The 57,671-nt window shown below is 63.9% G+C and carries 39 protein-coding genes (2 of these 39 running past the window's edge); 16 read left to right on the top strand and 23 right to left on the bottom strand.

Annotated features, from left to right (window positions below; translation table 11 throughout):
- Window positions 1–626 carry the 3' portion of an NAD(P)H-dependent flavin oxidoreductase gene (locus PBR20603_RS15895; RefSeq protein WP_150560480.1) on the top strand. 541 nt of this gene lie to the left of the window's left edge, so the window shows 626 of its 1,167 coding nt (coding positions 542–1,167); its start codon lies off the left edge, out of view; its stop codon occupies window positions 624–626.
- A 6-nt stretch (window positions 627–632) separates the two neighbouring features.
- Here the strand turns inward: PBR20603_RS15895 and PBR20603_RS15890 are convergent, their stop codons facing one another.
- The 7 genes from PBR20603_RS15890 to PBR20603_RS15860 form a co-directional block, all read right to left on the bottom strand.
- A complete protein-coding gene (locus tag PBR20603_RS15890; RefSeq protein ID WP_150560479.1) occupies window positions 633–1,280 on the bottom strand; it encodes a hypothetical protein in 648 nt (215 codons plus the stop codon).
- 153 nt (window positions 1,281–1,433) lie between these two features.
- Window positions 1,434–2,372, bottom strand: coding sequence for a LysR family transcriptional regulator (locus tag PBR20603_RS15885; RefSeq protein ID WP_150560478.1), 939 nt, complete (start codon window positions 2,370–2,372; stop codon window positions 1,434–1,436).
- A gap of 2 nt (window positions 2,373–2,374) precedes the next feature.
- Complete coding sequence (cyoD, locus tag PBR20603_RS15880; protein WP_150560477.1) at window positions 2,375–2,746, bottom strand: cytochrome o ubiquinol oxidase subunit IV; 372 nt, start codon at window positions 2,744–2,746, stop codon at window positions 2,375–2,377.
- Window positions 2,743–3,378 (bottom strand): cytochrome o ubiquinol oxidase subunit III, encoded by a 636-nt coding sequence (cyoC, locus tag PBR20603_RS15875; protein ID WP_150560476.1) that lies wholly within the window; start codon window positions 3,376–3,378, stop codon window positions 2,743–2,745. The genes cyoD and cyoC overlap by 4 nt, the downstream gene beginning before the upstream one ends.
- A complete protein-coding gene (gene cyoB / locus PBR20603_RS15870) occupies window positions 3,378–5,384 on the bottom strand; it encodes a cytochrome o ubiquinol oxidase subunit I (RefSeq protein ID WP_150560475.1) in 2,007 nt (668 codons plus the stop codon). Before cyoB ends, cyoC begins: the two co-directional genes overlap by 1 nt.
- A 3-nt stretch (window positions 5,385–5,387) precedes the next feature.
- Window positions 5,388–6,392, bottom strand: coding sequence for a ubiquinol oxidase subunit II (cyoA, locus tag PBR20603_RS15865; protein WP_150560533.1), 1,005 nt, complete (start codon window positions 6,390–6,392; stop codon window positions 5,388–5,390).
- 429 nt (window positions 6,393–6,821) lie between these two features.
- A complete protein-coding gene (locus PBR20603_RS15860) occupies window positions 6,822–10,181 on the bottom strand; it encodes an autotransporter outer membrane beta-barrel domain-containing protein (RefSeq protein ID WP_150560474.1) in 3,360 nt (1,119 codons plus the stop codon).
- A gap of 810 nt (window positions 10,182–10,991) precedes the next feature.
- Here PBR20603_RS15860 and PBR20603_RS15855 point away from each other — a divergent pair.
- Window positions 10,992–11,594, top strand: coding sequence for a response regulator transcription factor (locus PBR20603_RS15855; RefSeq protein WP_150560473.1), 603 nt, complete (start codon window positions 10,992–10,994; stop codon window positions 11,592–11,594).
- A gap of 36 nt (window positions 11,595–11,630) precedes the next feature.
- Entirely contained in the window at window positions 11,631–13,214 is a 1,584-nt protein-coding gene (locus PBR20603_RS15850) for a sensor histidine kinase (protein WP_150560472.1), read from the top strand.
- A gap of 87 nt (window positions 13,215–13,301) precedes the next feature.
- Here the strand turns inward: PBR20603_RS15850 and PBR20603_RS15845 are convergent, their stop codons facing one another.
- Genes PBR20603_RS15845 through macA form a run of 3 tightly spaced genes read right to left on the bottom strand, consistent with a single transcriptional unit; the run spans window position 13,302 to window position 18,031 of the window.
- On the bottom strand, window positions 13,302–14,741 hold the full coding sequence (locus PBR20603_RS15845; protein WP_484549331.1) for an efflux transporter outer membrane subunit: 1,440 nt from the start codon (window positions 14,739–14,741) through the stop codon (window positions 13,302–13,304).
- An 11-nt stretch (window positions 14,742–14,752) separates the two neighbouring features.
- Window positions 14,753–16,828, bottom strand: a complete 2,076-nt coding sequence (locus PBR20603_RS15840) for a MacB family efflux pump subunit (protein ID WP_150560471.1) — start codon at window positions 16,826–16,828, stop codon at window positions 14,753–14,755.
- A gap of 12 nt (window positions 16,829–16,840) precedes the next feature.
- Window positions 16,841–18,031 (bottom strand): macrolide transporter subunit MacA, encoded by a 1,191-nt coding sequence (macA, locus tag PBR20603_RS15835; protein ID WP_150560470.1) that lies wholly within the window; start codon window positions 18,029–18,031, stop codon window positions 16,841–16,843.
- Between the two features lie 551 nt (window positions 18,032–18,582).
- Here macA and PBR20603_RS15830 point away from each other — a divergent pair.
- Complete coding sequence (locus tag PBR20603_RS15830) at window positions 18,583–19,218, top strand: trimeric intracellular cation channel family protein (RefSeq protein ID WP_150560469.1); 636 nt, start codon at window positions 18,583–18,585, stop codon at window positions 19,216–19,218.
- 40 nt (window positions 19,219–19,258) lie between these two features.
- Here PBR20603_RS15830 and PBR20603_RS15825 read toward each other — a convergent pair whose 3' ends face one another.
- The 6 genes from PBR20603_RS15825 to PBR20603_RS15800 form a co-directional block, all read right to left on the bottom strand.
- Entirely contained in the window at window positions 19,259–19,912 is a 654-nt protein-coding gene (locus tag PBR20603_RS15825; protein ID WP_174977943.1) for an RNA polymerase sigma factor, read from the bottom strand.
- 168 nt (window positions 19,913–20,080) lie between these two features.
- Entirely contained in the window at window positions 20,081–32,341 is a 12,261-nt protein-coding gene (locus tag PBR20603_RS15820) for a filamentous haemagglutinin family protein (RefSeq protein ID WP_150560467.1), read from the bottom strand.
- A 172-nt stretch (window positions 32,342–32,513) separates the two neighbouring features.
- Window positions 32,514–33,503 carry a FecR family protein gene (locus tag PBR20603_RS15815; protein WP_174977942.1) on the bottom strand — a complete coding sequence of 330 codons (990 nt, stop codon included), beginning with the start codon at window positions 33,501–33,503 and terminating at the stop codon, window positions 32,514–32,516.
- A 214-nt stretch (window positions 33,504–33,717) separates the two neighbouring features.
- Window positions 33,718–34,221 carry an RNA polymerase sigma factor gene (locus tag PBR20603_RS15810; protein WP_150560465.1) on the bottom strand — a complete coding sequence of 168 codons (504 nt, stop codon included), beginning with the start codon at window positions 34,219–34,221 and terminating at the stop codon, window positions 33,718–33,720.
- Window positions 34,211–34,855, bottom strand: coding sequence for a secretin and TonB N-terminal domain-containing protein (locus PBR20603_RS15805; protein WP_150560464.1), 645 nt, complete (start codon window positions 34,853–34,855; stop codon window positions 34,211–34,213). Before PBR20603_RS15805 ends, PBR20603_RS15810 begins: the two co-directional genes overlap by 11 nt.
- Window positions 34,856–35,148: 293 nt before the next feature.
- Window positions 35,149–36,465 (bottom strand): citrate synthase, encoded by a 1,317-nt coding sequence (locus tag PBR20603_RS15800; RefSeq protein WP_246174743.1) that lies wholly within the window; start codon window positions 36,463–36,465, stop codon window positions 35,149–35,151.
- Window positions 36,466–36,688: 223 nt separating this feature from the next.
- On the opposite strand from PBR20603_RS15800, the gene PBR20603_RS15795 reads away from it, so the two are divergent.
- The 3 genes from PBR20603_RS15795 (at window position 36,689) to PBR20603_RS15785 (ending at window position 39,954) form a co-directional block, all read left to right on the top strand.
- Entirely contained in the window at window positions 36,689–38,053 is a 1,365-nt protein-coding gene (locus PBR20603_RS15795; RefSeq protein ID WP_150560463.1) for an MFS transporter, read from the top strand.
- A 76-nt stretch (window positions 38,054–38,129) separates the two neighbouring features.
- Window positions 38,130–39,119, top strand: a complete 990-nt coding sequence (locus PBR20603_RS15790) for a substrate-binding domain-containing protein (RefSeq protein ID WP_150560462.1) — start codon at window positions 38,130–38,132, stop codon at window positions 39,117–39,119.
- A gap of 70 nt (window positions 39,120–39,189) precedes the next feature.
- Window positions 39,190–39,954, top strand: coding sequence for a class II aldolase/adducin family protein (locus PBR20603_RS15785; protein WP_246174741.1), 765 nt, complete (start codon window positions 39,190–39,192; stop codon window positions 39,952–39,954).
- Between the two features lie 31 nt (window positions 39,955–39,985).
- Here the strand turns inward: PBR20603_RS15785 and PBR20603_RS15780 are convergent, their stop codons facing one another.
- Window positions 39,986–40,705: an SDR family NAD(P)-dependent oxidoreductase gene (locus PBR20603_RS15780; protein WP_150560461.1), complete on the bottom strand. Its 720-nt coding sequence runs from the start codon at window positions 40,703–40,705 to the stop codon at window positions 39,986–39,988.
- Between the two features lie 169 nt (window positions 40,706–40,874).
- Here PBR20603_RS15780 and PBR20603_RS15775 point away from each other — a divergent pair, with 169 nt between their 5' ends.
- On the top strand, window positions 40,875–41,822 hold the full coding sequence (locus PBR20603_RS15775) for a LysR family transcriptional regulator (RefSeq protein WP_150560460.1): 948 nt from the start codon (window positions 40,875–40,877) through the stop codon (window positions 41,820–41,822).
- A 75-nt stretch (window positions 41,823–41,897) separates the two neighbouring features.
- Here the strand turns inward: PBR20603_RS15775 and PBR20603_RS15770 are convergent, their stop codons facing one another.
- From PBR20603_RS15770 to PBR20603_RS15755, 4 genes are all read right to left on the bottom strand, one after another.
- A complete protein-coding gene (locus PBR20603_RS15770) occupies window positions 41,898–42,338 on the bottom strand; it encodes a hypothetical protein (protein ID WP_150560459.1) in 441 nt (146 codons plus the stop codon).
- Window positions 42,339–42,500: 162 nt separating this feature from the next.
- Complete coding sequence (gene pdxA, locus PBR20603_RS15765) at window positions 42,501–43,502, bottom strand: 4-hydroxythreonine-4-phosphate dehydrogenase PdxA (protein WP_150560458.1); 1,002 nt, start codon at window positions 43,500–43,502, stop codon at window positions 42,501–42,503.
- A gap of 98 nt (window positions 43,503–43,600) precedes the next feature.
- Window positions 43,601–44,875, bottom strand: a complete 1,275-nt coding sequence (locus tag PBR20603_RS15760; protein WP_150560457.1) for a four-carbon acid sugar kinase family protein — start codon at window positions 44,873–44,875, stop codon at window positions 43,601–43,603.
- Entirely contained in the window at window positions 44,872–45,861 is a 990-nt protein-coding gene (locus PBR20603_RS15755; protein ID WP_150560456.1) for a 2-keto-3-deoxygluconate permease, read from the bottom strand. Before PBR20603_RS15755 ends, PBR20603_RS15760 begins: the two co-directional genes overlap by 4 nt.
- Before the next feature lie 347 nt (window positions 45,862–46,208).
- Between PBR20603_RS15755 and PBR20603_RS15750 the strand changes: the two genes are divergently transcribed.
- Complete coding sequence (locus PBR20603_RS15750) at window positions 46,209–46,973, top strand: DeoR/GlpR family DNA-binding transcription regulator (RefSeq protein WP_150560455.1); 765 nt, start codon at window positions 46,209–46,211, stop codon at window positions 46,971–46,973.
- Between the two features lie 94 nt (window positions 46,974–47,067).
- A complete protein-coding gene (locus PBR20603_RS15745; RefSeq protein ID WP_150560454.1) occupies window positions 47,068–47,793 on the top strand; it encodes an ABC transporter substrate-binding protein in 726 nt (241 codons plus the stop codon).
- A gap of 91 nt (window positions 47,794–47,884) precedes the next feature.
- Here PBR20603_RS15745 and argC read toward each other — a convergent pair whose 3' ends face one another.
- Entirely contained in the window at window positions 47,885–48,808 is a 924-nt protein-coding gene (argC, locus tag PBR20603_RS15740) for an N-acetyl-gamma-glutamyl-phosphate reductase (protein WP_150560453.1), read from the bottom strand.
- A gap of 121 nt (window positions 48,809–48,929) precedes the next feature.
- On the opposite strand from argC, the gene PBR20603_RS15735 reads away from it, so the two are divergent.
- The 6 genes from PBR20603_RS15735 to PBR20603_RS15710 all read left to right on the top strand — a co-directional run bounded on the left by PBR20603_RS15735 (window position 48,930) and on the right by PBR20603_RS15710 (window position 57,443).
- On the top strand, window positions 48,930–49,823 hold the full coding sequence (locus PBR20603_RS15735) for a LysR family transcriptional regulator (protein ID WP_150560452.1): 894 nt from the start codon (window positions 48,930–48,932) through the stop codon (window positions 49,821–49,823).
- A gap of 262 nt (window positions 49,824–50,085) precedes the next feature.
- Window positions 50,086–50,871 carry a DUF3050 domain-containing protein gene (locus tag PBR20603_RS15730; protein ID WP_150560451.1) on the top strand — a complete coding sequence of 262 codons (786 nt, stop codon included), beginning with the start codon at window positions 50,086–50,088 and terminating at the stop codon, window positions 50,869–50,871.
- A gap of 99 nt (window positions 50,872–50,970) precedes the next feature.
- Window positions 50,971–51,894, top strand: a complete 924-nt coding sequence (locus PBR20603_RS15725) for a diiron oxygenase (protein WP_150560450.1) — start codon at window positions 50,971–50,973, stop codon at window positions 51,892–51,894.
- A 10-nt stretch (window positions 51,895–51,904) separates the two neighbouring features.
- The gene (locus PBR20603_RS15720) at window positions 51,905–55,516 is read left to right on the top strand and encodes an amino acid adenylation domain-containing protein (RefSeq protein ID WP_150560449.1); all 3,612 of its coding nucleotides are present in this window, start codon (window positions 51,905–51,907) and stop codon (window positions 55,514–55,516) included.
- 61 nt (window positions 55,517–55,577) lie between these two features.
- The gene (locus PBR20603_RS15715) at window positions 55,578–56,072 is read left to right on the top strand and encodes an SRPBCC family protein (protein ID WP_150560448.1); all 495 of its coding nucleotides are present in this window, start codon (window positions 55,578–55,580) and stop codon (window positions 56,070–56,072) included.
- Between the two features lie 144 nt (window positions 56,073–56,216).
- Window positions 56,217–57,443: an aminotransferase-like domain-containing protein gene (locus PBR20603_RS15710; protein WP_150560447.1), complete on the top strand. Its 1,227-nt coding sequence runs from the start codon at window positions 56,217–56,219 to the stop codon at window positions 57,441–57,443.
- A gap of 101 nt (window positions 57,444–57,544) precedes the next feature.
- Here the strand turns inward: PBR20603_RS15710 and PBR20603_RS15705 are convergent, their stop codons facing one another.
- On the bottom strand, window positions 57,545–57,671 hold the final stretch of the coding sequence (locus PBR20603_RS15705; RefSeq protein WP_150560446.1) for a LysR family transcriptional regulator. The gene runs 788 nt beyond the window's last position; 127 of the gene's 915 nt are visible here — the last part of the coding sequence; its start codon lies beyond the right edge, outside the window; the stop codon is at window positions 57,545–57,547.

Below are 57,671 nucleotides of genomic sequence, written 5' to 3'. Positions count from 1 at the left end.
GCGCATCGCGCATCGATGATCTGGGCGACGCGCGCTTCTCGTTCGAACGCGTACTCACGGAATGCCGCGAAATCTATGCCGCGCTCGGCATCGACTGGGCCAGTGTGCCGCTGATCCTGGCCGGCGGCATCCATCGTCATGAGCAGGTGCGGCATTGGCTCGGCAAGGGCGCGGCCGGCGTGCAGTTGGGAACGGCGTTTGCGGTCACCGAAGAATCGGATGCGCACCCGGCCTTCAAGGAAGTGCTCGCTCGCGCGCGCCCGGAAGACATTGCCGAATTCACCAGCGTGGCCGGATTGCCCGCGCGTGCGGTGCTCACACCGTGGCTCAAGAAATACCTGTCGCGTGAGACGGCCCTTCAGGCGAAGGCGAAAGTGCGGGAATGTCTGGAAGGGTTCGACTGCTTGCAGGCTTGTGGGCTTCGTGATGGCGTGGCGCGCATCGGGCAGTTCTGTATCGATCTGAAACTCGCTCAGGCCGTGCGTGGCGACGTGGCGCGCGGACTCTTCTTCCGCGGCCGCGACCCGTTGCCGTTCGGGGAGCGCATTCGCCCCGTGGCCGAGCTCATGCGTTATCTGCTCACGGGCGAACGGCCGGACGAGGCAAGCGCGGCGACGGCGGCGTAGTTCGGCTCACTTTGCCGGCGGTACGGATGGAGCACTGGCCGTAGCGTCCGGCGATGGGCTCGACGATGCGTCCGCCGCGCTGCGGCCGTCGGGTTGGCTCGCGCCGCCCGATTCGGCTCGCGCCGCGATCCGCCGGTCGAAAAACGCGGCAAGTGCCGGGTCGTTCACCTTGAGATCGAACTGAAGATCGTCGACGGCGTTGAAATAGCCATCGCACAAATCGGCCTTCTCGGCCTCGGTCGCTTGATCGTCGATGCTACGCGAGTAAACGACGAACTGACGCTCAACCAGCATGGGCAACTGCGTGCGCAACAGGTCGTCGAAACGTTGACGTGCCAGACTGTCGGTGTAGGTGGCCTGCAATTCGGCACGCACACGCCGGCCTTCGGCGAGATAGTCGCGGTGACGCGCCTGCCACGCACGCAACGCTGCATTGCCGCGTGCCCGGGTCGACTCGCCGTAGAGACCGCACTTCTGCACAAGCCGCTCCAGCACCAGCCCCACCCCTTCGGGCGACGCAATCGCCGCGCCCATCAGTTCGGCCTCATTCTTGTATTGCGGCGGCTGCGCGAGCGCCATCGCTGTCCACACGACACCCGCGCCTGCCAATACACAGGCGGCCAGGCGTCGCAATGCTTCGCCACGTAGGATCATCACCAGCTCGAAGGGATGGCGCGCTCGGACAGCCACGCTCTCGGAGATATCGCATCGGCCACGACGTCGATGGCTGCATCTTAGCCGATGTGCGGCCGGGACGTGCCGCAGCCGTGAGACGCCGTCTGCGAGCAGACGAACATCAGCGGGACATCAAACGGACGTCGCGGCCGGGCACGCCTCCGGCCCGAGCTTCGCGACCATATAGCGCACGAAGTCCTCGAGCTTCGACGAGACATAGCGTCCGGCCAGATGCACGAGATGCATTGGCTCACTCAGTTGCGCGTCGGCTTCGAGCACGCGCACCAGCCGTCCGGCGTCCACTTCGGGCGCAAGCAGATACTCCGGCAGCACCACAATGCCCATGCCGTGTACCGCCGCCTGCAACTGGGCGAGGGGATTGTGAGCGATGAGCCGGGCGTCGCGAACCGCACCGCCAGCCGCCCCCGTTTCGGCGAACAGCCAGCGATCCAGCACGTCGTCATAGCGAAATCCCAGACAATCGTGCCCTGCCAGATCGACAGGTTGCCGGGGCACCCCGCGCCGCGCCAGATAGCCCGGTGATGCGCATGCCACACGCCTCACCCCGCGCAAGGTATGCGCCACAAGCCCCGGCTCGGGATTCCCGCCCGCCTGAAAGGCCGCGTGAATCCCCTCCTCCTCAAGATCGACAGCACGGTCCTTGAGCGCGAGATCGAGTGCGACGTCCGGGTGCGATTGCAGATACTCGGCAAAGATCGGCATGAGCAGATGCGAGCCCACAGTCGTCGGCGCGCTCACGCGAAGCTGACCGACGGGGCGTGACATCGCGCTCGACATCGACGCACCCGCAGGTCCGGCGTCGCCCAATGCATCGGCGTTCTCGACCCTGGCCAGCACTTCCGCACACTCGGTGAAATAGCGCTGCCCCAGCTCCGTGGGCACCTGACGACGTCCACTACGCCGCAGCAGAGGCTGCCCGAGACGCGCCTCGAGCGCCTGCACGTGACGTGCCGCCGTGACGGCCGACATGGCGCACGCCGCCGCGCCGGCTGACAGGCTGCCGGCACGCACGACGTGCACAAACACCTCCATGCATTTGAGGCGATCCATGATCAGTCGCGCAGCTTCGCCCGCTCGATGGACATGTGCGTCGGCATCATGTTGACGTTGGCGTTATGCATCACCCAGAGCGAACCCGCGACGATGATCGCGATCAGCCCCGCCGTACACAGGAAGATGGCCGAGTTCTGACGCTGGCTGCGCTGTGCGCCGATGTGCAGGAAGTACACGAGTTGCACGACCAGTTGCGCCACGCATAGCACAACGATGGTCACCAACCCCATTCCCGCCGGCACCAGCTTGAGCATGACCGCGCCGAACGAGGCGAACGTCAGCACCAGCGAGAGAAAGAAGCCGATGACGTAATCGCGCAGGTGACTTTGCGAGGCATACGCCGCGTGGTCGTGGACTTGAGCGCTCGTCATACGAACTCCCGCAGATAGACGAAGGTGAAGACACAGATCCAGACGAGGTCCAGAAAGTGCCAGAACAGGCTGAGGCATTGCAGACGGCGGCGCACCACGGCGTCGAAGCCGAAGCGGCCGATCTGGTGGATCATCACGACGAGCCACAACAAACCGCAGGTCACATGCAGGCCGTGCGTGCCCACGAGCGTGAAGAACGCCGACAGGAATGCACTGCGCCCCGGACCCGCGCCCTCGTGGAGCAACGCCGAGAATTCATAGACTTCCATCGAGACGAACGCCGCACCGAGCGCGAACGTCACCCACAGCCAGCGCTGGACGATGGCCTCGTTGCCCGGGCGCATCGACAGCGACGCGAGTCCGAACGTGAAGCTCGAGAGCAATAGCAGCATGGTCTCGCCGAGCACGAATGGCAGCTCGAACAGCTCGCGGCCAGTCGGCCCGCCGGCCGTGTTCTGCACGAGCACGCCGAACGTGGCGAACAGCACGCAGAAGATGAGACAGTCGCTCATCAGGTAGATCCAGAAACCGAGCGTCGTCGTGACACCGGTGTCGTGATGACCGTGAGCGTGGTCGTTGGACGGCGCCTTGGCGCCGTGCCCGTGAGTGGAATGAACGGATGCCGAGGACATCAGGCGGCCTTTTGCAGGGATTGACGCGCAGGAAGCGCTGCACGCAGGTCGGCAAAGCGGGCGTTTTCGATACGCTCCACTTCAGCCGCCGGCACGTAGTAATCGACGTCGCGGTCGTAGGTACGCCACAGGAAGACGGCGAGCGTGGCGACGAGGCTCGCACCGGCCAGCCACCAGATGTGCCACACCAGCGCGAAGCACATGACCCCGCTGAAGACAGAGACGAGGAAGCCGGTGCCGGTGTTGCGCGGCATATGAATGTCTTCGTAGTGCTTGGGCTCTCGCCACGCGAGGCCGCGCGCTTTGTCGTCCCAGTGCTGCTCGAGCGAGTCGATGTGCGGCACGTGCGCGAAGTTGTAGAACGGCGCAGGCGACGACGTTGCCCATTCCAGGCTGCGCGCGTCCCACGGGTCGCCCGTCAGGTCACGGTTGGCGTTGCGATCGCGAATGCTCACGACGAGTTGCACGACGAACGACAGAATGCCCAGCCCGATCACTGCCGCGCCCACGGCGGCCACGATCAGATACGGCTGCCAGTCGGCCTGTACGTAGTGGTTCATGCGGCGCGTCATGCCCTTGAAGCCCAGCACGTACAGCGGCATGAAGGCCAGATAGAAGCCCACCAGCCAGCAGGTGAACGAGATCTTGCCCCAGCGCTCGTTGAGCGTGAAGCCGAACACTTTCGGGAACCAGAACGTGATGCCCGCGAGGCACCCGAACACCACACCGCCGATGATGACGTTGTGGAAGTGCGCCACGAGGAACAGCGAGTTGTGCAGCACGAAGTCGGCGCCCGGCACGGCGAGCAGCACGCCGGTCATGCCGCCAATGGCGAACGTCACCATGAAACCGATGGTCCAGAGCGTGGACGAGTGATAGCGAATGCGGCCCTGGTACATGGTGAACAGCCAGTTGAACAGCTTCACACCGGTCGGGATCGAGATGATGGTGGTCATGATCCCGAAGAACGCATTGACATTCGCCCCGGAGCCCATGGTGAAGAAGTGGTGCAACCACACGAAGAACGACAGAATGCCGATCGACGAAGTGGCGTAGACCATGGACGTGTAGCCGAACAGGGGCTTGCGCGAGAAGGTGGCGATGATCTCGGAGAACGCACCGAACGCCGGCAGGATCAGGATGTACACCTCGGGATGACCCCAGATCCAGATGAGGTTCACGTACATCATGGCGTTGCCGCCCAGTTCGTTCGTGAAGAAGTGCATGCCCAGATAGCGGTCGGCGGTGAGCAGCGCGAGCGTGGCGGTCAGCACCGGGAACACGGCGACGATGAGGATGTTGGTGATCAGCGCCGTCCAGGTGAACACAGGCATCTTCATCAGGTTCATGCCCGGCGCACGCATGCGCAGGATGGTGACGATGAAGTTGATGCCGGTCAGCGTTGTGCCGAGCCCCGATATCTGTAGCGACCAGATGTAGTAGTCGACGCCGACGGTCGGGCTGTACCCCAGTTCAGACAGCGGCGGATACGCGACCCAGCCGGTGGCGGCAAAATCGCCCACGAACATGGACATCATGACCAGCACGGCGCCCATGGCGGAGAGCCAGAACGACAGGGAGTTCACGAACGGGAAGGCCACGTCGCGTGCGCCGATCTGCAACGGCACGATCACGTTCATCAGGCCAAGCACGAGCGGCGTGGCCACGAAGAAGATCATGATGACGCCGTGCGCCGTGAAGATCTGATCGTAGTGATGGGGCGGCAGGTAGCCCGCCTCGCCGCCCGCGGCGACGGCCTGTTGCGCGCGCATCATGATGGCGTCGGCAAAGCCGCGCAACATCATGATCAGCGCGAGCACGATGTACATGACGCCAATGCGCTTATGGTCGACGGAGGTGATCCACTCTTTCCAGAGGTAGCCCCACTTCCGGTAGTACGTAATGGCGCCCAAAAGCGCCGCGCCACCCATCAGCACCACGACAAGCGTGCCCATGATGATGGGCTCGTGCAGCGGAATGGCGTCGAGATCGAGTTTTCCGAACATGACTTACTCCGTGAGCGCGCGCTGGGCAGCAGTTTGTACACCGGCCTCGCGCTCGGGACGCTGCGCGAGAAGCGCGCGGCGGTCCAGTTGGCCGTCCACGCGGCAATTGGCGGCGGCGATGATGTCGTCGATGGCATTGCCAGTGACACGCATGCCTTGTGAGGTGCCGTCCATCGGGCCCATGTATTTGCCGACGACGGCGTCGAACAGGCCCGGCATGACGTTGGCATAGATCGGCACGGGCGCACCGGTACCCGGCTGTTCGAGCTTGACGTAGGTCGGTGCGTCAAGCGTGTCGGGCACAGCCTGCGCTTCCTTGACCCACTTGTCGAAGTCGCCGCGCGAGGTCACATGCGCGTTGAAGTGCATGTCGGAGAAGCCCGCCCCGCTATAGGCAGACGACATGCCGGCATAGGTGCCGGTCTCGTTGGCGATCAGATGCAACTTCGTCTCCATACCCGACATGGCATAGACCATGCTGCCCAGTTGCGGGATGAAGAAGGCATTCATCAACGATTCGGCCGTGAGCTTGAACTCGACGGGCGTATCGACCGGCAACACGAGTTTGTTGACGGTGGCGACGTGATAGTCCGGGTAGATGAAGAGCCACTTCCAGTTGAGCGCCACGACTTCCACTCGCACAGGCGGCTTGCCTGACGCGACAGGCTCAATGGGACGGTAGGGATCGAGCTTGTGAGTCGTCTCCCAGATCATCACGGCAAGCGAGACGACGATGATGACGGGGATGGTCCACACGACGACTTCGATCTTCGTCGAGTGCGCCCATTTGGGCGAGTAGGTCGCCGCAGTGTTGGTTTCGCGGTAGCGCCAGAAAAACACGAGCGTAAGCACGATCACCGGGACCACCACGAGCAACATGACGCCCAGAGCGATCAGGATCAGTTGCTTTTCCTGCTCACCAACACTGCCCTTCGGGTCGAGCAACTCCAGCGTGCAGCCGCTCATGGGCACCACCGCCATCGCCGCAGCGACCCGCGCACACCACATGTGCCAGCGCGCGCCAGGTGTCGTGTCTGCCCCTCCCCTCGGGATGGGCGAGACGTTATGCATGGACATTTTAAGCCTCTATGTATGGATACACAATTTGCGTGACGAATGCTACGCATACGCATATTCCATACATCGCGACATAATGACGCAGGCTGGAACCCCCTCTTGTTCGCTTTGTTGTTGGGCTTTTGTTCGATTCGTTGTTGGGCTTTTGTTTGCTTTGTTGTTGCCCTTTTTGGGGCCCTATGCCGGCTGACCGAAAACCATCGCTTTTACCACCCGTCCGGTACTTACCCCCTCAGTGACGCCAGACCGGAGACCCCTTCCGCCACTCAGACAATGACCCAACTCGCAGCAGAAGGGGTCCCCGGTCCGGCCTGCAACGTCCTAGTTCTCCCCCCCCTTTCGATCTAATGTCCCCGCTCCTCAGAATCGCCACGTCGCAGACACCGAACCCGCCACGTCCGCATTGCCCGCCCTATAGACGTTGCTCGACACCGCCGCCCCCAACACAATGCGCCGCGCCATTCGATACGACACCCCAGCCTGCAACCCAAGACTGTCTCGACCCACCACCTCACTCCGCGTCGTGAAGCTCGCCCCCGGATACCCCGCAAAGTACGCGCTCTGCGTCACCACGCCCCCCGTCAACTCATGATTCCACGTGGCCTGCAAATTCGCCGTCAATACGTTGCCAGATATCATCGGCAACTCGAAACGCACCTCCCCACCCAGACGACTGCGCAACGAATTGAACGTCTTGCCATCGACGTGCAATCTCGAACCGTCGGCATTCCCCTCCGTAAGGCTCGGACGATACAAGGCCGTGTAGTCAAGCGCCGCGACCGGCCCCGCACTCATCGCGCCACCCAATTGCCATCGCCAACCACCTCCGACGGTGGCCGACGCCGTCGCCCCCGTCCACGTCCCTCGCGGCGCAGCCGAATAACCGTTCACGGAAATCGTGCGATCAACTCGCCCATCCTCCACACCCATCCGCACCGACGCAAACGCATGCGGCCCGGCACTCAGATCCAGCGCATAGCGCGCATGCACGCCAACATCCAACGCTGTGGTCTTTCCCGAGCCAGGCGTCTGACCGTCCAGACGCGTCGACTGGCCGCTGACCGCTCCATGCACACCCAATGTCCAGTCGCGCCCCTCGCCCGCCACCCTCTCAACGCCGAACACAACACCGTAGGTGTTGCCGCTCGCCCCCGCCATGTCACCGTCGCGACCACGCCAGTATCCACTGCCGAACGGCATCGCAAACACACGCCAGTTGCCCCTGAGCGCCCCGTCCCCAGCGCGCTTCGCACCATCGGCACCCACCGCGGCGGCCACCATGTCAGTCACCTGACGCTCCCGCAGCAAACCACCCGTGAACATCGCTCCATACGCCGCCGGGGTGAGCTGCGGCAACGCCTTGGCAATGCCACTGCCGTCGAGCGCCGAAAAGTCGAGCGCCGCGACAAGGGGCTGAAGGTCCGCGCCCGCAACACCCGCAATCTTGTCGAGTGCCGATCCCACCCGCTGACTGTTGCCGTCCACACCGTACCGGGAATAGGCGTTCGCCGCGCGCGCAACGCTCACGCGATATGTGTTGTCGCCCAGCGACGTGGCACTGGCGACAAGCGTCGGTGACGTCAGCAGCGCCGTTACGCTGGCAAACGCTCCCGTGATGCTCGACGCATTGAGCCACTGGCTCGATGTGACGTTGAATCCGGTCGCGTACCAACCGCGTTGCGGCGCAATGGCAAGCGTGCCGTCAAGGGTGGCGTTGCCCGAAACGATCAGCCTGCTGAAGGTGCCGTCGCCCGAAAGCAAGGAGAGCAAGCGGCCGGTGCTCGTTTGCGTGTAGTCCCCCGCCACACTGATGAATCCGCCCGCCAATGACGGCGCGACTGTGCCCGCGTTGACGAAGCTGCCGGCCGGATTCAGCGTGTAACGGCTGTTGCCAGTGAGCGTCGCGCCATTCGCGACGGCCACGTCGTACACGGTGTGATCGCCATTGAGTTCGGTCGTGCCGCCCTGCACGGCCAGCGACAGGTTCCCGCCGGCAATGTTGCCGTCGAACCGCAGATTGAACGCGGGGTCTGCCTGCGTCGTCGCGAGCCCGTTAGCGTCGGGGGTCAGGCCGAAGGAAAGCTGGGTCAGTCGCAGCGCCCCACTGCTGTCGCGCTGCGAGTAGAACGACAGAATGTCGCCGTAGAGCGCCGCGCCGCGCATGATGTTGATCTGCCCGACGTAGCCGCTCTCCGACATGTACAGGGACGCATAACGGCCTGCGAGCCGGCCGGTAATGTCGGCGCGCGTGACGAGCGGGCCGTCAAGTTCATCGAGCAGTGGCTGCGCCACACCAGCGATGACTCGCTGGTAGATGTACGAGCCACGGTAGTCGCTGGCATCGCCCAAGGCGTTGTGGCCAAAGTCGAAGCTCGCCGCAATGCCGTTGACACCCAGCGCCTGGACATCGCCTCGCTGCACGAAGCTATGGTTCTTGCCGTAGGTGAACATGACGCCGCGACCATTGGCGCCATCTGCATAGACGCGCGTACCCGGCAGCACCGTCACGTTGTTCGCTTCACCATCCACCCGGATACCAGCGCCGCCAGCACCGATGGTCAGCAGGTCTGCACGCTGCGAAATCGTGTTCCCGCTGCCATAGATGTGCAGCCCAAGACCCTGCGTCGCCGTGTTGTAGGTATTGGGCACATAGGCCGTGCCGTCCGCGTTCCGGCCGAAGTATGGGTTGTCGTTGATATCCGTCACCCCATTGCCGTAGTACGAGCGGCCGAAGAAGTTGCGCCGGTCAATGTTGTAACCGATGTCCTGCAGCGCCGCGAGTTCAGCTTCCATGAAAGCCGTGTAGTTGCGGTACGACTGATGGCTCATCAGGCTGTTCTTCAACTCGATGTGCGACATGATCGGCCTATCGTAGTCGCCTTCGGTCATCGCGCGCACCGGAATGCCCTTCATGTCGCTGCCGGCCAGCACCTCCTTCACATGGTCGCCGGTAAAGTAGCCTTTATCGGTGCGAATATCGAACGCATCCGGGTCGGATAAGCTGGCGTTCTCCACCGTAAGGATCAGTTGCCCGGGTCTCGCAGCATTGCCGTTGTCGTCGCGCAAATGCGCGGACCAGTCGTCGAGCACGCTGCCGAATGCCTCGTACGGCTGGCCGAGCCCGTTCGTGCCCGATACCAGGTTCGCCCCGACACCCAGCGCATGTGCGACCTCGTGGAACATCACGGCAGGCAAATCGACCTTCGCGTCGAGCGGCACTTGCGACGGCGTGTACGGCATCGTCGAAAAGTCCATCTTGCCGATGGTGATCTCGCCGTGCGCGCCAGCGTAGCTCGCGCTGGCGAGCGGGTTGTTCTGCAGCGCCGCCTGCACGAGCGTCGGATTTTCGGTACCAGTGGCCTGTGAGTCCCCAGCGCGGTATACGTATGGACTGTACGCGTGCGCACCGTTGTCGTCATTCATGCCGACATTGATGATCGCCGGCGATCGACCCGGCGTCGCCTTGATGATTTCCGCCCAGTAGCGCAATGCCCCCTCGGTCTGCGCTTTCTGCAATGCCGAGAGCGTACCCTTCGAAAGCTCCTCCGTGGTTCCGTCGATGGCGTAGGCATAGGCTGGATCCGTGGGCGAAAAAAACCTCGCCCGAATAAACGGGGTGCCATTGACGTCATCGATGTCGAGCGTGGAAATCGCTTCTGCGGGCGACGTCATCATGCACAGCGCCGCGAACGCGACACCAGTCATACGAATCGTGCTCATTCAGTACTCCGTATCCATAATTGACTTCTGTAATGCTTTGTAATGCGAAGCGAATGATACGGAGTGAGCCGCGGGTCGTCACTGCGATTAATACGGGGGGTTTGAAGAAAAACGGCGCAAACCTTTGCCACACAAAGACTTTTTTCGAACCCACCTCCTCCGGCTCTCGAAAATTCAGCCCGACTTGTATTAATCACAGTTTCGCCAGCGCTGGCCGACGACGATACTTCATTCACCGACTGACGCAACCCAGCGGCAGCCGAAACCCGAAACGTTCCAGGAGAAACACCATGCCCGCCATCATCACCTACGGTTTTCCCGCCCTGCTCGGCCTTGTCGGCGTCATCGCGCCGATCTTCGGCTGAATCACCTCCCAACCTGATCAGAACCCGGGGAACGACATCATGAGCCACCTCTACGACTTCATCGACAGCCTGCTGACCAACGACGCCTGCGTCGAGACCGGTATGCACTGCGCCATGACCATCGGCCACTTCTTCGGCTACTGATCCACAACACGGTCACCGACTTCGTTCATCCAGGAGAAACAATATGTCCGCCGTCCTTTTTCGCGTCGCCACGGAACTGTTTGAGAAATTCGGTCATCTTCTGCCGCTGAACCTCTGAATCACTCTGATCGCCAGGAAGCCGAAATGGACCGCCCGGAGCGGTCCTTTCTCTTTGCGCCGCTCGATGAAATCACGGTGCCGAATCCCCGTCTCGTCTATGTGGCACGAAAGGAAATTTCGTCGTCCGCCGATTTTTTAGTAGGATTTCGGGATTCACTTACAAAAAAACGGGGCCAGAGGGATGTCATCTCCCACGAAAGTTTTCTGCATCGAAGACGACCATGATTCGGCAGACCTGATTCGCGAGGATCTGACGGATCGGGGCTACGTGGTCAAAGTGGCGCACGACTTTACGACCGCACTGGCGACGCTCGCGTCGTTCATGCCGGATGTCATCCTGTGCGACGTCAACGTGCCGGGCATGACGGGCTTCGAGTTTCTGGAAAGCGCGCGCAGCATCATTCAGGGCGAGCGCAAGATCCCCTTCATCTTCCTGACGGGCAACGCCGACAAGGAATCGATCATGCGCGGGCACAGTACTGGCGCCGACGAGTACATGCTCAAGCCAGTCGATTTCGACGTGCTCGACACCGTCATCCGCAAGTACACCGAGCACGACGAAATGCCCGATGGCACGCCGCTGCCGTTCGGCCTGACGAAGCGGGAAGTGGAAGTGCTGCAATGGTCGGCGCGCGGCAAAACGTCCGCCGAAATCTCGATCATTCTCGATCTGGGCAAACGCACGGTGGACTTTCATATCGATAACGCCCGCGAAAAGCTCAACGTCGCCACGCGCACCGAAGCCGTGGTACGGGCCGCGCTGCTCAACATCATCCAGCTTTGATCGCCTCAGATTCCCTTTCCGCGACAGATCGCCCGCATGGCTAAAGCGTCTTCTTCACACAACAAGCAACTCCCGATCCGGCGCAGGATGTATCTGCTGGTCGCCCTCTGCCTCATCGCCATGGTTGCGGTCGGCGTTGTGGTGCATCGCGAAGTCGATACGTCGCAGCGCCGCGCGATCGAGGCCGAGCGCACGCAGATCGAAAATCTCAGCGTGCTCGAGGAACTCAACGATTACATCTCGGACTTCCGCACCGTTGAATCCGAAGCCCTCGCGCCAATGTCGCCCAAGGCGCTTGCAGATATCCGCGCCGCCGCCGCCGAGTTCGACGGCAAGATCAAAGCGGCCGCCGAGCGCTATCAGAAGCTGCTCGTGCACGACGAATTCCGTCTGGCTTTCTCGAAATTCCAGACGCAATGGGCCCAATACCGGCGCGCCTCGAGTCAGGTATTTCAACTCGCCCAAAACGGCAAGCTCAACGATGCCGCCAGGCTCTATCGCGGCGAGTCGAACAATAAGTACACACAAGCGAACAGCACCTTCGGCTCGCTGGTGTTTCGCAGTACCGAAGCCCTGATCAAGGAAGTCGAGGCCAAGAACAAGGCGGCCCGCAACCGTCTGTTTCAGATCGACGGCCTGATCGCCGCGATGATCCTCGTGACCTTGCTCTGCCTGATCTACGTGGACGCGGTCATCCTCAGACCGCTCACACGCCTGATCCAGCTATCCGGCAGCGCCGTATCGGGTAAGGAAAAGCTGCGCCTGCCCTGGCTCTCGCGCGGCGACGAAGTCGGCATGCTCTCGCGCTCGCTCGCCAAGTTTCAGGAGAGCACGTCGTCGCTTGTGCGCAACCAGAAACTCGCGACCGCCAAGAACACTATCCTGCAACGCGCGTTGGCTAACGAGGAACGCCTCAACAATTTCCAGAAGACCTTCCGGTCGATGGCTACGCACGAGTTCCGTACGCTGCTCAATGTGATCGACGGACACGCGCAGCGCCTGCTGAGCCCGCGTAACGAGGAAGCGGATTCGAGCCCGCGTTATACGAAGATTCGCGAGGCCGTCGCCAAGCTCAACCATTTGATCCAGAACTGGCTGGATGCCGCGCAAAGCGCCTCGCTCGACGATCCGAAGTTCGGCAAGCGCGCCGAGTTGTCCCTCGTCGCCCTGCTCGAAGATGTGCGCGGCGTCGGCTCGGACATGTTCCCGAACGCCACCATTACCGTGCAGGCGGCGCAAGGCCTCGACAGTCGCATGATCGGTGACAGCAACGTGCTTTTCCACGCCTTCATCAACCTGATCAGCAACGCCACCAAGTACACGATGGTGGCGCCCGCCATCGATATCGGCGTATCGGATGCCGGTGAAGCCTTACGTGTCGTACTGCGCGACAACGGCACGGGTATTCCGGAAGACGAACTCAAGGAGATCTTCCAGATGTCGTTCCGTTCGCGCAGCAACGCTGTGCTGGAGGACGGCTCCGGCGTGGGCCTCGCGGTGGTGCACGCCGCCATCGAATTCCATAAGGGCACGATCGACGTGACGAGTCAGGTCGGCGTCGGCACCACGTTCACGATCACGCTGCCAAAAATGCCGCACACGGGCGAGGCCGCCGCCTGAGACTTTCGCGCCAACCACGACGGAATGAAGAACAGGCCGGCAATGCCGGCCTGTCTGCTTCCCCCCCTCGGCACAACGCCGCCCGGTTCAGGCGGGTGGCGTGACGTCCGAGACGTTGCCCGCACCGCCCAACGCTTTGTAGAGCGCCATACGATTATTCAGCCGGTTCAGCCGCACCCGCGCGTCTGCGGCCTGCGCGTCGCGCAAACTCTTCTGCTGATCCAGCCAGGGCTGAATATCGATGGCGCCGGCCAGATAGCGCGAGCGCAAAAGCGCTTCCGCTCGCTGTGCCTGCGCCAGCGACAGCACTCGCTGCTCCCCTTCTTTCGTCAGTTGGTCACGCGCCGAGAGCGCATTCTCCACTTCGCTCAGCGCCGTGAAGAGGCTCTTGCGGAAGTTCACGGCAGCTTCGTCAAATTGTGTCTGCGACACCTTGATCTGCAACTGCATGGTATTCCACTGGATGAACGGCAGCGCCAGTCCAAGTCCCAACGTCCCTAAGGGATTGGCCAGCACACGTTCGAGCGACGAACTCGACGTGCCGAGCGTTCCGGTGAGCGTAAACGTCGGGTAGAAGCTCGTGCGCGCAACGTCGACATCGGCGAGCATCCCTCGCAGCCGCAGTTCCGCGGCGCGCAAATCCGGTCGCCGGCCCAGCAACTCGGCGGGCAGCCCGGGCGGCACATCGGGCAAGGCCTGCGTGGGTAACGCCGACGGCTCTGCGGCGGCCTGCTGCGGCGGCCGGTCAAACAGGATCGCCAGCGCATTACGGTTTTCGGTGCGCTGTTGCAATTGCTGCGTGAGTGCCGCACGCTGATCGGACAACGCCTGCTCGGCTTGCGCCACGTCCAGCGCCGAGACGGCGCCGGCGGCGTAGCGAGAACGCACCAACGCCAGCACGCGCTCGCTGTACGCGATATTGCTCTCGGCGTAGGCGATCACCTGATTGAGATAACCAATCTGCCAGTAGTACTGCGCCGTCAGGCCGATCACCGCCAGACGCGCCGTTTCGCGGTCAGCCTCGGTGGCTTCGAACACCCAGCGGGCGGAATCTCGTTGCGCGGCAAGTTTTCCCCACAAATCGAGCTCATAGCTTGCCGTCGCCGTCAGACCGCTGCCCCTCGTCATGACCTGATTGTCCAACCGGCGCGACACGCTCCCCTGGCCTTGCACCGTCACGCCGGGGGTGAGATTGGTATCCGCCAGACCGGCTTGCAACTGCGCACGATACGCGCGGATACCCGCTGCAGCGAGGTCATTGTTGACGGCCAGAGCGTCGGCAATCAGGCGGTCGAGCACAGGGTCGCCGAACGCACGCCAGAACTCTGGCGCTATCGCGCTGCTCGGGGCAGCAGGCGCCGCAGCAGACGCCACGGGCGCCCCGGTCCACTGCGCCGGCACAGGCACGGCCGGCAACGGTTCGTGGCGCGCACCTGCGCACCCCGCCAGCAACATGGCCACACTCGCTAGTGCGATGACGGTACGGGTCAACCTCGGCATACGGCTAGTGGAAATCATTCGGGTCATCAGGCAGTACCTCAATCGCGTGCGAGCGCTTCGACCGGATCCAACCGCGCCGCATTGCGCGCAGGCATGAAGCCGAACACGACGCCAATGAGCGTCGAACACAGGAAAGCCGTTACAACAGAGCCCATCGAAAACACCATTTTCCATTTGGCGACGAACAGCGAGAAGATGAAGCTCGCCCCGAAGGACAAGGCAATACCGATGGCGCCGCCCATCAGGCACACCATCACCGCCTCGACGAGGAACTGCTGCATGATGTCGCTCTGCCGTGCCCCCACCGCCATGCGGATGCCGATCTCCCGTGTGCGCTCGGTGACCGACACGATCATGATGTTCATCACGCCAATCCCGCCCACGACAAGCGAAATCACTGCGATCAGCGAGAGCAGCAACGTGAGCGACTGGCTCGTCTTCTCAACCGTCTTCACGACACTGTCCATGTTGTAGGTGAAGAAGTCCTTGCGCCCGTGACGCTGCGTCATGAGCGACTCCAGACTCTTCTCGGCCGCTTTGCTCGGCTGCCCCTCTCGCACCCGCACGGTAATGCTGTCGACGTTGCGCTGACCGAACAACCGGCCAGCCGCCGTGGTGTACGGCACCCAGATGTTCAGACTCTTCATGTCGCCAAAGGCGCTCTTCTTCTCGGCCGTCACGCCAATTACCACGCACGGCAGGTTGCCCACGAAGATCACCTCGCCCAGCGGATTCGGATTCGAGCCGAACAGCTTGCGGCGCGTGTTCTGGTCAATCACTGCGACCTGTGCCTGACGGCGCACTTCGTCCGGCCCGAAGGCAATGCCTTGCGCGATCTTCATGCCGCGCACCTGAAAGAAGTGCTCGCCCACGCCCGTCACCGTCGCACTGGCATCGATATTGCGATAACGAAGCAGCAGGCTGCGCGCCGTCTCGGGCGTGGCGCTGTCGACATAGACCTGCTCGGACAATGCACTCACGTCTTCCGGCACCAGCGTCTGAATGGTGGTGGCGCGATTGTCACCCCAGTCCTTGCCGGGATAGATGTTGATCGTGTTCGTGCCGATGCTGCCGATCTCCGCCAGCATGTACCGCTTCGCGCCTTCGCCAATGGCCACGATCGAGACGACCGACGTGATACCGATGATGATCCCGAGCATCGTCAGGAACGTGCGAAGACGGTGCGACACCAGCGCGATCCACGCCATGCGGAACGCTTCGGCAAACCGGTCGATGCCCCCCGTCCAGCGACGCGGCGCCAACGCACCGCCATGACGGGCGTCTGCGGCGGCGGGGCCGGTCGAGGGGGCGAGGGGTGCGGCCAGCGCCTCGGATGTCATCCCCTCACCGGCGGCGGTGGCCGACGCTGCGTCCGGGGTATCGTCCACCGGCGCATTCGGCCGGTCGGCCACGACTTCGCCGTCGCGAATCTCGATGATGCGACGGGCATGTGCGGCAACGCTCTCGTCGTGGGTCACGATGATGACCGTGTGCCCCAGCGCGTTGAGTTCCTTCAGAATGCGGATGACTTCCCTGCCGCTGCGGGTATCGAGTGCGCCGGTCGGCTCGTCGGCCAGAATGACTTCGCCGCCGTTCATCAGCGCGCGCGCAATACTCACACGCTGCTGCTGACCGCCCGACAACTGGCTCGGCCGATGGCCGGTGCGGTCCGCGAGCCCCAGCCGCTCGAGCAACTGCACCGAGCGCGCGCGACGCGCCGCATGGGGCGTGCCGGTGTAGACCGCCGGCATCTCGACATTGGCGGCAGCGTCCAGATGCGGCAGCAGGTGGTAGCGCTGAAAGATGAAACCGAAGTGTTCGCGACGCAACTGCGCCAGCGCATCGGGATCGAGATCGCGGGTCTCGCGTCCTGCCACGCGATAGCTGCCCTCGCTCGGGTGATCGAGACACCCGAGAATGTTCATCAGCGTCGACTTGCCCGAGCCCGACGCGCCCATGATGGCAACGATCTCGCCCGCCTCGATGGTGAGATTCACATCGTGCAGCACGACAACATCGCGATCGCCCGCCGGAAAACGCCGGGTGATGCCTGTCAGCTCGAGCATGGGGTGCGGGCTGGCGGTCAAGGAAGATTGGGCGATGGCGCTCGACATACTGGACGTCCTTTACTGACCTGCATTGGCCGAAGCATCGGCAGCCGATGTGGATTCACCCGCCTCGCCGATCACGACGCGCTCGCCGTCCGCGAGCCCTTCACGCACCTCGACTTGCACGTTGTTGTTCAGACCGGTGACGACCTGACGCGTCGCCGCATTGCCGTCGCCGCCCAAGACTCGCACCTCATAGCGGTCGGCCCCGACCTTCTTCCCGAGCGCCGCCACGGGAATGCTCAGCGCCTGTTTGGCGGTACCAAGCAATACGTTCACCTGCGCCGTCATCGAAATGCGCAGACGGTGATCGGGGTTCGGCACGTCGAACAACGCGTTGTAGAACACGGCCGTGTTGTTGCGCGTGGCGCCGCCGCCGAGCGCGCTCTGCGTGTCGAGGAAGTTCTGCGGGGCGGGTTCGATCGCGCGCAGCTTGCCGTAATAGCGTTTGTCGGGATCGCCGAGGATCGTGAAATACGCCGTCTGCCCGGGGGCGACGCGAATGACGTCGGCCTCCGAGACCTGTGCCTTCACGGTAATCGTGTCCAGATCGGCGAGCTTCAGAATGACCGGCGCCTGTTGCTGCGCGATCACGGTCTGGCCTTCCTGCGTAACAATGGCGACGACCTCACCGTCGATCGGGGCGTCGATGCGCGTGTAACCCACATTCGCTCTGGCCGATTCGATGGCCACCCCCGCCTTGCGCAGCTGGGCATCAAGGCCCGCGAGCGTGGCGCGCTGCGTGTCGAGCGCGGCCTGTGCCGATTCGAAGTCCTGACGCGAGGTCGAATTATCGGGCAGCATCTGCTGCTGGCGCGCAAACGCCAGTTCCGCCTGCTTGAGCTGCGCGGCGGTGGAACGCTTTTGCGCCTGAAGGTTCTGCTCGTCGGCCTCGGCCTGACGCAGGCTGTTCTGCGCCAGCACCGGGTCGATCTGCGCAAGCCATTGCCCCTTCTTCACCTTGTCGCCGAGCTTGACCTTGAGCGACTTCAACTGCCCCGAAACCTGTGCGCCGACGTCGACCTGCTGGAACGCCTGAAGCGTGCCGGTAGCGAGGACGGTATTTTCGAGATCGCTGCGCCCGACCTTGGCGCTGATGTACTGCGGCGGCTTGGGGGTCGCCAGGCTGCGCAGACCGAGCGCCACGAGAACGGCTAGCACAACAAGGCTGGCGACAAGATAACGTCGGCGGCGAATGAACTGGATCATGGAACGAAGTGGGCGATCAAAGAAGCACGTCGAAAGAAGCGCTGCGCAAATCCGTTACCGCTGGCTGGCGGGTCCGCCGATAGAACGCTCGACTGGCAGGATCACCGCCCCGAGGCACCGTTCGGAGCACAAAAGGTTGAGAGTTTAAGGTGTTTGGCGGCTGTGGAGACCCTCCGCGCCACCATCCGCAGCAAAGACAGGCCGCCAACGACGACAACGAACAGGCTGTGCACCTGAAACAGCGTGCGCATCAATGCGTGCCGACAAAAGGAAAAACGGCCACGAGACCCGCGAGTATACGGGAGAGCAGACCAGGAACGTAGGGCATGACGGACTCCTTGATGTGTTGGAAAGGCGACTGGCGCCTATCGTCCGACGCGCGGGAGGCTTGTCTGTGCGCGTCGTTTCGTTGGAAGGAGTGTCGCACCGACCTGCGCGCTTGAGAACTTGTACAAATCACAGCGCACGCGCCTGAGCGCGGCAACGGATCGCGCAAATCCCGGGGAAATCTCATGAAGTGATATATTCCCCCCGGCACTTGAAGGGACATCATGAAAACAGAGATCTTCTACGCGCTCTATCTGATCGCCATCGTGACCGAGGCAATGTCGGGCGCGATCATGGGGATGCAGCGCGGTATGGACCGCTTCGGGCTCGCCTTCATCGGCATGGTGACGGCGCTGGGCGGGGGCACCATCCGCGACGTGCTGTTCGGCCGCCATCCGCTGGTCTGGATCGCCCACCCGGAGTATTTGCTGCTCACCCTCGGGGCGGCGACGCTCACCTCCATCATCGCGCGCCATGTGCACCGGCTGCGCATGACGTTTATCACCGTCGACGCCATCGGGCTCGCCGCCTTCACCATCCTCGGCTGCGACATCGGCATGACGGTCAGCACGAGCCCGGTCATCGTTGTGCTGGCGGGCGTGCTCACCGGCATTGGCGGCGGTATGCTGCGCGACTTGCTCTGCGGTCAGGTGCCGCTGGTGCTGCGCCGGGAGATGTACGCCAGCGTGGCGTGTATCGCGGGTGCGATGTACGTCGCCATGCTGCGTCTGGGTGTCGAGAACGGCATCGCGACGGGCATCTGCTTCGCGGCGGGCTTCATCATCCGGATGCTGGCCGTGTGGTTCGGCTGGCGCTTCCGCACGTTCGAGAACGAAGCACCGGCCGAGCCGATGCATTGAGAGCGCCGGTGCCAGCGCAGGGGCGGGTCGACTGCCGTTTCTACCGCTTGCAAGCGGCCGGCGCGACAACCGGCCTGACCGGGCGGCGCGACTCGCTTATTCCGCCGGACGTTTGCCGCCCGGTCTGCGTTGCACAGTAGTCGAGCGTCTGACGCAGCAAGGTATCGACCTTGCGCAACGACAAGCCGTGACGCGCAGCGACTTCTTCGCGAGTCAGGTCGTCGACGCGCAGCTCCATGAGCACGCGCCGGTGATGTCCCGACATCTCGCCCAAGGCACGGGAGAGCGCCGCAAGCTCGGAGCGCGCACCGGCCACGGCCTCCGGGCCGGGTCCGCGATCCGGCAGAACGTCGAACACTTCATGCTCCTCGCCGAGCGATTCCCACATGCGGCGACCGCGCATCTGATCGACCGCCAGGTTGTAAGCCATCCGAAACACATAGGTCTCGGCGCTGTGCACCGCGTCGGGCAACGTGGCGCTGCCAAGCCGCACCCATGCTTCGTGCAGGCTGTCGCTGGCGGTATCGGAGCAACCGATCCGGCGCGACAGCCGGCGCAGCAGGCGCTCGTAGTTCGACGCCAGGCACTCGCGCAGTACCTGAATGGCCGCGCCGGTCTGCCCGGCATTGCCGATTTCGTGCTCCTCGGCGGCCGAGACGGCGTCGGCAACGCTGTTTGCCGTGCCCAGATCCACTTCAGCGCCTCCCGTGCTCCGTGCTTCCCCGTTCTTTCCACGCGCGAACATTGTGTGCCCCCCGATACCCATGAACGCTTCTGTCTGTCATTTCGTGCAAGCCTCAATGACATGACGGATATCGAAGGGCAAATCCGCAGATTATTTTTTGTAACGCGCCGCCCGCCGTCACAGATGTGCCTTTTCCTCCCGGGTGAGCTGCATCTTCTGCGCTTCGGTCAGCTCACCATTCCCAACCAGTTGGAATGCGCTCGACGGGTCGTAGCTCCCCCTTGCCGGCGGCGCAAGCGACGCGCCCTTCTGGTCGGGGTTGGGGGCGGGCGTATCCGTGCCGCCGCCCAGCATCCGCACCGAGAAGATCGACGGTGCGTTCTGACGTTGCGCCGCCCGGTCGCGCGCGATGGCGTCCTGTGCCGCGGTAGCTGCCTGTGCGGCCGTGGCGCTCGCATTGGTCAATGCGCCGACATTGACCGCCGCAATCACCGGCAACCCCGTCGACTTGCCCTGCACCTGAACGTTGGCGGCGTTGACGATCGCCAGCGCTGCGAAGTTGACGTTGCCCGACACACGAATCCCCGCTTCGCCCGCGTCGATGGTGCCCAGCGGCGCAACCAGGTCGATGTCGCCGCCCGGCACCTCGGGCAGCGGCGCCAGCGTGGCGATACCGGCACCGCTGGATGGCACCGACGGCGAGAGCGTCACATCGCCCATGGTGTCGTACACGCGCTTGGGCGGGGTATAGAGCACCGTCGTCTTCGCGCCGCGACCGGCGTTGATGTCCCCTTCGGCCGACCACGCCTGAATGCCGCCGCCAAAGGTCGTCATCACCCGCGACAGACCGAGCAGGATGCTGTCGCGACTGTAGAGCTGAATGTCGCCCTCGCCTTGCGTAACCACCCCCGCGGCCGCGCCCGGCGTCACCCCTTCGACACCCACCAGCGTTCGCCCACCCGGGTTCAGCATCTGGATGTTGCCGCCGAAGTTGGTGCGCACACCGGCATCGGTCGTAACAGGCGTCGTCACACCGTTCACCGTATTGGTTCCGGTCACGCTGCTGAACAGCGTGATCGCGCCGTCGTAGTTTTGCGCATTGCCCTTCTCGTCGTTCGCCGGGAACAGCGTGGCGATGGCTTCCCGACCGCGCAGATAGCTGCCGTAGCGCGGGCTGCTCGTGTCGTTGTACTCCCGGCCGCCGAGCAGCAACTCCTTGAAGTACACCTCACGCACGAACACGCCCTGCTGCACCTGCGGCAACGCAAGGAAGTAGCCGAGCGCTTCGGCCGACGTCCCGGTGTAGCCGAAGCGATCCTTTAGCCACGCCGTCAGTTCGTCGCCGTAGGCGTGCACGACCTTGCCGCTGCCGGCCAGTGCGCTGCCGCTGGCCAACTGGCTGGCCGGATCGAAGTACAACTTGGCGAAGCGCGTGTAGTCCGGACCATTGGCGCCCACGCCCGCGAGCACCGAAATGTCTGCGCCGCCGGTGGTGTTCGACGGGTGCATCACGTCGCCCACACTCGTGAGCATGCCGACATAACCCTGATACAGATTGCGCCCCGCCTGCATCTCCAACAGGCCCGGTCCGACAATGTTCGCCGACTGATAGAGGATGTCGCGCCCGGCCTGCATGAGCGTGATATCGCTGCCGTTCAGGTTCGCGAACGTGTCCGGCAACGTGCCGGCGCCGACGATGTCGCGCCCGGCCATGACCTCGAAAGGCTTCGCCGCAACGTACCAGACGCCGTGCGTCGGGATAAACTGCGCCACAGGGTCGTTCCGGCTGACAAGCGTCTTGCCGATACTCAGATCGTCGATATCCACGCCGGCATAGATGCGGGCAGGCACACTATCCTGCCCGTGCAGCGGCGACGTCACGGTGTCCTCGCCATACGCAAGCGGATTGGCCGCAGCCTGACGAATCGCCGCGTCCGACGACGCGCTGTTGAGGTTTGGCCCATTGATCGTCTGGAAGAAAGGATGCTGCGGCGTGGCCAGGCTCGCCATGTCGGCGCCAGACATCGAGACCGTCGCGCCCTGCCCGTAGATCGTGCCCGCCGCAAACATTTCGAGTTGCCCCACTGGCGAGGCGATCAACTCGAGATTAGTTCGCGGATCGTCCGGCGCCATCGCCGTATTGAACCGGATATCGCCGTTGGCGGCCGTCACGCTCAGGCTGCCCGGGAAGAAGCTGCCGCCGTTCGCGGCGCCATTGCCCGCATTTCCACCGTCGATGGGCATGACGTCGCCACCGGCCGAGAACAGTTGAATGGCGGTGGCCGGACGGAAGAGCGTGAACTGCGTGTTGCCGCCCTTGGTCAGGGAGCCCGTGGCAGTCGTGTAGAAGGCGCCGTCGACGTTCTGTGACGCCGTCATGCCCGCGTCGCCGACCCCGCCCAGCACGAGATCGCCCCGCGCGCTGACGCTGACCGTGCCGTCGCCGGGGATCAGCACCGGTCCGCGCGTCTGCGTCACACCCTTGATCGTCGTGAGCGCCTGTGCGCGCGGATCGTAGGACTTCCAATAGTTGCCATTGCCATATGCCGCCGTCGCACCGACCGAGCCCGCGTCGATGGTGGTGTCGCCGCGCAGGCTCGTCACCGAACCGAAGTAATCACCAGGACGGTCCCACTGCCCCACGGAAGGACGTCCGTTGAGCATCCCGCCAACCTTCAAGCGCAGATCGCCACCGCCCGTCTGCACCAGACTGCCGTCGGACAGCACACGGCCGGTCGAGGCAACGGCAAGGTCGAGGCCCGTCGACTGGAAGGTGTTGTCGGACGTCATCACGCCAGCGTTGCGTCCGGCCACCAGCGTCAAATTGCCGCCACCGAGCGTGCCGATGCCCTGAAAACCGATGATTCCCGAAGTGCGATTGCTTGAATCGAGCACGGCCGTCGAGCCGAAGTTGATCCCCCACGCAGTCGGGTCCGTCGTGAGTCCCGCCCCGCCCTGGCGCCACAGCCAATTCGACGTGAGGTTACTGTCGACGAAGCGCTGCGAGTTGTCGGCCATCTGGATATTGCCGCCTACGTCCTGCTGCGCCGATATCAGCACGTCGCCACCATGCTCCGGATACCAGACCTGAACACCGCCGCCCGAACCGGCGGACGGCAGGTTGTACGGATTGCTGCCGTCGGCTGCAAGTATCGGGGCCGAACTCGTGCCCGCCGTGTAGACGCCGTAGGGCGTGGCTTCGCTGAAACTGCCGCCCGACAGGATTTCAAGATTCCCGGTGCCGGTACGCAACACGCTGAAGGCCGTGGCGCGTAGCGCGTTGTTGTAGGCGGCATCGCTAAGCGTCACGTCGCCGCTGCCCGCGAGCGCACGCACCGTCTGGAGCGCTCGCTGATCCGCCGCAGTCACGTCCGCCCCGCCCACCAGACGGATGGATGTCGAACGCGAACCGGCAGCGAGCATGGCGGCACCCGGGCCAGTGGCCGGACTCGGCGGGACCGCAGGGCTTGTCATCGTCGCCAGCACGGGCATATTGCTCGGATCGAATGCATAGCCGTAACTGTTTGCCGCGCTAATCGTCGTGCCCGCCGGTATCGTGTCGCCCGGGTTGTAAGCCACGCCGTTGGTGTCGGTCAGCGGCCCCCAGTATTGATTCTCGAACCAGTCGTAGAAGCCGGTGGCCGGGATCGTCCACGCCACGGGGAGATAAACGTCGCTGGTGTCGTTGAACCAATACGTGTAGGTCGTACCGTTGCCGGGCGTCGTCCTCAACTTGAAAGCGGGCACGGTCGACACGTCGATGATCGAAATTGTCGCCGGTGCGCCGTGCGTTGCCTGGAATCCGTCGGAGATGCTGCCCCCGATCGTCAAATTGCCGCCCGCGCGCAAGACCAGCGCCATCGGCTCGCCCGCGCCATACGTTGCCGAATTCGGATCGCGATCCGCCCCTGCGCCATAGCGATACGCCGACAGATCGATATCGCCAATCGTCGATAGATCGCCAACGGAGGCGATCTGCACGCCCGGGCGCAGGTGGTAGGCACTGCCGTAGGCCGAGAGACCGGCCGTGCGCGCCGCCAGTGCGCCGTTGCCGGCAGCGGCGTTCATGAACGCGGTGCTGGCGCTGTCGTAGCCGTCAAGCGTCGCCTGCGAAATCGCACTGCCCGCCGCCAGGTGATATGTCCAGAAGCCGTTGAGCGCGACGCTCTCGGCACCGCGTATCGTCAGCGGCCCAGGCGCGTTGATGGCGATGTCGCCGGACGTTTCCCCCGTTCGCATCGCGTTGAGGATGATCTCGCCGTAGCGTGCGCCGCCCGGTGTGCCGAGATCGAACACGGCGCCCGGCGAGAGCGTCATCGTACCGCCCGACGTTGTCAGTTCGATATGACCGCGATTCTTCGATTCGATGGGCACGCCGTAGCTGTCGACCTGGAGCTTCGTGCCGTGCGCGTCGAGTACCGCACCGCCGCCGAGCGTGAGACCGTTGCCCGCCGACAAACGGATCGTGCCCGGCGACGTGCCCGAAGCGTCGATCGTGCCGTTGACCGTCAGACTGCCGCTGTCGACCGAGATGCCGACGTTATGCGCCTTCACGCCGTCGCCGACGACCAGATCGCCCTGTTTCTGCACGAAGCTGCGCGAATCGAAGAAGCCCCCCTGCGTGAGCAGCGCGTTCAGTCCGGCAAAGTCGGCGAAAGTGCCGGCTGCCGCCCCAAAGTCGGCGCTGACGAACCCCGGGTTCGGGCTTCCGCGCAACTGGCCGTTCAGGGCCACCGTGCCGGCACGAGCGTCGATCGTGATCGCCCCCGCATTGTTGTTCTGCGCAGAAACATCGACGATCGAGCCGGACGACTGCGTCACGGCGCCCTGCGCGCTCGAGAACGTTGCCGTGCCGCCGAAGCCGTAGACGGTGTGCGCCTGAATCTGCGAGGTCTGCCCGCTCAGATCGACGCGGCTGCCGTCGGCGAGCACGATGTCGTGCGTGGCGTCCACGGCCAGCTTGCCGCTGGGCAGCAGAACCGTGCTGCCAATGCGCACGTTATCGCCCGTCAGATCGATCTCTGCACCGGCAACCGTCGACGTTGCCGTGCTTGGCATCAACCCCGCCGGGGCTACGACATTGAGCGCGCCGCCCGCCACATAGCCGATGATCGATTTCTGCGTGCCGGTGAGCAGCGGCGTCGCCAGCGTGAGGTTACCCCCCGTGCCGCTCTGGCCGAAGACCGCGCCGCTTTGCGTGCTCGGCGTTTGAAACACGAAGAGCTTGCTGTTGCCAGCCGACACGATTCGGTCACTGGCCGTCAGATCGACATCGCTGAAGCCGTAGATGGTGCGCGTGACGCCGGTCGTATCGACCGGCACGAACTGGCCGAGATCGATTTCCTTCGCCACCAGGCTCAACGCACCGTTGCCCAGGCCACCCGTCAATATCGCCGGTGCCGACGCCTGCGCCACGCCGTTCCACGTCAGCCGGTCGGCAGCAAGCGTTGCTTGATCGCCTGCCGCACCATAGCCATAGATCGCAGGGGACTTCAGGACGACATCCACGCCCGAGCCGCGCGTATCGAGACCGCTGCTGCCGAACACGTTGATCGCCCCGGCGGCGCCCAGCGTGATCGTCTCGAGGGCAGGTGCGCCACTCGACGCATCGCCATGCATCAGCGTCGAGAGCATGGCCTGATTGAACAGCATGCCTGTCGGGTTGCCCGCCCCGGCAACCTGCGACGCGTCGCCCACATTGAGCGACCCCACCGCGAGCGTGATATTGCGCGAGCCGAAGCGTGCCGTCGAATCGAGCGTCGACGAGCCATTGGTCGAGAAGACCAGCGTGCCTTCGGAGAACAGGCCTGAGCCCGCACCTATCGTGATTGCGCCGTTGCTCGATTGCGCGCCGCCAAATTCTATATCGCCGTTCGACAGGCCAAGGACCGTGTTATTCCCGGCGACGTAGGGCAGCCCCGTGGTCGCCGAGTCGAACGGTGCCGCGCCCTTGCCGACGGTCGTCAGCGTCACGTTATTGCCCAGCGTGATGTTGGTGCCGATCAGATAGATCTCTCCGGCGGACAAGGTGATGCCATCGCGCAGATAGAGATCGTGGACGCCACTACTGTAGAAGGCGTATTGCAGCCCCCGCAACGGGACCGTGTAGCCATTGATACTCAGGCGCGGTGCGTTGATCGCGCTCAGATCGTTTGCCGCAACCGACACCCCCGTGAAGCCCGGCGTGCGAGTTCCCGTGGTGATTTCGCCGACGTTCTCCACCGCGACCTGTCCCACGACACCGCCCGGTGCCGCGGCGAACAGCGCCTTGCCGTCGAACGTGAAAACCGGCGTCGTCGGTGCCTGGTCGGGCGCGACGAACATGACGTCAAGCGCACGGCCATCGCGCGGCAGCATCGGCGCAAGGTTACCGAACTGCGCCGCCTGACTCGCGAGGAAGTCGCCGTAGCTTTGTTCGTTGAACTGGGAATACTTGCGCACGGCCGTGCCCGGCGTGACCAACAGGGTCGACGGCAGTTGGTTAATTGCAGACGTGTTGGCGATACTCAGATAGCCCGCCGTCAAATAGGTGCCGTTGCCCGCCGCCGTCGCGATGCCCGGCAGATTCTGGCCCGTAGCGCCGATCTCGACGCGATAGGCCCCGGGCAGCAGTGCATAGTTCGACGGCAGCAACGTGTAGGTGCCGGCAGGCAGCCCCGGCACGCCGTTGCCGATGGTGACGCGCTGCCCCACGACCGGATCGCCCGCACCGTTCTCCGGCGCTACCGGCGCATAGTTCGACGCATAGCCAGGCACGATGGCGTAGACCTTGTCGCTCGCCTTGCTGAGTTTCATGGTCGGGTTCGCATTGACCAGCGGCGTATTGAGCACGTTGACCGAACCGCCCCGCCCTGACACGAATCCCGCGCCGGTGAGCGAACCTCCCCCCGAAAGATCGATCGTTGCGCCACCGTCCACGGCGATCGTCTGTCCCTTGAGCCGGATACCGGAACCGATGTTCCAGCCCCCCCCCGTGAAGCCGCCCGCCTGCAACGCAGAGATGCTGGCGCCGTTGTAGTTGTACGTCACGCCGTCAAAGGTGCCGCCGTAAGGCATGGTGAGACCGTCGGAGGACACCGATGTCACGCTGCCCGGCAACAACTCGACGTTCCGGGTGATGCCCCCCGAACCTGGCACGTTATCCACCTGCCCGAGGATCAACGCCCCCAAGGGGGCACGCAGCACGCCGCCTTGTTTGATGTTCGGCGCCGACATCAGCAGCGAGCCGAACGCGGACATCGGCATATCCGGCACATCGGCCGTCGTGCGGCCCAGCGTCAGGGTGGCGTTGTAGTTCGGGTTGGTTGCGCCGGCGACGATGTTCGCCTCGGCCCCCGTCGTCGGGTATATCTGCGCCCCCTCGAAGTCCAGATCCCACGGCGAGATCAGCGACGTCCCGGTCGCCAACGCCGTTGTCGGAAGAAAACGGATATCGCCCTGACTAGCGAAGCGTATCGTCTTGAAACCCGCTACGGGGGTCTGCACCCACTGGTTGAGATCCTTGTCCCAGTAAGAAGCATTGGAGGAGAAGCTGATCGGCCCCTGAATGTCGATGAGGTTCGCGTCGACCTCGAATGTCGCTGTGGTCGGGAGACTACTCGGCTGCACATTGCCGATCGCCCCGCTCCGAAAGCCGTCGCGAAAGACGGCCGGTGTGGCGCTGAAGCTCACGTAAGGCGCGGCCAGACGCACGGTGTTGCTCGTGGGCACCGGGTTGCCCGCCTGGGGCGAATTGGACGTGATGGCGTTCGCCATGAGCTTGAGGCTCTTGTCGAGCGAGAGCGACACATCGCCATTGAAAATCAGAAAGTCGGTCGACAGCAGCGATGCCGAACTGAAACCGCCGCCCTCGATCTGATCGACGCTCACCGTCGCCTGCCCGAACGCCAACGAGGCCGCAGCGGAAGGCCCGGTGAGCGCGGCCGGAACGCCGCTGTGCTGTGTGACCACGAACTTCCCAGGGACTAGCACTGACATCGGAATCAGATTGGTCTGGTCCTGATATTGCGCGGTAGTCAACGACAGCGACAAATCGCCGCCCGAGGCACCTGCGCCGCCAGCCTTGGCATGCGCGTTGCCGTCGAGCATCAGACCGCTCATCGAGTTCAGCGCGATCGCCCCGCCGTTGGAGGCCAGCGCCATGCTGCCCGTGGCGTTCGACGGCTGCCCCGGCACTGTCGCCGTACTCACCTTCACCGCCGCGCCATCGGCGTTCAACTCCGCGCCCGGACGAACGATGACGAACGATACGTTGCCGTTCAGCGCGATGCTGCCGGCGTCCAACACGGTGCCGTAGGTGCGCCCGGAGGCGTCGACAGCCGTGTAGCCAAAGCCGGAGACATCGAGCATGGCGGTCGGCCCCAACCAGATCGCCATGCCGCGGTTGTTGCCGGCAGCGTCGAAATTGCGGGCGCTGGCCAATACGCCATCGGCTTGCGCAGTCAGCGCGATCTTGCCGCCACGGGCGATCAGCGCACCATCGACAGTGATCTGCCCGAACGAATCGAGCGTGATGCTCTGGCCTGGGTCGACAACGACCGATGCGCCCTGCCCGATGCTCACTTCACCGCCCGCCTTGTTGCCCTGATAGTCCTTGGTGATCGAACGCAATGCGAGGCTGGCCCCGGCTCGCTGCGTGAGCATGGCAGTCTGCGCGTTTTCCGCAAAGAGTTGCGGCAGCGCCACCTCCATGACCTTCGACGGATCGCTGCCGGTGGGGGCGCTCGCGCTGTTTGCCGTGAAGTGGTACACGGGCATGACCGGCGCGAGCTTCACGCTGTTGTCCACGCGCACGCCCTGCCCGCCGTTGATGTCGTAGCTCGAGAACCCCGCGCTGAAGAACGGCGTATTGCTGCCCGACGTGCCCGCGTTGAACGTGGGCGCCGGCGTGACAGCGACGTTGCGCGCGAGTGTCGTGCCGGCGGGGATGACCACACCTACCGGGTAGGTCACGTCCACGTTACTGACCGTGCCCGCCGTGTACACGATACGGTATGGCAGGATCGAGAAGCCGGTGGGGAACACCTTCGACGGAATGACAGTCCCTGCGGGCAGGTTGCTGTTGCCGTCCGCGCCGAACATATTGAAGATCAACGTGCCCTTTGGCAGCGTGTCGCCGGGGTAGTAGCGGTTGTATCCGGAATTGCCGTCCGTTCTGTAAGCGAGTATCCCCACGCCAGCAGGTACGACCCAATCGGCTGCGGTGGGTGTGCTCGGCGGCACGTCGAGCTGAATCGGCACCGGGAACGGCACGTCCATGATCAGCTTGGTGTGCGCATCGATCGAGGAGAACGGCAGCGGCGTGCCTGCGGGAACGGTGTAGGGCTCGGCGAGTTTCACCGCGACGTTCGCCGACGTTCCTGCCGCCAGCTCGCCACCGGCCAGCGCCGCGTTCGCACCGATCATGATGGCGTCCGGCGTCGAGATCGTGAGTTTGCCGCCGCCGTTCACGCCATATGCGAGGATCGCACCGTTCATCGTCAATGTGCCGACGCTGACGTTCACATTGCTCGCCGAGTCACCGGCGATCAGCGTGACGTTGCCGCCGGTACCGCCGCGGGTTTTGCCATTGGCGAGGACTGCGCCGCCAGACGACACGTCGATCACGCTACCGTCACCGATCGTCAGATCGCTGGTGGAATCGAACGTGACGTTACCGCCGTTCAGGAAGGCAACCTTGGCGAGCGAGTCGGGATCGGTCGCACCGTTGACCCAGAGCCCGCGCACGTCGATTCGCGCGCCCGGCGACAGCGTCATTCCCACCGTGCCGTTGGACTGGAACAGTGCCACGGGGTATTGCTCGCCCGCGCGCAGATAGGTGTTGGAGATATTGACCGTGCCACTTGGCACGATGATGTTGCCGCTCACCTCGACACCCGGCGACACCAGACTCAGACGGCCGCCATTATCCAGACGCAGGTCGCGGCGCACGTTGATGTCGCCTGACGTCACGAGGTCCAACTCACCATAGCCGGTGGCATTCAGACGCGCGGCATCGAGCCAGAGCGTATTCGTGCGTGTCGCGTCGAGCGCATCGCCCGCTTTCATCTGCGATGTGATGTCGTCGATGTCGCCGATCACGACATCCGTCGCGAACGCGTTCGTGCGCCCCAGCCCCATGTACTGACCGAGTGTCAGCGACGCAGCACGCGCAACGGCGAACTGGCTGAGTGAGTAGCCGTCGGTGAGCCCGGACGGACGTGCCTGCGTCTGCACCGGGCCGGTGTAGACGTTGGCGACGACGTCGCCCTCGAGCACGGCCGTCGGCGCCGAGATCGACAGACGGCCCGCGTCGCGCCCGACCGTGTAGCCGTTCTGCAGTACGCGCGTGGGCGCGATGAGCGGGCTGGCGTACGACTCGGTCAGGTTCTTGCCCCAACGCTCGTGTTCCACCTCGAAGCCGCTGTAGACACCGGTGTAGATCAGGTTCGATGGCGCGGTGTTGACGTTGTAGAGCTGACCGTCTACCCCCTTGAGCCACGTCTGATTCAGATAGCCGGTCTGCACGTTGAGAGAGCCGCCCGACAGGTTGATGAGCGCCCCCTTCTGCGTCACTACCTCGTTGCCGCCAATGGTCACGGTGCCGCCCTGCGCGGCCCACTCCCCAATGCCGTGCGTCTGATTGGCCAGATAGCCGCCGACTTCCAGCAGACCGCCGGGGGTGTACCAGCGCTCGTTCGCGTAGCCCCCGACGGACGCCGGGACGTACACCAGTCGCCGGCGGTCGATGTAGACGTTTGCATTGTTCAGTGCCGCGTTATCGCGGTTGCCCGGTGCGTCGCGCTGCTCGTTGCCTTGCACGTTGATCTTGACGTTGTTGCTGTCCATCGACAGCGAGACGCCGACCGCGCCGGAAACATCCAGTTGTGCCCCGTTTGCCACGAAACTGCGCCCCGTGGCGCTCACCGCCAGTTGACCACCGGTGGCGAGCGTGAGCGAATTGCCCTGAAACTCGATATTGCCGCCGCTCACGATCTCGACGCGCGATTGATCGCGTCGATCGGAGAGTATCGACAAGTTGTCGAACAGTCCGGACGACATGCCGACGCGCAGCACGTCCTGTTTTGCGGAATCCTGAATCAACGCGGTGCGTTGACTGTCGAGCGCCGTCGCTCCGTTCTCGCTGATGAGCACCGACGTGAGCGCACCGCTGCCCAGCGTCACCTTGCCCAGCGTGTCGCTCGCTGAGTTCAGCAGGTGAATCGTGCCACGCGTGTTGACCGTCGTCGTCGACACCGCCGTGCCCAACTGCTGCACGTCACGGCCCGCCAGCGTGATGTCGCCTTCGGAAGACATCAGCAAGCCGCTGTTCACCACCTTGCCTGCCGTACTCTGTGCCACGAACTGCGGCGAAATCTCGCTGCCTCGGGTCGTCGACGGCGTATTCGCATCCGTGCCCACGCCCTTGCGTATCACGAAGCTGTCGCCCGCGGCCAACGCCACCTGCCCTTGCGGCGTGACGATCGTCCCGGCGTTGCTCACCTGATTGCCGAGCAGCAACACATAGCCGCCGCCTTGCGTCACCGACGTCGGCGTGCGGGTCGTGATATTCGCCCCCGCCTGCACTTCGACCTTGCCCAGGGCATCCGTGAACGTCGGCGTCGTGCCGTTTGCGCCATAGATTCCACCCGTCTGAAACTGCGCGTCGCTCATGCGAGCCGCCGCGACCACCAGGTTGCGCGTATCGACCTGACTCGTGCCGCCGAAGATCACACCGTTGCGGTTAAGAATCAGGACGGTGCCGTCACCGTGAATCTGCCCCTGAATCTGGCTCGGACGCGCCTGTGGATCGTTCACGCGATTGAGCACCGACCAGTCGCTTTGCTGCGCGAAGTTGACCGACGTCTTGCGCCCGACGTTGAACGTCTCCCAGTTCAGGATCGCTTTGTCTGCCGTTTGCTGAATATTGACGTTGGTCTTGCCGTTGGCGCTCGTTTGCGTTGGCGCCTGTGCATTGACCCAGCCCTTGGTCAGGCTATTCGTGTCGACCTTCAGGCCGCCTTCGGTCAGACCGTCAGGGATCGTTGCATCGCTGTTTGCCGCAGCCGCTCGCGCATTGGCCTGCGCGGCCTGCATCGCCGCAATGTTCTGTGCCGCCGTGCCCAGATTCGCAATCGAGCGCTGCAACTGTGCATTCGCTTGCTGTTGCTGCGCCGACGGGTCCATGAGTGATGACACCGGCATACCGTTCGGCAGGCGTCCCGTCTGCGAGGCGCTCGCTTGCGCTGCACCGCGCGCGGCGAACCATGCGTTGCTGAAGGCTTGCTGCGCGTGTGCAGCCGACGATGCCAGCAGCGTCAATGCGGCGGCCTGCACCAGCGGCTTTCGATGCAGGTTACGAATGACGCGACTCAGCCGCCGGTGCTGCTGCTTGCACGGCGAGTCGGCAGAACTATCGGATGCGGGCGTTGCGAGCGAGGCGAAAGGGTTCGGTTGCATGTCGGGTGTGCAGTGGCAATCGGTTAGCGGCCACCGCCATCAGATTGATGCAAGCGGCCTTCCCTTTGATGACGACGCTCACCTTTGAAACCCGCAACGCCTTCCCCGAAAAAACTTGGTATCCGCCTCTCGCGTGCCTTGTGCACGCTACGAGTCTTCGTACCGGCACGTATCAGCCGACGACCACAATGCCGCCCGGGAGCTGCGTCACCCGCGCGCCGAGCACTTCCTGCATTTGCGCGAAGATTTCGCCGAGGCGGTCGATGCGGAATCGTCCGCTCAGATGACTTTGCGCGAGATGGCTGTCGAAAACCATCACGCGTCCCGCGCGATAGCGATTGATTTCATCAATGACGTCGGCGAGCGGCGTATCGCGGAACACGAGCACGCCAGCACGCCAGGCCGACACGACCGCCGTATCGACGGACGTCGCACGCCCCAGACGACGGTCCTCGTAGACCACTTGCTGACGCGCCGCCAGTTGCACGCTGTTGCCGCCGACCTCGACGCGCACGTCACCCGACACACAGGTCACGCACACGCGCGTCTCGAGATTGCGCACTTCGAAGTTGGCTTGAGTGCCGATGGTTCGTCCATCGCTGGCCGCCACGACGAAAGGCGTCGCGCTGCGCGAACTGTCGACGGCAATCTCGCCGTCGAGCAGGTCGACGCCATTGCGCGCCGCGTTCGCGCTGTCCTTCTTGAGCAGCGCCACGCGGGTGCGGGTATTGAGATCGACGCTCACCTGATTCGCCAGCGCAATCTGACGCTGCTCGCCGGTCGATGTCCGGTAGTCGGCGCTCGCCATCGAGGTCATGGCGCCCCAGAAGCCCGCCGGGGCGATCACGGCCGCCCCTACCCCTGCCGCCGACGCGAGCGCGCCCCCCAGGAACACCCGCCGGCCCATGCGCGCCGGACGGTGTACGCCGGCGCTCGCGCGTGCGCGTGCCATCTCGCCTGCGGGGCCAAGATCACGCCACAGACGCCGCGCCTCGGCAAAGGCCGCCGCATGCTCAGGGCTCACGTCGCACCATTGCTTCAGGGCTTGCGCATCTGCCACGGTGGCCTCGCCGGACGTAAGACGTCGCACCCAGGCGTGGGCATCACGCTGCAAGGCATGCGTCGTGGCGGTTCGGTTCGAGCTGTCAGGTACTGCCTTCATGTCGGATGTGTCTGCCAATCCTCTGCTTGCGGCGCCGCTTGACGTGTTAGGTCTTACGGGCGGCGATTCTGCCCGATTTGGGGCCGTCATATTCTCATGACGTTTCCCGCCATCGGTTTCCGCAATATTTTTTGAAATGTCTTTTCCACTTCGCACGATCGTCATTTTGCCGTGGCAAGCCGACGTCTCGAGCGATGTCGTTCGTTATGGTTCGCTACCGTTCAATGTGATCGGCGCAGAACGCCTGTGCCCGCTTCAGCTCCAGTTCCACGAGCCGCAAGGAAATCCCGAAACGTTCAGCTACCTCGCGTTGAGCCATGCCATCCAGACGCACTGCCAGCAGAATGTCCCGCCGGCGCTTTGGCATCTGCTCGAGCACGCGCACCAGCGCATGCAGATCGGAGTTGGCCTCTGCGATCTGCGCCGGGCCCGGCGCCGGGCTCACCAGATCGAGCATCGCTTCGACCTCGCCCACGCTCAGGCGCCGATCTTCGGCGCGCTGCTTGTCGATGGCGGCATGATAGGCCATGCGATACAGATAAGCGCCTGGGTTGCGCACCGAGTCGATGTTCTCGGCATTTTCCAGACGCAGCCAGGTGTCCTGCAGCGCGTCGCCCGCCAGATCGGACGATCCCAGTTTGCGCGAGAGCAAGGTCTTGAGCTGCCCGTAACGCTCAACGAGCAGCTCACGCAGCGTGGCGCGCGGGCTATCGGCCATGCGGCTCCCCGGTCGTCAGCGCATCGTTTCGGGGAACGCATCCCCAATTGCGGCCCGATGCCCTCGGCAGCACCACGAACGTAAACGGCTGGGCAAGCGCCAGCGGCGCAGGCTCGCCCACGCGCACGCCTTCCAGCGATCGGATCACCAGCGCGTCGACCGCCGCGTCACCGCTCGACCCGAGCAACGTCACCGGTCCGATCCGGCCGGACGCATCGATCCACAGGCGCAGCGCAATGCGCCGCGCCCCCTGCGCCAGCACCGGCTGCCCGCAAAAGACGTCATGCACACGCGCCTGTATGAGTCCGAAATAGCGACGTGCGGCCGCCTCCGCAGCCGGCGCATCGACGACGGCATCGGGGACCGCGGAGCGCATGGCAACGGGCACGAGCGCCACCGTCTTCACCCCGGTATAGCGAGGGGTGAGGCCACTGCCTTCGAGCAGTATCCGAAGTGCCGCGCGAGCGGTCATGTCACCTTGCACGGGCGCGGAGAGGCGTCCAACGGTGAGGGAGCTGTCATATAGCAATGAAATGTCCGTGAATGCGCCGTACGACTCGAGCGCGGACTGCAGCGGCTGCGCCGGGATATCGAAATACAGCGGCGTCTGCGCCACGGCATCGGCGGACGTCACGCTGCCCGGCGCGACCTCCGTCGCCGAGACACGGGCAGAGCAAGCGCAGGAGCAAATCATCGCGATGCACAGTAACAATATCGGCCGCGGCGTGCTTATCGCTATGTTTCTGAGCATGTCCGCGCTACTCGGCGCACGGCTGGCCCGGGGTGAAGCGGGTACCCTTGGGGGCGTGCGGAATTGAAGTCTTCGCGCAGGCTAGCAGTCCGATATGAATTTTTTGTTACAGGCGTCATGTCCGCCAGCAGCCCCACGTCTGACACCCTGGCGCTGCCGGCCGCCTCTCCCGAGCGCTATCCCGCCTGCAGGGGCTGAACCGCCTGCGCCGAGACCGGACCGCCAAACCCGTATTTCGCGCGCGGGCGCAGCATGAACGCCTGCGTGCGTTGCTCCATCACGTGCGCCACCCAACCCGCGGATCGGCCGATGATCCAGAGCGCCGTCGATGTCCCGTCAGGCAGGCCCAACGCCCGAGAAAGCGCAACGAGTCCCGTCGCCAGTCCTGCGTGCGCGTTCACTTCGGTGCGCATGCGCCCGAGAAAGTCGAGCATCAGCCGTGTGTTTGTCCGTAACGTCTCGTCAATCGCAGCGTCGTCCGTCTCGTTCATCAATTCGCCCGCGATCTGCATCATCAGATCTGCGCGCGCATCGCCGCCGGGGTACAGGGGGTGGTTGAAACCGAGCAGGCTGGCGCCGTATTCACGAACGCGGCCGACGCGCGAGTCGAGCGCATCGAACGGCTCACACAACAAGAGCGTTTCGATCTTCTCGGTGCTGGTGCCCGTGGTAAAGCCGATGTGCGAGCCGATGGCCGCCGCCACGCAACCAAACAGGTCTGCATTGGTAGACGCCGCAACGCGCGCCGAAAAAGTGGCTGGAGCAAGTTCGTTGTCGGCCAGCACAACGAGCGCCGCGTTCATCGCCCTCAGTCTCGCGGGCGTAACGCCACTGCCGGCTGCACGCAGCGTGTGCGCCGCCAAGCTTTCCCCCGCTTCACGCGCGATAAAGCGTCTGTGAGGCCCGATAAAACCCACGCATCCTGCCATGCAATGCAGCATCGCCCGCGCTGCCTGCACGGCCGTTCCATCGGCAAGCTCGCGTGCGCCGCGTCCGTGCATCGCCAGCGCGAACGGCACCATTCCCAGCAAATTGCCGATATCGGCGCTCGCCACTTCGCCGTCGTAAGTGGACAGGAACCGCAACACATCGGCCGGCGTTTCCTGCATCGGCCATTCGGGAATACTGTCTTGCCAGATCCCCGTCATCAGCAAATGCACCACTGACTCAAACGACGCGCCACCGCTCGCCAGATCGATCGCCAACCGGTTGCGATAGCGCGGACCGTGCGGCGTAATCTGCGTGATGGCCGAGTGCAGCACCGGGTCGCCAAAGCGCATCGTCGACTCAGCCACGGCACCGGTCGGCGCGCGCCCTCGCTTGCGCGTAGCGAGACGCTCGACGTCCCGGCGCAAATAGAGACTCTTGCGCCCGTCTTCATGCGGCCGCGCCCGGATCAGTCCTCGGCTCACATAGGCATAAAGCGTGGCGGGCTTGATATCGAGCACGCTCAACACTTCCTCGCGCGTCATCAGATCGTTCTGCTGCGTCATTGTCTGCCTCGGTCGTCCTGTGGCCACTCTGCCTCTCATCGCCGGCGAATGCTCACCCTTCCATCGAATTTGCGAGACATGATGCCACAGGTATATTGACTTTAATAATCAATATTGATAAACAAAAAATCGCCCAGTAAAGTCGACTCCGGATAGCACAACAAAGACACTGCGGACCCGGTCTGGCCGGCGTACGACAGGTCGCCCCCTTCGGAGACAAGGCATGGCCCTAGACACTTCGTCGCGGCAATCGGAACGTATCGACGTTCGCGACGCGCTGCAATCTGCCCCGCTCGGGGCGTTCCATTACTGGCTGGCCACGCTGCTGGCGCTAATACTGCTGTTCGACGGCTTCGACCTCTACAACGCGGCCTATATCGTTCACGACGTCACCGCGCTGTGGCATCTGTCACCGAGTCAGATCGGCGTGCTGCTGTCTTGTGGACTGGCCGGATTCGCCGCCGGGTCTGCTGTCTCGGGGCCTTTCAGCGATCGCATCGGACGACGTCGCGTGCTGCTCACGGGCATCTGGCTCTCCGGGCTGATGAGCCTTGCCATTGCGCTGTTCGCTCACGATCTGCCCACGTTCATCGCATTGCGTTTCGCGATGGGCATTTCGCTGGGCCTGCTGATGCCGGTCGCCGTCACCTACATCAACGAGATCGCCCCCAAGCGCAGCGCCAATGTCTTCACCATCGTGTTTTTCTCGTGTGGCTGGATCGGCGGCGCGACGGTGTCTGGTTTCATTGCCGCGTGGCTGATTCCGCAGTACGGCTGGCAGAGCATGTACTACGTCGGTGCGCTGTCGGTCGTGCTGGCGTTGGCATTGCAATTCGCGCTGCCGGAGTCGGTCTCGTTTCTCGCCAGCCGTGGCCGTCAGGATGAAGTGCGGGCACAGCTCACGCGACTTTGGCCGGCCCGCGCCGGCGAGTTTGCGAATGCGACGTTCACGTCACCAGATGCGGGCGTGAAAGCCGGCTCGGTAGCGGCGCTCTTTTCGAGCGAATTCCGCCGTCAGACGATCTGCCTGTGGGCGATGGGCGCGCTGTCGCTCTTCTCCTCGTACGGCCTGTCGGGCTGGCTGCCGACGATCATGCTCAAGCGCGGTGAAAACCTCTCGACGAGCTTTGCCTATGGCTCGCTGCTGGTCTTCGCTTCGGCGTTCGGCAGCCTGCTCACCGGTGTAGTGGCGGACCGCATCGGCAATCGTCGTCTGGCCATGTCGCTCGCCTGGTTGTGTGGTGCGGCGGCCATCGGCGTGCTGGCGACCATCACCGGCGGCTCGGTGACGTTCGTGGGCATCGTGGTCGCCGGCATGTTCGTCATCGGCACCCAGACCGTGCTCAATAACCTCGTCGCCGTGAGTTACCCGACGGAGATTCGCAGCACCGGCGTCGGCCTCTATCTCGGCATTGCCCGCGTCGGCGCAATGTGCGGACCGGCGATTGCCGGCGTGCTGCAACAGGCGACGGGGGGGGCGGGCATGATGTTCTTCGTGCTTGGCGCCGCGCTCGTCACAGCCGCCCTGCTGGTGTTCCTCGTCGCCCGCCCCAAAAACCTGCCCGAGGCCCCCGCTTTTGGTCACTAATTGGGTCACTGATTTCGGTCACTGAACATCTGCGGATGTGCGGGCAACGCTCGCCTCCGCGCATCAAGAACGCCTCATGTCCAAGCTCACCCTCTCGCTCGCTGTCAACGACTACGATCATGTGCGCGACCTGCTCGACGGCCGGGTTGCTGCGCAAGGCATCGATCTCGTACCGTCTGTGCTGCCGGTCGAAGAGATCTTCTATCGCACGACGCACTTTCAGGAGTGGGATCTCTCGGAGATGTCGCTCGCCAAGTATGCGTCGCTGCGCTCGCAAGGCGATGACCGTCTGATCGGCTTGCCGGTCTTTCCCTCGCGCGTGTTCCGGTTGTCGTCGCTCTATGTGCGAGGCGATGGCAGCGTGACATCGCCGATCGATCTGCGCGGCAAGCGGGTCGGTGTGCCGGAGTGGGCACAGACGGCGTCCGTCTATTCGCGTGGATGGCTCGCGCACGACCAGGGCGTTGCGCTGGCCGATGTCGAGTGGGTGCAGGGTGGCGTGAATCAGGCGGGGCGGCAAGAGAAGGTCGCCGTGCGCGTGCCGGACGGCGTGCGCTATCGACCATCCCCCGAAAAGTCGCTCACGGCCATGCTGCTCGACGGCGACATCGATGTGATTCTCAGCGCCCGTCCGCCAGCGCCGCCGCCGGGCCGCGAACTGGAAATCGTGCGACTGATGACGGACTTCGAGAGCGCCGAGCGCGTCCACTTCGAGCAAACCGGCATCTTCCCGATCATGCATCTGATCGTCATGCGGCGCGATGTCTTTACGGCCAATCGCTGGATCGCGGGCAATTTGCTCAAGGCGTTCACACAGGCGAAGGACGCCAGCATCGCCCGTCTTGAAGACATCACTTGCTCGCATTTCCCGCTGCCGTGGATGAGTCAACGCGCAGCACAGGCGCGCGCAATGTTCGGAGGCGATCCGTGGCCCTATGGGGTTGCGCCCAATCGCACCACGCTCGACGCCTTCCTGCGCTTCGCCTTCGAGCAGGGTGTCTGCCACCGGCCGATGCAGGCCGACGATCTGTTTCCTCCAGAAGTGGCGGCCGCGGTGCGGGTCTGATATCCGCTCGCCGCCCACGCCGCGCTTCGTCTTTCTTCCTTTCTTCTTTGGTACTTCACTTGTCACGATCATGACGCAAGCTGCCTCCCCCTACACCCCGGCGGTCACCGAACACGATGCCCGGTCGATGGCGCAACTGTTCGAAGACCTCGCCGCAGCGAACCACATCCTCGCGCATCACGAAGTGCTCGACGGCTTCGGCCATGTAAGCGTTCGCGACCCGCGCAATCCGGCGCATTTTCTGATCGCACAATCGATGGCGCCCGAGCTGGTCACGCCGGGCGACATTCTCACGCTCGACCTCGATTGCCAGCCGGTCGACGGCGACACGCGCAAGCGCTACCTTGAAACGTGGATTCACAGCGAGATCTACCGCGCACGCCCCGACGTGGCGGCCATCGTGCACAGCCACTCGCCGTCGGTGATTCCGTTTGCCGCATCGTCCGTGCGTCTGCGCCCGGTCTATCACATGGCGGGCTTTCTCGGCAGTGGCGCTCCGGTGTTCGACATTCGCCATTGTTTCGGCTGCACGGACATGCTCGTGCGCAACGGCGATCAAGGCAAAGCGCTGGCAGCGTCGCTGGGCGAGGCCGATGTCGCGCTCATGCGCGGTCACGGCTTCGTGGCGACGGCGCCGTCATTGCCCGCTGCGGTGTACCGCGCCATCTACACGGAACTGAACGCCGGCATGCAAGCCAAGGCCATCGCGCTCGGCGGTGAAGTGACGTACCTGGACCCCGAAGAAGGCAAGCACTCGAACGCCACGAACCTCGGCGTGATCGAGCGTCCGTGGACGCTGTGGAAGCGTCAGGTCGCGGCCTTGCGCGGCAGTTGATCGCCAGTCGCGAGGCGAACGGTGTCCGGCATCACCACGGCACCGTTCGACCGAGATAGTCGACGTAATGCAGTCCGGGGCGCGCGTCGTGGGCCGTGATGGTATCGACCAGATTCGGAATGCTCTCGTCAATGCTCAGACGCGCATCGGGTCCGCCCATTTCCGTGCGCACCCAGCCGGGCGCCATCAGCAGCAACGTGCGCGTGTCATCGTGATGACGCGCCGCGAAGCTGCGCATGAACATATTGAGCGCCGCCTTGCTGCCCCGGTACACCTCGTAATTGCCGTTGGTATTGTTGGTCAGGCTGCCCTGCCCTGACGACATGACCCCGAGCGTGCCGCCGGGTGGCACCAGCGCCTCGAACGCTTCGATCACTCGCATTGGGCTAAGCGAGTTTGTCACCATGACGCGTACGAACTCGTCGGTCGACACGTCGGCGATGGTCTCCCGGTCGTCGTTCTTCACGCCAGCATTCACGAACAGCAGATCGAGCCGGCGGCCCGCGAGTCGCCCGCGCAATGCCGCGACCTGCGCCGGGATTGTGATATCGACGGTTTCGACTTCAAGTGTGCTGCCAGCCGTGGCCGCCAAGGCGTCGAGCTTCCCCGACGATCCTTCTCGCGCCGTCGCGATGACATGCCAGCCGCGCTTGAGGTATTCCTGGACCATCGCGAAACCCAGACCGCGCGACGCACCGATCAACAGGACGGTTTTTGACCCGGCGGCCTTGGGGGTAGATGGGGTCTGCATGTGTCTTTCCTCATGTCGAGCGCCGCTCGCAACGGACCGGCGACATGCCGGGTGGCGAACTAACGCGATCTGTCAGGAAATATAGGACGACGTGGCACACGGCGGAAGGCGCAGCCTATGCACTGATAACATGCATGAAACGCCCTATCTGGACGCACTGGAAACCGCCATGTCTGATCCCGATCTGAACCTGCTCGTCGCCCTCGATGCCCTGCTTTGCGAAGCCAGCGTGGCGGGGGCCGCACGCCGGTTGGGTCTGAGCGCGTCGGCAATGAGCCGGACGCTGAGCCGTCTGCGCGAAGCCACCGGCGATCCATTGCTGGTCCGGGCGGGCCGCCGCATGGTGCTCACCCCGCACGCCGAGCAATTGCGCTTGCGCAGCCGTAGTGCCGTCGACGAAGCGCGCACGCTGCTCACGCCTGTCGCGTCTGCGCCTGACTTCTCGACACTGCGCCGCACGTTCACGCTGCGCGCCAACGACGGCTTCGTAGAAGCCTTCGGCGCGTCGCTGATTGCCGCCATCGCGCAGGCGGCGCCGTTCGTGGGCCTGCGCTTTCTGCCCAAGGCCGAGAAGACGGCAGCGCCATTGCGTGAAGGCCGGGCCGATCTGGAAATCGGCGTCCTCGGTGAGATCGGGAAGACGAGCAATATGGGCCCGGAGATCCGCGTGCAGGCGTTGTTTCGCGATCATTTCGTGGGCGCGGTGCGCGCCGGCCATCCACTCGAGTCAGAGGGCGCACCAAGCCCCGAGCGATATATCGCGTTCGGGCATGTGGTGGCGTCTCGCCATGGCATCGGAGAAGGACCGGTTGACGCTGCACTTGCCGCGTTGGGTCTGCATCGGGAGATCGTTGCGGTTGTGCCCAGCTTTCCGGCGGCATTGTCCGTGGCACAGGCGTCCGATCTGATTGCGCTGGTGCCCGCGTCGCTCATGACGCAACGCGCGACGCGGCATGCATCAACCTCATCCGCGTCGTTTCACAGCTTCGCGTTGCCCGTGCCGACCGGACAGATCACGGTCTCGCTGATGTGGCATCCGCGCCAGGAAGCGGACCCGGCGCATCGCTGGCTGCGGCAACGTGTGTTGTCCGTCTGCCGCGCCTCGTCGCCCGCTTGATGGCCAACCGTCGCTCAGGCTGTCGCGCTTTGATTCGCCGTTGCGCCGGAGTATCGCCACCGACCTTCCTCACGCTTATCGCCCGGACACCGCCCCGCACTGCACCTGCCCCGACACCGGGTCCTTCCTGCAAGCCGTTTGCCCCTGCTCGCCGAAGTAAATGGCGCCCTCGGCGTTCACGGGTGCGCCCGGATAACGGCCTTGCGGCGTGCGTTGGGGGTCCGTCATTCTTTTCGTCTGCATATCGCTCATGGCAGACGTTTCGCGCTGGCGCTGCGCCTGTCGCTCGCCCTCTGCCATTCCCTGACTGAACTGCGCGCCGATACCGCCCGCGCTGTCCTGCCGAGGCGCGGGCGGCGAGAGCGTCACGCTCGGCTGGCCACCCGGCGCGGCCTGATTCGATTGACGAATGCTGTTGAGGTCGCCGCTCTGCAGGTACGACTGAGCGGCGACATCCCCCGCGATCGCGCCCCCCGCAAGGGCCGCGCAGGCGATCAGCGATGCTTTGACTGACATGTTTCGAATCCCCGTAAAGTGCAACTTTGAGTGCTTTTTTCGGGGCACAGTGTAGCGTCATTCCGGGCGGACTTCGATATCCGAAGTTTGTCCAATAACGCCTTTCGAATGAGCGACTGGCAGTAACGTGCGCGACTTGCGCAATGTCGCCGCCAGTTGCGCTTACGCGCGACGCGTGGCCAGTTCCGCGCCTTGACGCAGGGCTTCGAGCAGACTGCCTTCGTCGGCAATGCCCTTGCCTGCGATGTCGAACGCCGTACCGTGATCGACCGACGTGCGCACCACTTGCAGGCCGACCGTGACGTTCACCCCAGCTTCCAGGCCCAGCACCTTCACCGGGCCGTGCCCCTGATCGTGATACATGGCGACCACGAGATCGAAGTCGCCGCGCCCGGCGCGGAAGAACAGCGTGTCGGCCGGCAACGGGCCTTCAATGTCCCAGCCGCGCTCACGCAGCCGTTGAACCGCCGGTACGATCTTCTCTTCCTCTTCCCCGTAGCCGAACAGCCCGTTCTCGCCGGCATGCGGATTGATGCCGCACACGGCAATGCGCGGATGGACAATGCCCGCCTTGACCAGCGTGGCGTGGCCGCGTTCGATCGTACGCTGCACCAGTCCCGGCTCGATCTTGCGAATCGCGTCGATGATGCCAATGTGCGTGGTGACGTGAATCACGCGCAGCTGCGGCGCCACGAGCATCATCGACACTTCGTCGACACCCGTGAGGTGAGCGAGCATCTCCGTGTGGCCAGGGAACTTGTGGCCGCCAGCATGCAGCGCTTCCTTGTTCAGCGGCGCCGTGCAGATCGCGTCGATGTCACCCGCTTCGGCGAGCTTCGCTGCGTGCGCAATGTACTGGTACGCTGCATCGCCCGCGACGGCGGACAGCTCACCGAACGGCAGGTCTTCAGGGATCAGATCGAGGTCGATGCACTCGATCACGCCCGGCGTGAACGTTGCCTGCGAGACCGTCTGGATGCGCCGCACACGCAGCGGCTTCTTGACGATGGCGATGGCCTGCTCGAGACGTCGCGCGTCGCCGATCACCACCGGGCGGCACCGCTGATAGACGCTGTCGTGCGCGAGGCTCTTGACGATGATTTCCGGGCCGACGCCAGCCGCATCACCCATGGTGATGCCAATGACAGGGAGATATTGATTCATGGCGTTTGCGTTGATATCCGATTCGTTGGGATGGTGCCCGGAACGCGTTACGTGCTCCGGGTCGATTTTCCGTTGTCCTGCCACTCGCTCGCGCCACCTCAATGGGTGTCGCAGCCCTTTGCCACGGCGCGCAGATGGCGGTAGGCGCTATGCAATGCCGCTTCGCCGCCGAAGGCACCCGCTTTCGTGACGATGCGCATCGGCGCACCGTTCGCCGGACGCCCGACGGCCACACCCGGCTCAACTTCCGAGAGCAGCTCCAGCGCACCGATGCCGGCTGCACTCAGCATTGCGCGCGCCGTTTCGCCTCCGGTCACGATGAGGCCCGACAGCCGCGCGAAATGCGGGGCGATCAATGTGGCCAATGCGGCCGACAATTGCGCCCCCTCGGCGGGATCGAACGCGTCGTCGCGACCGATTCGCACCAGCAGATCGGTGCCGTTCTCGATGGCCTCGCCAATGCGCGCACGCCAGACCGCACTGTCGGGATGTGTCTCGCCGGCACGCAATACAGCCGGCGGCACAATCCACTCGATGACCGCATTGTCTTCGCACAGCCGCGCACATTGCTGCTGCGATACAGCGGACAGACTGCCCACCAGCGTCAGCACGCGTGCGCTCACCCGCGCTTCGGCTGCCACACGCGTAGTGTCCTGCGCGTCATCCGAATGTTCCGGTGACGCAAACAACGCGGGCAGTTCGGCCAACTCACGCGCGAGACCGCCCGAGCCGACCCAGAAGATGTCCGTCAGCGCAACGCTGGCACGCGCCAGCATGGCGAGATCGCCATCCGTCTGCGCATCGACGATCAACGCTGTTACCCCCTCGGCACGCGCCTGTGCGACGACGTCGCTCAGCGCCGACTGTACCGTCGTGAAATCGCCGCTCAGTACGTCGACCGGCACGGTTTTCGTCTTCATGCCGGCAGCGGCCAGCATCGGCGCGAGACGCGCTTCCTGACCGTGATGTTCGAGCCGCCACGTGTCCGTCTCGGCGAGCGGCACGCCACGCACGAAGACTTCTCCGTCCTTCACGATACGGCCTGTGGCCGGGAATGCGGGCGCCACGACAGCCAGTCCCGCAAGCGGTTGCAATGCCGCGACTTCCGCGACCCAGTTGCCACGCAGCGTCGAGTCGATTTTCTTGTACAGACGGCGCCCGGGGGCGGCAAGCCGCTGCCACGCCGCGACGGCACGCGCGGCCGCCTCGGCGGGAGCGAGACGACGCGTGTCCGTGTCGATCGCCACCACTTGCGCTGCCGCATTGAAGCCGTCGACGTCGAGCGACACGACGCTGCGACGGCCGGCATTGGTAAAGCCGATCGCGCAGTCGGCGGCGCCAGACAGGTCGTCGGCGACAATCAGAATGCTCACTGCACCGCCCCCTTGGCTGCCGCCCCTGCCCCGCGCGCCATCGCACGCTTGGCGACTGCCGCCGTCAGGATCGGGGAGACGATGGCGGTCACCACTACGCAGGCTGCGACGAGCAGCGTCGCGCTCTTCGCCGCTTCCTCATAGACCGGGTTCGCCGCGGCGATCAGCGCAGGCACAGCGGCCGCATTACCCGCCGTGTTGGCAGCGGCCGTGCCGGCCACGCCCGTGCCGCCCGTCAGGCGGTCAACGATGTACAGCGGAATGCCGGTCACCACGACAACGGCGAAACCGAGCAGAATGCCCAGCAGGCCGGCCTGCCAAACCTTGTGCAGATCGAGGCCCGCGCCAAGCGCCAGCGCGAAGAACGGAATCATCACCGGCACGGCGCGGCCCAGGAAGTCGCGCATTTCGCGGTCAAGATTGCCCAGCAACATGCCCACGGCCAGCGGCAGAATGCTACCCACCAGCGTCGGCCACGGGAAGGCGGACAGCCCCGCGACACCCAGCGTGACCATCGTCAGGAACGGGCCCGACTCCAGCGACATGATCGTATATGCGCCCACGTCTTCCGAACGGCCGTACTGCCCCATCAGCGCCATGTACAGGCCACCGTTGGTATCGTTCATTGCTGCCACGACAGCCAGCGTGGAAATGCCGGCGAACATGCCCGACGTGATAGGCGCTTCACCCAGGAAGTGCCCCAGCACGACGCCGACGACAATGGCCGCGCCCACCTTGGCACCAAACAACGCACCGCCCTTCTTGATCAGGTAAGGCGTTGCCTTAACGTCGATGCTCGCCCCCATACAGACGTAGAACACCGCAAGAATCGGCAGCGCCCCCGTGAACAGCGCATTGGTAAACGAGCCGAAGAACTTCGGCATACCCGGCATGAATGTCGCAATCAACGAACCGATCAGCAGAGGAACGATCATCATCCCGCCCGGTACGCGCTCGATTGCACGCTTGATACGAATTTGAGCCATTGTTGTCTCCCGACTGGTATAAATTTTGATCAATCGATCATTATTTTGATCGTTTTGAGCAGACGGAAGTCTAATCTCTGCCAGAAAAATGTGCAAACTTTGTGGCCAAGGGTTTATCCTCGGCCGAAATTGGTCAAATCAGCCCTGACCGGGACGTCGATTCCCACTCAAAATGATCGAATCGATCATTTTCGAGACACTCGACGATCACGGCGACGCCGACCGGCCGCTTTACCGCGTACCGGACGATTTCGGCACGCAGCAAGCTACACTATGCGCGCCGCGCGGCGAACACGCTGTCTGCCCGCGCGAATCCATGATTCGTTCTGCTCAGCCTCGATCCACCCATGAAAGTTGCGAACCGCCGCGAGGCGATTTTCAAAGCCGTCCTGTCGGGCATGACCGATGTTGCCGCCCTGTGCGCGCATTTCGGCATGTCGGAAGCCACCGTGCGCCGTGATTTGCGCGCACTGGCCGACGAGCGCCGCATTGTGCGCACGTACGGCGGCGCCGCCGCGCCGGTGCGCATGCACGAACCCGAGGAATCGTTGGAATTACGGCGCGAGAGCTTTCGCGAACAGAAAGACGCCATTGCGCGTGCGGCGGTGGCACACGTCGACGATGGCGACACGATCTTTCTGGACGGCGGCACCACGACCGAAGCCATGGCTCGCTTTCTTGCCGGGCGCGAGGGTGTGCACGTCGTGACGAACAACCTGCTCGCCGTGGGGGCGCTGGCCGCCAACAAGGTTCCCGTGACGCTGATCGGTGGCGACGTCCGGCCGTCGAGCATGAGCGTGCTCGGGCCGCTGGCGCAACTGGCACTCTCGCGGGTGTCCGTCGACAAGGCATTTCTGGGCGCCGACGGCGTCGTCGCCGGACGCGGCCTGTGCGAAGCCTCGGCCGAACAGGCGTGGCTCAAGGAATGCATCATCCGTCAGTCTGCCAGCGTCTATGTGCTGGTCACGGCCAACAAGCTCGACCGCGCCAGCCAGCAGCATTGGACACCGCTCGAGCGTGCCTGGACGCTTGTTACCGAAGCGCACACTGACGACGACGCGCTCGCAGAATTCCGAAAGCATCCGGAGATCACCATCGAGTCAGTGAACTGACGCGGTGATCCGGAACGGCCGGTATTTCATGAAGTTTGGCTGCGCAATCGTCGGACGATTGCGTGAACACACGGCACCCCTGATCCTGACTGCCATGACACTCGAACCTTCTCTCGTTGCCGCCTTCGCGCCGACCGGCGTGCTGCGCGCCTGCATCAATCTGGGCAACCCCATCCTCGCGGGGCTGGACGCACAGTCCAGGCCGTGCGGCATCTCGGTAGATCTGGCAACCGCGCTGGCGCAGCGGCTTGGCGTAGGGCTCGAGCTGATCACCGTCGACGCCGCAGGGAAATCCGTCGATGTCGTGTCGGCCGGTGACGCCGATGTCGGCTTCTTCGCCGTGGACCCGCGACGTGCGGCGACCATTACCTTCACGGCACCGTATGTGCTGATCGAAGGCTATTACCTGGTACCTGAAGCGTCGGCGGTGAAGACCAACGCGGATGTCGACCAGCCGGGCACGCGTGTCGTGGTTGGCAAAGGCAGTGCCTATGACCTCTTCCTCACGCGCGAACTGCAACACGCGGAGATCGTGCGGGCGCCGACGTCGCCGACCGTCGTGAAGACGTTCCTCGACGGCGGTTACGAAGTCGCCGCAGGTGTGAAGCAACAACTCGAGGCCGATATTGCAGGCACGGCCGGCTACCGGCTGTTGGGCGAGCGCTTCATGGTGATCCGTCAGGCGATGGGGTTGGCAACCGGACGCGGCGCACAGGCCGATGCGTTTCTGGCAGCATTCGTCGAAGCGATGAAGGCGTCGGGATTCGTGGCCGACGCCTTACGTCGACATGGCATTTCGGGGGCAGCGGTTGCGCCCTGAGCCGCAAATATCGCTCGTGCGGGAAATAGCGTCGGCCTGACCGTGCCCGGGCCAGCGGTCGACGCCCCGACAGGAATCTGCCGCGCCGTCGCTAGGCGAGCATCAGCGCCAGATTCTGAATTGCCGCACCCGACGCCCCTTTCCCCAGATTGTCGAGAACGGCAGTCAACAGCACCTGCCCGTGCTCCGGGTTGGCAAATACGCTCAATTGCATGACGTTGGTGCCGTTCAACGCCTCCGGATCGAGCTGTTTCACGGTGTCTGCCGCCTGCATCGGCATGACGTGTACGTATTCCTGAGCCGCGTAGTGATCGGCGAGGCATTGGTGCAACGTCTTTGCGTCCACCCCGGGTTTGAGCAAGCGCGTCTCAATGGGAATGGTCAGAACGATTCCCTGACGATACGAGCCATATGAGGGAACGAACAGCGGACGAAACGCGAGCCCGGAGTGCAGTTGAATCTCAGGCGCATGTTTGTGCGACAGATCCAGGCCGTACAGCCGATGCCCCGGCCGGTTCGTGGCATTCGGCCCCTCATGCGCCTCGACGCCGGCACGGCCGCGACCGGAGTAGCCGGAAACGGCATGAACGCTGATCGGATAGTCGCCGGGGATCACACCGTCCGCCAGCAAGGGGCGCAGCAGTCCGATGGCGCCTGTCGGGTAGCACCCCGGATTCGATACACGGCTTGCGCCCGCAATGCGATCGGCCTGGCCTTTCGTCATCTCGGGAAATCCGTACACCCAGTGCGCACGCGTGCGATGCGCGGAACTCGCGTCGATCACCCTGACGCGGGGATTCACGATGGATTCCGCAGCCTCACGCGCAGCGGCGTCGGGCAGGCAAAGAATCGCGATATCGCAACCGTTAATCGCCTCGGCACGGCGCTTCGGATGCTTACGTTCGGCCTCGGGCAACGAAATCAGCTTGATGTCGTGGCGATCGCGAAGCTGCCCGTGAATCTGCAAGCCCGTGGTGCCCTGATCACCGTCGATAAAGATAAGCGGAGAAGACATTTGCGGAACCCCCTGTCGGTCATGAGTCATTCTCGATTGCCTATGTTCCCGCGACGCGTAAAATAAAAAAAGTTGAATTTCATGAATGTGAACTTCCAATTTTCTGAATTACGTCGACGCCATGAGAGAAATCAGCCTGGACCGATTGAAAACGCTTGTCGCTGTTGCAGACAGCGGCTCATTTGCCGACGCGGCGCAGGCGCTGCATCTTTCGCCGCCAACGGTCAGTCTGCATGTCGCGGATCTCGAGGAACGGGTCGGCGCATTGCTCCTGTCACGCAAGCGCGGACAGATACGACCGACGTCGGTGGGAGAAGTGTTGGTCGAGCGTGCCCGGCGCTTGCTCGCTGAGGCAGAGCAAACGCTGGAGGATATCGAGCGTCATGCGCAGGGTCTTGCGGGCCGGGTCCGGCTCGGCGCATCGACGGGGGCTGTCGCCCACCTCTTGCCGCAGGCACTCGAAGCGCTTCGCCTGCATCATCCCGACATCGACGTTCAGGTGGTCATTCTGACCTCGGAGGAGACGCTGACCCGGCTTCGCCGGGGCGCACTGGATCTGGGGCTGGTGGCGTCGCCTCAGCCCCCGGTTGCAGGACTCGTCATCAAACAATGGCGGCGCGATCCGGTCATGGCATGCCTGCCGGCCCATTGGTCTGGGCCGAAACGCGTTACGCCCGAGTGGCTCGCCACGCAACCCCTCATCCTCAATGACAGCACGACCCGCCTGTCGCGACTGACCGCAGAATGGTTCGCAGCCGCAGGGCACCATCCCACGCCCCGGATCGAAATCAACTACAACGACGCCATCAAGAGTCTGGTCGCGGCGGGCTACGGCGCCGCACTGTTGCCCAACGAGGCCCCAAACGCCCCCCTGGACGAACGGATCGCCATGCGTGAGCTGCGTCCTGCACTGTGGCGCCGACTCGGCATCGCGCACCGTACGGGGCCTATCGAACGCGCGACGCAACACGTTCTCGACGCGCTGTGGGGCCTGCGCGAAGCACGGAAGCGGTGATGTCTTTGGGCAACGGTGCCCGTCACACCGCCGATTAACGACGTCCCCTACACCCGCACGCACACCTGTCCATAAATTGAACAGGTGTCATGCGCGGCCCCCCCCCGCCATACCCCCCCTAAATTGCCTCGAACCTCGAGATTCTTACGTTTCGAGACGCTGGTATCGAACTTGCTAATCCATGTCCGCGACGACGTGACAGTCGCGCCGCATTCCCCTCACACAGGTTGAACTCAATTTCACTACCTCAAGGATGCATATCGTGGACAAGATCGAACATCTCGAACGGCAGATCCAGGAACATCACGCGACGCTGGCAAATCACCCGGTATTTCATTCCATCGAATCGATGCAAGGCCTGCAGACGTTCATGGAGTGGCACGTCTTCGCGGTCTGGGATTTCATGTCGCTGGTCAAGCGCCTTCAGGCCGACCTGACGACTATCACGCTGCCGTGGATCGCACCGCGCAATATTCATGCCGCGCGGCTGATCAACGAGATCGTGCTGGGCGAAGAATGCGACGAAACGCCGCAAGGCCCGATGAGCCACTTTGACCTGTATCTCGCGGCCATGCGCGACGTCGGCGCCGACACGCGACAGATCCAAAAGCTCATCGACCTGCTCACCAAAGGCCACAGCGTGAGCGCCGCGCTCGCCGCCGTCGAAGCACCGCCTCCCGTGATCCGTTTCGTCAACTCGACGTTCGCGACCTGCTATGAAGGCGCCACCCACCAGGTGCTCGGCAACTTCTTCTACGGCCGCGAGAACGTGATCCCCGACATGTTCCGCACGCTGCTCGACGGCTGGAAGATCGATGCGAAGAGCGTGCCGCTACTGACGTTCTATCTGGATCGCCACATCGAAGTCGACTCCGGTGAGCACGGCCCGGCCGCGCGCGCGATGATCGTCGAGGCCGCCCGCAACGACGAGCGCCTGCTTGCCGAAGCGCTCGAAGCCGGCCTGCGCGCCATCGACGAACGCCTGCGTCTTTGGGACAGCCTGCACGAGCACATCGTGGCGCTGCAAAAGGAAGCCGTCGCAGCCTGAGTCATGGCGGGTCATACCGGGACCGTCCATTTGCGATGTGCCACACCGTCTTTGGCACGGTCTCCGGTCTGCCTGCCCCCCATTCTCCGAGGCAACGCCATGTCACTGCAGAGTTACGTCAGCCACGCTGACCAATGGGAACAACGTGCCACCATCCGTTCCCGTCCGCGCCGCATCGTCGAAGACGATGACCTGAGCTATTACCCGGTCGAGCGCCAGCCGCTCTACGCGCATCCGGCCATCATCGATGCCGGCAAGCACGTGCAGGACTACATCCTGCTGCAGAGCTTTTACAAGTACATCAACGACGTCATCATCTTCGAGACGGAAATCGTCAACCGCACGGCGCTCGCCATCGCCAAGGCGCGCTTTCCGTTCGAATTCCCGTTCGCCTGCCGCAGCGACGCCATGTCGGTCGTGATCGACGAGAACTACCACGCGTACGTGGCAATGGACTATCTCGATCAGGTCGAGCGCAGCACGGGCATCGGCCCGATCGAACAGAACCGCGAGATCGAACTCTCGCGCGCCATTCCGCGCGCCATGGAATACGTGCCGCCGCAATACGCCGCCGGAATGGAACTGCTCGGCGTAGCCATTTCGGAGAACACGGTGACGGCGGAGGTCGCCGCCTTCTCGCGCGACACCACGCTCAAGCGCTCAGTCAAAGGTGTCATGGCTGACCATCTGGCCGACGAGGGCCGGCATTCCGTGTTCTGGATCAATCTCGTCAAGCTCTACTGGCGCGAGATCGACGAGTCGGCGCGCGTGGAACTCGGTCGCGGGTTGCCGTTCTTCCTGCGCGAATACCTCACCAACGAACTGCAGCTCGAGTTCGACCGGCGTCTGATCGCCACGCTCGACCTTCCCGCCGCCACGCGCGAACAGATCGCCAGCGACATGGTGGGCGCCTATCCGATCACCAACCAGCACCCGATGATCGTCAACATCCGCAAATTCCTGAAGATGGCAGGGCTGCTCGAACACGAGCCCACGCGCGCGGCTATCGCGCAATACCTGTGAGGAACGTGTCATGAGAGCGATTTCCTTTGCCGTCGCCGGCAACAACCGCTTGGGCGCACGCCTGTTCGCCGCGTTGTACGACATGGGGCACGATGTAACGCCGCTGTGCAGCGCGGCCGGCCCCCTGGCCGAGATGGCTGAGCAATTGGGGGCCGCCATCCCGGACCCGCATGCCGCGCCGCCCGCCGTCGAGTGGCGCATTGAGTGCGGCGATGCCGAACCGGCCTTCGCGTGCCAGACGAACCACGTCCTGACCTTCGCCGCACGCGCTCCCGCATTCCCCCCGCCCCGCGCGACGCTCTCGTGGCAATGGCAAGGGCCCAATGGCGCTGTCGATGTGGCGTCGAGCACATGCGAATTCGGGCGCCCGATGTGCGGCGCCGATCTCGTAGAGCAGATCGATGCGCAAGCGCTCGCCATGCTCGTGGACATCGTCAGCCAGCTCGGGCGCGATGTCCTGACGCTGCAGACGCTGGCAGCACTCGCGCCGGCAACGCTTGCGCCCGGGAGCGTCGCACTCGACACGCACCAGTTGTCCGGCTGGCATGCGAGCAATGAGACCGCGCTGACGGTACCGTTGGCGGCCTCGCTGCCCGAGATGGTGTCTCGCCAGGCCGTGGCGACGCCCACGGCGATTGCATTGCGCGATGCCCAAGGAGACGTGGACTACCGCACCTTTGTTGCGGCGTCGATGAAGCTGGCGTCGAGACTCTCGGCGTTGATACCGGCAGCCATGCCGGGGGACGATACGCCCAGTGCGCCCTGTGTCATCGCGGTACGGCTGCCAAAGTCGCGCCTGCTCTATACGGCCATTCTTGGCGCCATTGGCGCGGGTGCGGCCTATGCCCCGCTCGATCCGTCGTTCCCCCCCGAGCGCGTACGCCAGATCCTCGAGCAAAGCCGGGCCAGATGCCTGATCACCGACGACGATTTCGACGACAGCGGACTCGATGGCCTTGACGTCGAAGTGATTCGCCTGCGCTCGCTTGACGCCGCAGACGTGGATATCGGTGTGACGGCGTGGCCGGTGGCGCGTCATGCGAACCGGGCGAGCCGCTGCGCCATCACGATCTTCACCTCGGGGTCGACCGGCACGCCCAAGGGCGTCATGCTCACGCATCGCAATATCGTGCACTTCTGCCACTGGTATCGCGACTATATCGGCATGGACGCAAGTTCACGCGTGCTGCAATTCTGTACCGTGGCGTTCGACGTCTCACTGCTCGACATTTTCCCGACATTCCTCGCGGGCGCGACGCTGGTGATTCCCACTGAAGCCCAGCGGCACGCACTCGACGAATTGAGCGAGCTCATTGCACGCGAAGCCCTCACTCACGCCTTCCTGCCGCCCGCATTGCTGGGGGTAATGCCCGACGCCGAGTGGCCGGCGCTGCGTCATCTGCTCACGGGCGGCGACGTATGCTTTCCGGAGACGATCGCCCGCTGGAGCCGGGGCCGGGAATTCCATAACATCTTCGGCCCGGCGGAATGCACCGTTCTCGTGACCATTGCGCGCCTGCAGGCAGGCGACAGCAACCGTCTGATAGGACAGCCCATTGCAAACGTACGTTGCTACGTGCTGAACGACGACGGCCAGCCCGCGCGCACCGGCGAACCCGGCGAACTGTGCGTGGCAGGCGCAGGCGTGGCCGACGGCTACCTGCATCGGCCGGATCTGACCGAGCGCAGCTTCGTGCCCAATCCGTTCGCCGATCCGAATGGCGAGTGGCCGGCAGCACGCGACGAAAAGCTGTATCGCACGGGCGACATCGTGCAATGGGACGAAGACGGCCAACTGCATTTCGTCGGCCGACGCGATGCGCAGGTCAAGATTCGCGGCTTCCGCGTGGAGCTGGGCGAGATCGAGGGCGCCGCAATCGCTACCGGAATGTACGGCCAGTGTGCGTGTGTGGTCGACGATCGCAAGCGTATCCGTGGCTTCGTAGCCAGGCCGCTGGACGCGTCGGCAAGTGGCGACGCACTGCGTTCGTTGCTGGTCGCGCGCTTGCCCGACTACATGGTGCCGTTCGAGATCGTCGTACTCGACACGCTGCCCGCGACCAACAACGGCAAGATCGACCGCGGCGCGCTGGCGAGCCTCCCCGCCCAACGCGCAAACGCCGCCGGCTCGCCTGCGCAGGACGAACCGCTCACCGAAACGCAGACGCAACTGCGAGCGCTGTGGGCTCGGTTGCTCGACCTCGAGCCGTTCGAAATCGGGAGAGATGACTCGTTCTTCAATCTCGGCGGACACTCGTTGCTGGTCTCGAAGCTCATGCTCGCCGTCAAGAAGGAGTTTGGCGGCAACGCACCGCTCGCCCGCTTCATGGAGCGCCCGACCATCGCGGCGCTGTCGTCCTTGCTCGAGAATGACGACATCAATAAGGGCGAGCGGATACCGCAGCGTGTGTTCGACGACATGGCGCTGCCCGACGACATCCGGCCCGTCGACGGTCTGCGTCCGGTACCGGACGGTGCCCGCGCCGTTCTGCTCACCGGCGCAAACGGATTTCTCGGCACGTTCATTGCCGCAGAGCTGATCGCCCAGACGTCGGCCGTCGTGTATTGCATGGTTCGCGCTGCCAGCCAGAAAGACGGTGAAGCGCGGCTGGCCCAAGCCCTGCAGGCAAATGGACTCGGTGCGATCGCCGCGCATCCGCGTCTGAAAGTGATCCTCGGCGATCTTGCCAAGCCGCGGCTCGGTCTGACACCCGATGCATGGCGCACGCTGGCGCGCGATATCGATGCGATCTATCACAACGGTGCGCACGTCAATCACGTCTACGACTACCCGTACCTTTACGACGCCAATGTCGGCGCAACGCTCGAGTTGCTGCGCCTGGCCTGCGAGTTTCGCAACAAGTCGATGCACTTCGTCTCGACGTTATCGGCCGCAAGTGCTGCGGACGACACCGGGTATGTGCTGGAGCAAGGGCCCGCGCGAAGCGCGCCGGTATTCGTGAACAACGGCTACAACGTGACGAAATGGGTCGCCGAGCATCTCGTGTGGGAAGCGGCCGAGCGCGGTATCGATGCGACCATCCTGCGTCCGGGCAACATCACGGGCGTTGCCGACACCGGGCTTTGCCAGCCCACACGGAACCGGATCCTGCTCCTCGTCAAAGGCTCCCTCCAACTCGGCGCCGCACCTGCGGGGGACACCGACTTCGACTTCGCGCCAGTCGATTTCCTCGCGCGTGCCATGGTCCGCTGCACAACCGATCCGCAACGGGAGTTGCGCGTGTTCCACCTTCAGAATCCGCAGCCGCTGACCTGGGAGGACTATCTCGGCGCGCTGGCGCAGTGCGGCTACCCGCTGGCGCTGGAAGAGCCGTCGGACTGGCGCAATCGGTTGACGTCGATCGACGAGAGCAATGCGCTGTTCGACGTCGTGGCGTTCTACCTCGACGACAGCCAGGAGGACATCGGCGACATGTCGCGCATCGCCCATCAGCGAACCGCCGAAACGCTCGCGCGGCTGGACGTGGCGTACCCGCGTAAAGACGCCCAATTGCTCGCCCGGCACTTCGGCTATCTGATCGAGAGTGGCTTTTTACCCGCGCCGGCGGGCAGCGGCACCCGGCGTATCGAACGCGAGACGGATATGGCTCCCGCAGCCTGATCGCCACGCGTCGCGACTTTGCTGTTTCTGTGCTGTCCCTTCATATCTCTAGGAGTTCATCATGCTGCAAAAAGCCCGCATCGAGTTGCAACCCGACACGTTGATCCACAACCTCACGACGACGGTGCATGCCGGTGTCGCAGAGCTGAACGCCCCTGCACGCAAGGTGTGGGACGTGGTTGGCCGCTTCGACGGCTACAACCGCTTCGTCACCGGTCTGGAGTACATCCAGATGACCGGGACCGCAACCGGTCCGCGCTCACTGCGTCACAAGCACTTCACGGGAGGCGATCTGGTTGTCGAGCAACTGAACACGCGCGACGACGAGGGCATGACGATGAGCTGGACGCTGATCTACACCACGTTCGATATCGGCAATATGTGGGCGTCGATGGAAGTCGTGCCACGCGGCGAGAACGCCTGTACCGCCACCTACCGCATCGTGGGCGAAGCGCGCTCTGGCAACCCGAAGGATCAGCCGGCGTTCGACGCCTTCGCCGTCGGCTTCCTGAAGATGGCCATGGACAATCTGCGAACGATGTTCAACGGCGGCTGATCGGCAACACGCCCACCGGTTCGCACGGCGCTTCGGCCATTCGGCCATTTGGTAATTTGGCAATTTGACCGCTCGAACCTTGCCCTCGCGGCGTGTGCCGCGAGGGCGTTCCCCCTTCCCTTTCGCTTCGTCACGGACCGCACCATGGACAGACACATCCCGCCCGCTGGCCGCTGGCAACTCGCCGCACGCGCGCACCACATGAAGCCTTCTTCGCTGCGCGAACTGCTCAAGGTGACCGAGCGGTCCGACATCATTTCGTTTGCGGGCGGTCTGCCCTCTCCCTATGCACTACCGATCGAGCGTCTGAGCGCTTCGGTCGAGCGCATCCTGCGCCACGACGCTGTCGGGGCCCTGCAATACGGTCCGTCGGAAGGCTATACGCCGCTGCGCGAAGCCATCGCCGCACGGCTGTCGCGTCAGGGCGCCACAGTGCCCCCAACGCAAGTGCTCATCACAACCGGCTCGCAGCAAGCGCTGGACCTGGTCGCACGAGTGCTCATCGATCCAGGCAGCCGCGTGTTGATGGAAACGCCGACATACCTCGGCGCGGTTCAGGCGCTGGCGCAGTACCAGCCGGTCTTCGAGGAAGCCCCGGCCGACGCCGCCGGCCTGTTGCCCGAGTGCATGGACGAAGCGTCGATGCGCGACGCCCGGCTGCTCTACATCCAGCCCAACTTTCAGAATCCCACGGGGCGCACACTCCCCCTGGAGCGCCGCAAAGCGCTCGTATCCCGGGCGAAACGCGAAGGTTTGCTGGTGGTGGAAGACGATCCGTACGGCGAACTGGTCTACAGCGGCGTGACACCGCCCTCATTGCTCTCGATGGCCCCCGACGACGTCATCCATCTCGGATCGTTCTCGAAAGTCATCGCCCCCGGCTTGCGGGTGGGCTACCTCGTCGCTCCGGAAGAACTCATGATCAAGCTGGTGCAGGCGAAGCAGGCGAGCGACCTGCATACCACCGGCATCACCCAGCGATTGGCCCACGCCCTGCTCACGGACGGTCAATACGATGCGCATCTCGAAGCCATCCGGTTGCGCTATCGGGCGCAGTGCGCACTCATGCTCAAGTGTCTGGCCGAGTACATGCCCGAAGGTGTCTCGTGGACACGTCCGGCCGGCGGCATGTTCCTCTGGGTGACGCTGCCGCCGCAGATCGACAGCGCCAGCCTGTTCCATGACGCACTGGCTTGCGGCGTGGCGTTCATCCCCGGGGCATCGTTCCACGCCATGTCGCCAAAGGCGAATACGATGCGTCTGACGTTCACGACAGCGACGCCTGCACAGATCGAAACGGGCATCATGCGACTCGCGAAAACCATCGAGGCACGTCTGGACATGACGGCATCGCGGCTCGTGACGTCTTGATCGCATGCCCGTTCGTTGACAGGCACCGCTATCACCACCGCGGGCGGCGTCACGTGGATGCCCCCGCAACACCCTATACGCGCATGTGCGCATCAAACGAACTACGCGCACGCCTGAAGCCCGGCATCCCCAGGTTCGAAGCGTCCAAGGTGCTGCGCCATTTGCACGAAGCGGGGGACACAGGGATTGCTGCTCGTCTTGCTCCACACAAGCGCGACGTCGATGTTC

The organism is Pandoraea bronchicola, assembly GCF_902459805.1.
Lineage (GTDB): Bacteria > Pseudomonadota > Gammaproteobacteria > Burkholderiales > Burkholderiaceae > Pandoraea > Pandoraea bronchicola.
Note: the sequence above shows the minus strand (reverse complement) of the source record. Positions and strands in the feature narration are given on the sequence as shown.

Bases quoted from the DNA above. Each gene is read 5' to 3' on its own strand.
- PBR20603_RS15890 (WP_150560479.1), bottom strand. From the start codon at position 1,280: ATGATCCTACGTGGCGAAGCATTGCGACGCCTGGCCGCCTGTGTATTG.
- PBR20603_RS15885 (WP_150560478.1), bottom strand. From the start codon at position 2,372: ATGGATCGCCTCAAATGCATGGAGGTGTTTGTGCACGTCGTGCGTGCC.
- cyoD (WP_150560477.1), bottom strand. From the start codon at position 2,746: ATGACGAGCGCTCAAGTCCACGACCACGCGGCGTATGCCTCGCAAAGT.
- cyoC (WP_150560476.1), bottom strand. From the start codon at position 3,378: ATGTCCTCGGCATCCGTTCATTCCACTCACGGGCACGGCGCCAAGGCG.
- cyoB (WP_150560475.1), bottom strand. From the start codon at position 5,384: ATGTTCGGAAAACTCGATCTCGACGCCATTCCGCTGCACGAGCCCATC.
- cyoA (WP_150560533.1), bottom strand. From the start codon at position 6,392: ATGTGGTGTGCGCGGGTCGCTGCGGCGATGGCGGTGGTGCCCATGAGC.
- PBR20603_RS15860 (WP_150560474.1), bottom strand. From the start codon at position 10,181: ATGAGCACGATTCGTATGACTGGTGTCGCGTTCGCGGCGCTGTGCATG.
- PBR20603_RS15855 (WP_150560473.1), top strand. From the start codon at position 10,992: ATGTCATCTCCCACGAAAGTTTTCTGCATCGAAGACGACCATGATTCG.
- PBR20603_RS15850 (WP_150560472.1), top strand. From the start codon at position 11,631: ATGGCTAAAGCGTCTTCTTCACACAACAAGCAACTCCCGATCCGGCGC.
- PBR20603_RS15845 (WP_484549331.1), bottom strand. From the start codon at position 14,741: ATGACCCGAATGATTTCCACTAGCCGTATGCCGAGGTTGACCCGTACC.
- PBR20603_RS15840 (WP_150560471.1), bottom strand. From the start codon at position 16,828: ATGTCGAGCGCCATCGCCCAATCTTCCTTGACCGCCAGCCCGCACCCC.
- macA (WP_150560470.1), bottom strand. From the start codon at position 18,031: ATGATCCAGTTCATTCGCCGCCGACGTTATCTTGTCGCCAGCCTTGTT.
- PBR20603_RS15830 (WP_150560469.1), top strand. From the start codon at position 18,583: ATGAAAACAGAGATCTTCTACGCGCTCTATCTGATCGCCATCGTGACC.
- PBR20603_RS15820 (WP_150560467.1), bottom strand. From the start codon at position 32,341: ATGCAACCGAACCCTTTCGCCTCGCTCGCAACGCCCGCATCCGATAGT.
- PBR20603_RS15815 (WP_174977942.1), bottom strand. From the start codon at position 33,503: ATGAAGGCAGTACCTGACAGCTCGAACCGAACCGCCACGACGCATGCC.
- PBR20603_RS15810 (WP_150560465.1), bottom strand. From the start codon at position 34,221: ATGGCCGATAGCCCGCGCGCCACGCTGCGTGAGCTGCTCGTTGAGCGT.
- PBR20603_RS15800 (WP_246174743.1), bottom strand. From the start codon at position 36,465: ATGACGCAGCAGAACGATCTGATGACGCGCGAGGAAGTGTTGAGCGTG.
- PBR20603_RS15795 (WP_150560463.1), top strand. From the start codon at position 36,689: ATGGCCCTAGACACTTCGTCGCGGCAATCGGAACGTATCGACGTTCGC.
- PBR20603_RS15790 (WP_150560462.1), top strand. From the start codon at position 38,130: ATGTCCAAGCTCACCCTCTCGCTCGCTGTCAACGACTACGATCATGTG.
- PBR20603_RS15785 (WP_246174741.1), top strand. From the start codon at position 39,190: ATGACGCAAGCTGCCTCCCCCTACACCCCGGCGGTCACCGAACACGAT.
- PBR20603_RS15780 (WP_150560461.1), bottom strand. From the start codon at position 40,705: ATGCAGACCCCATCTACCCCCAAGGCCGCCGGGTCAAAAACCGTCCTG.
- PBR20603_RS15775 (WP_150560460.1), top strand. From the start codon at position 40,875: ATGTCTGATCCCGATCTGAACCTGCTCGTCGCCCTCGATGCCCTGCTT.
- PBR20603_RS15770 (WP_150560459.1), bottom strand. From the start codon at position 42,338: ATGTCAGTCAAAGCATCGCTGATCGCCTGCGCGGCCCTTGCGGGGGGC.
- pdxA (WP_150560458.1), bottom strand. From the start codon at position 43,502: ATGAATCAATATCTCCCTGTCATTGGCATCACCATGGGTGATGCGGCT.
- PBR20603_RS15755 (WP_150560456.1), bottom strand. From the start codon at position 45,861: ATGGCTCAAATTCGTATCAAGCGTGCAATCGAGCGCGTACCGGGCGGG.
- PBR20603_RS15750 (WP_150560455.1), top strand. From the start codon at position 46,209: ATGAAAGTTGCGAACCGCCGCGAGGCGATTTTCAAAGCCGTCCTGTCG.
- PBR20603_RS15745 (WP_150560454.1), top strand. From the start codon at position 47,068: ATGACACTCGAACCTTCTCTCGTTGCCGCCTTCGCGCCGACCGGCGTG.
- argC (WP_150560453.1), bottom strand. From the start codon at position 48,808: ATGTCTTCTCCGCTTATCTTTATCGACGGTGATCAGGGCACCACGGGC.
- PBR20603_RS15735 (WP_150560452.1), top strand. From the start codon at position 48,930: ATGAGAGAAATCAGCCTGGACCGATTGAAAACGCTTGTCGCTGTTGCA.
- PBR20603_RS15725 (WP_150560450.1), top strand. From the start codon at position 50,971: ATGTCACTGCAGAGTTACGTCAGCCACGCTGACCAATGGGAACAACGT.
- PBR20603_RS15720 (WP_150560449.1), top strand. From the start codon at position 51,905: ATGAGAGCGATTTCCTTTGCCGTCGCCGGCAACAACCGCTTGGGCGCA.
- PBR20603_RS15715 (WP_150560448.1), top strand. From the start codon at position 55,578: ATGCTGCAAAAAGCCCGCATCGAGTTGCAACCCGACACGTTGATCCAC.
- PBR20603_RS15710 (WP_150560447.1), top strand. From the start codon at position 56,217: ATGGACAGACACATCCCGCCCGCTGGCCGCTGGCAACTCGCCGCACGC.